Genomic DNA, 55,470 nt, shown 5'->3' with positions numbered 1-55,470 from the left:
TCGGCCTGGAAGGCGGCCAGCGCCTTCTGCTGCCGGTTCTCGGTGTCGGCGGCGGTGCGGCCGTGGGCGCTGCGGCCCAGGTCGTGCACCCACTTGGACAGCTGGGTGGCCAGGAACGCGCCGAACGGGACGCCCTTGGTCTCGTCGTACTGGCCGACCGCCTTGAGGACCCACTCGGCGACCTGCTGGTAGAGGTCGTCGGGGTCGGGCACGTGCATGCGCAGGGTGCTGGCGTTGCGCTGCAGCCGCTTGAGGCTCAGCGGCTGGTAGTGCCGGCACAGGTCCTCGAGGAAGGCCGGCGGCAGGTCGCGGGGCGCGCGGCGGCGGACGGCCGCCTCGGCGCGCAGGCCCACGGTGCCGATGTCGCGGCCGGCGCACCAGGCGCGGATCCAGTCGGCGAGCACCTGGCCCTGCCCGCACGGGCCGTCGACCCGGTACAGGCCCTCGCCCTCGTCGTGGCTGACCGTGACGCCGTCGGGCAGGTCGGCGCGGAACTCGGCGAGCGGCAGGTCGCGGTCCACGCGGAAGTGCACGCGGTCGCGGGCGGTGATCGGGACGGCCGCGAAACCCTCGGCCTCGGGGACGCCGCCGAAGACGAGCGGCGCGCGGCCGGGGGCGTCGGCGCCGGAGTCGGCGGGCCGGTCGGCGGTGGTCGGGTCGGTCGCGAGGGTGCTCACCGGGAACTCCAAGTCGATCGCGGGGAAGGCGTCGGCCGGGGAAGGGGGGCCGCGTTACGCGGGGACGCGCTCGGCGTGCGCCGGCAGGGCCGGGGCGAGGCCGGGGTCGCCGGCGTGCAGCAGGGCCTCGGCCGCGGCGCGCTCGGCGGGAGCGGGCTCGGCGGCGTAGACCGGCATGTGGTCGTAGAGGACCGTGAAGACGTCGCTGACGAAGGCGTAGGCGGCCTGCGCCTGCGGGGAGAAGCGCGCGATCGCCTCGCGCGGGCCCAGCTCGACGCCGACGGTCACGCGGACGACGCGCTCGTCCTTGGCGAGGCCGGTGATCGCGAAGGCGACGGCCGGGTGCGCGGCGGCCAGGGCCGACAGCTCGGCCAGGCAGCGCCGGGTGGACCCGCGCCGCGGCCGCAGCTGGACGTGGACCACCACGGTCTCGTCGGCCTGCTGGGTCTCTGCCATCACGCTCTGCTGCATCTCCATCGCCCCCTGTGTCGTGCTCGGGGGCAACTCTGTCGCATGAGCGGACGGTGACGGGCACACAACTCGCCGTGTGCTGCGCAATGTGCGGGGCGACCTTCGTCAGGTCTTGCCCTCGCGGACGGGGAGGACGGTACGGCGGGTCCGCGCACCGGCGAGAGTTGCCGAGACGCGGACCCGCCGTCCGTGCGAGTCGTTCAGCGCCCGCGCGCCTCCGGCGGGGCGGGCTGCGCGACGGGCTCCGCGGCCGGGGCCTCCGGGGCGCCGGCGCCGGTCGCCGGGCCGCTCGCGGGGGCCGGCGCGAAGGCGGCGAGGGCGCCCAGCGTGTCGGCGGTGACCTGGGCGGCGAGCAGGTTGGCCTCGGCGATCTGCCGGTAGACCTCCTCGCGGTGGATGGTCACCTCGCGGGGGGCCTTGAAGCCGAGGCGGACGGTGCCGCCCCGGACCTCGACGACGTGGACCTCGATGTCGTCGCCGATGCGGATGGTCTCGCCGACGCTGCGGGTGAGAGTGAGCACGGGTACCCCTCCATGGGTGTGTGTTGGCCTCCGTGGCATACCCGCCGGGGGCGGGGATCGGAACGGCGGTGCCGCTCCCTCTTCCTATCGGCGCAGGGGACGCCGGATCGGATGACGGCTGTCGGGCAGCAGCACCTGGGCCGCCCGCCAGTTCGCCGGGTTGAGCACGACCGGTGCGCGGAGGTTCGCCGTCGCGTGCGCGACGCCCTCCGCCGGGACGGTCACCAGCGCCAGCAGCGTGGCGTCGGCGGCGTCGTCGAGGTCGAGGTCGGCCAGCACCTGCCGGGGCAGGGCGGGCGCGTAGTCCGGGAAGTACCGGGCCGGGGGGATGGCCAGGAACCGCGGACCGTCGGCGTCCATCGACTGCAGCCAGAACAGCAGGCCGTCCCCGTCGGCCGTGACGAGCACGTAGTCGCGGAAGCCGGGCAGGGGGGCCACCATGCCGAGCAGCGGCATCGTGACGACCGGGGCGAGCGTCATGCGAGGAAGTCCACGAGCGTCGGCTGGATGATCTTCGCGGTCGCCGAGAGCGCCGCCTGGTAGCTCGTCTGGACCATGTTGAGCTCCATGATCGTCTTCGGCAGGTCGATGTCCTCGACGCCGGCGAGCTGGCCCTTGAGCTGCAGCTGGCGGTCGGTGTTGACCTGCGCGGCGGTCTCGATCCGGGTGGCGCGGGCGCCGACGCCGGAGATCGCGTTGAGCAGGCGGTCCATCGCGCCGTCGAGCGAGGCGATGTGCCCCGGCAGCGCGTCGGTGTCCCCGACGACGTCGTCGGCGATCGAGGCGACCAGCGCGAACAGGTCGCCGCCGGCCGGGTCGCCGAAGGCCTCGGGCCCGGTGACGTCGACGCGCACCTCCTCGTTGGCGGAGATGCGGCGCATCTGCGGCACGACCGGGACGGTGCCCGTCCCGCCGATGCCGGCGTAGGTGCCGTCGGCGTTGTAGGCCAGCGCGCCGGTGGTGACGCCGCCGAACACCGGCTGGCCGTCGATGGTCGTGTTGGCGACCCCGATGAGGCTCTCGCGGATCGACCGCATCTCGGTGGCGATCGCGGTGCGGCTGCTCTCGCTCATCGCGCCCTCGTTGGCGGCGCGCAGGGTGAGCGTCTGCACCCGGCGGACCTGCTCGATGACGGTGCCGAGCGCGGAGTCGGTGGTCTCCAGCCGGCCCTGCGCGTCGGAGACGTTGCGCGCGTACTGGACGGTCGCGGCCTGGTCCTGCCGGATCTGCATCGCCCGGTTGACCCCGGTCGGTGAGTCCGACGGCTTGCTGACCAGCTTGCCGGAGGTGAGCTGCTGGTTGAGCCGGCCGACCTCGGCGAGGTTGCGGTTGAGGCCCTGGAGCGCCGTCTGGGCGACGGCGCGCTGCGTGATGCGCACTCAGGTCACCGCCCCACGAGGCCGGTGCGGTTGATGAGCGTGTCCAGCGCCTGGTCGATGGCGCTCACCATGCGCGCGGCGGCGCTGTAGGCGTGCTGGAACGAGAGCATGTTGGTCATCTCCTCGTCGAGGTTGACCCCGGACACCGACTCGCGGGCGGCGTCGACCTGGGCCGACACCACCTGCTGGACCTCGAGGTCGCGGGTGGCCACGGAGGACTGCACCCCGAGGGCGACCACGAGCTCGCGGTAGCCGGCGTCGAGGCCACCGGGCTGCAGGCTCAGCCGGAACATGGCGTCGGCGTTCCTCCCGTCGGCGGCGACGGCGCCGCCGACGGTGGCCGGGTCGGTGCCCGAGGCGGCGAAGCGCGCCGGGTCGGTCAGCCGCAGGGTGAGGTTCGCGGCGGTGACGGCGGTGCCGCCCGCGCCGTCGTCGAACAGCACACCGCCGGCGGCGCCGGTGCTGTCGAAGCCGGCCGCGTGGGCGGTGTTGAACGTCGTGGCCAGGGACCGGGCGAACTCGTCGAGCCGGCCCCGGTAGGCGGGGAGGGTGGAGGTCAGCGCGGTGATCTGGCCGGCCGCGGTGCCGCCGGGGCGCAGCGTCGTGCCGCCCGGGTCGGTCTCCAGCCGCGGCGCGTCGGTGCCGACGCCGTCGGGACCGGTCGACCCGGCCAGCCGGACGCGGACCGCCTCGCCGCCGGCCACCAGCGCGGTGCCGCCGACGGTCACGTCGACGACGCCGTCGGCCCGCGGCACGGCGACCGCGCCGACGGCCTCCGACAGCTTCACGACCAGGGCGTCGCGGCGGTCGGAGAGCTCGTTGGTCGGCAGCCCGGACAGGGTCGCCTGCCGGATCGCGACGTTGAGCTCGGCGATCGAGGCGGCCGAGGTGTTGACCTCGGTGACCAGCGCGGAGACGCCGTCGCGGGTCTGGTCCCACTGCTGGTCGAGCGAGGCGCGGGTGGTGCGCACGCCGTCGGCGAGCGTGTCGAGGCGCTCGAGCACCTGGCTGCGCGAGGCGAGGGTGGTCGGGCGGCCGGACAGCTCCGACAGGCTCGACCAGACGTCGGCCAGCATGCTCTGGATGCCGCTGTCGCCGGGCTCGCGGAAGGCGTCCTCGACGCCGGACAGCGCGGCGCTCTCGGCGGCCAGCTGCGCGGTCTTCGACGTCTCGAGGTGGCCGCGGGCCTCCAGCAGCGCGTCGCGGACGCGGCGCACCTGGTCGGCGTTGACGCCGCCGTCGACGGCGGTGCTCACCGAGTGCACGGCGGGGACGGCGGTGCCGCCCATCGCGACCTGGTCCACCCGCTGGCGGGAGTAGCCGGCGGTGTTGACGTTGGCGATGTTCTGACCGGTGACGTCGAGGCCGCGCTGGGCGGCCCACAGCGCCGTCGACGCGGTGTTGAGGCCAGAGAAGGTGCTCACAGTGCTCCGTCCAGGGTGACCGCGCGGGTGGCCCCGTGCTCCGAGCGCCCCGTGGCGCCGTAGGTGCCGGCGGAGGGCTGCTGGCGGACCGACAGCAGCGCGTCGCCGATCGCGGACAGGCCGCCCTCGATCAGCTCGCGGTTGGCGTCGGAGAGGCTGCGCAGGTCGGTGACGAGGACCAGCAGGGCCTCGTGGTGCTTGGCCAGCAGGTCGTTCCACGGCGCCGGGGCGGCGTCGGCGAGCTGGCGCAGCGACGGGTTGACCCCGGTGCCCAGCCGCACGGCCAGCGCCTCGGTGGCAGCGGCCCGCTCCACCTCGAGGGTGCGCAGCTGGTCGAGCACGACCTCGATCTCGTGGGCGATGCGCGCCAGCCAGCGCGTCTTGCCCGACAGGATCAGGTACTGCTTCTCCTCCGCCTTGAACAGCAGCAGGTCGAGCAGCTCCTGCTCGCGCCACAGCAGCGTCGACAGGTGCTGGAAGTCCACGTCCGCCACCGCCTTCCCTCGTGTCCCGGCGGGGGTCCCCGCCGTCCGCGCTCTCGCGGTCAGACCGTCGGCAGCGGGCGACAGCCCCTCAAGCCGAGTTCCCAGGATTGGCAGGAGTTGTGCGTCCTCCGGGGGGCGGTCCCTGCCGAGGAGGGGACCGTGCCAGCTGCCCGCTCCCCGCTGTCCCCCGCCGCCGCGCGGCCCGAGGCCGTGCGCCCCGAGATCGTGCGCCCGGAGTCCGTGCGCCCGGAGTCAGTGCGCCCGGAGTCAGAGGTCGAGGCGATCGTCACCGAGCACCTCCCGCTGTGCTCCTTCGCCGTCAACGCGGTGGCCTCGCGCATCTCCCTCCCCGGCCACGTCAGCCGCGAGGACCTCCTCTCCTGCGCCAAGGTGGCGCTGGTCGAGGTGGCCCGCCGGTTCGACCCGTCGGCCGGCGCCACCTTCGCCACCTACGCGCTGCCCCGGCTGCAGGGCGCCGTCCTCGACGAGCTGCGCTCGGGCGACTGGGCCAGCCGCTCGGTGCGCGCCGCGGCCCGCCGCAGCGACGCCGCCGCCGACGCGCTGACCATCCGCCTGGGCCGCCCGCCCACGCGCGAGGAGCTCGCCGAGAGCCTGGGCGTGCGCCGCGAGGACCTCGAGGCGCTGCAGGTCGACGTGCACCGCGCCGTCATGGTCAGCATCGACGCCGAGACCGGCACCGAGGGCGGCACCCTCGACCTGCCCGACCCCGGCGAGTCCCCCGAGCGCGCGGTGCTGCGCGGCGAGCGCGCCCGCTACCTGCAGGACGCGATCCGCGCCCTCCCCGACCGCCTCGACGAGGTCGTGGAGCGGAACTTCTTCGGCGGGGAGTCGCTCACCGACATCGCCGCCGACCTCGGCGTCACCCTGTCGCGCGTCTCGCAGATGCGCGCCCGTGCGCTGACCCTCCTGCACGCGGCGATGAGCGAGGTGTGGGAGGGCCGCGCGGTGCCCGCCGACGGCGGTGTCCGCGCCCGCAACCAGCAGCGGCTCTACGTCGACCGCGTCGCCGGCCGCCTCCCGGCCGAGCGCACCGCCCCGCCCATCCCCCGCCCCCGCACGGGCTGGCAGGCGGCGTACGGCGCGGCCCGCCCCGCCTGACGCGCACCACCACCCGAGCACCACCCGAGCACCACGACCCGAGCACCACGACCCGAGCACCACGACCCGAGCAGCAGCCCCGGCACACGCGAGAGGCCCGGTCCCCCGAGGGGGACCGGGCCTCCGTCGTGCCGGGGCCTCAGCCCGCGCGCACCGACCACACGGCCGCGGCGCGGCCGACGTGCCAGGACCGCCCCGGCGGCGCGACCGCCAGCCACGGCGCGGGCACGAGCGAGGCGGGGTCGTCCGTGGGCACCAGCTCCACGTCGACGTCGGAGCCCTCGGCCAGCGCCGCCTCGACGAGCGGCACGACGGCGGCCACGTCGGCCGGGTCGACGGCGAGCACGAGCCGCTGCGCGACGCCCGCGGCCGCGACGTCGCGCAGTGCGCCCACGGTCGCGGCCACCTCGCCGGCGTCGGGCCGCGGTGCGGCGACCGCGAACGGGTGCACGCGGGCCAGCACGTCGAGGCCCTGCGCGAGGGTCCCCAGCAGCCGGGGCCCGTGCGCGCGCTCGGCGAGCGGCCGGTCGAGGTCGCCGGCCGCCCCGGAGCGGAGCTCGGCCAGCCGGGCCGTGGCGAGGAACGCCGCCTCGAGGGCGAGCGCGCCGTCGGGGGACCCGGGCAGTGCCGCGTGCACCTGCGCGGCGGTGCGCAGCACCTCGGCGTGGGCGTTGTACTCCCTGGCCGGGTCGGCGAGGTAACCCAGGCGGCGGCCCCAGTCGATGAGCAGCGGCCAGTCCCGGGTGCCGGCGGCGACCAGTGCGGGACTGGCGGACCGCTGGCCCCCGTGCACCCGGAAGCTGCTCAGCGGCCGCTCGGTGTAGAACGCCCTGCGCCCGGCGAGGAGCCCGAGCCACAGCGCGACGTCGCCGTTGGCGGCCAGCTGCACCCCGTCGACGCGCCACAGCGCGGCGGGGTCGACGTCGGACCGGCGGAACAGGCAGGTGGTCAGCTCCCCGACCACGTTGCGGGTGTACTCCAGGACGGCGTCGCCGAGGGAGGTGCCGTCGACGAGGCCGGTGCGGGTGAGCAGCGGCGTGGCGTCGGCCGGCAGCCGGTTCCCGTCCTCGTCGATGCGGGTCCGGTGGGAGAAGGCGAGCGACACGTCCGGCGCGGCCTGCATCCCGGCCACGAGCGTCTCGACGCAGTCCGGGGCGAGGACGTCGTCGTGCAGCAGGTACTTCACGTACTCGCCGCGCGCCGCCTCGAGCAGCCGGACGGGGTTCTCGAACGCGCCGACGTTGCGCCCGTGACGGATCACGCGCACCCGCGGGTCCGCCTCGGCGACACCGGCGAGCAGCTCGGCGGTGCCGTCGGTGGACGCGTCGTCGCCGACGAGCACCTCGAGCCGCCGGTGGGTCTGCCCGAGCGCCGACGCCAGGGCCTCGGCGAGGAAGCGCTCCCCGTTGTAGGTGGGGACCAGGACGCTGACCAGCGGCTCGCTCACGGCCGGAACGCCCGGATCGCCTCGATCACGCGGTCCTGCTGGTCGTCGCGCAGGTGCGGGCCCATCGGCAGGCTGAGCACCTCGGCCGCCAGGCGGTCGGCGACCGGCAGGTGCGCGGCGGCCAGCGGCGTCCCGGCGAAGGCCGGCTGGCGGTGCGGCGGCACCGGGTAGTGCACGAGCACCTCGACTCCCGCGGCGGCCAGGTGGGCGCGCAGCGCGTCGCGGTGCGGCGTCCGCACGACGTGGAGGTGCCAGACCGGCTCGGCCCACGCGGCCACCACGGGGAGGGCCAGGCCGGTCCCGGCCAGGCCCTCGGCGTAGCGCCGGGCGACGCGCGCCCGGCGCGCGTTGTGCTCCTCGAGGTGGGCGAGCTTGACCGACAGGAACGCGGCCTGCAGCTCGTCGAGCCGGCTGTTGACGCCGATCTCGTCGTGCACGTACTTGACCGTCGAGCCGTAGTTGCGCAGCGAGCGCACCCGCGCGGCCACGCCCGGGTCGTCGGTCGTCACCGCGCCGCCGTCGCCGAGCGCCCCGAGGTTCTTGCCGGGGTAGAAGCTCCACGCCGTCGCGTGCGCCAGGCCGCCCACGGGCCGGCCGCGGTAGCGGGCGCCGTGCGCCTGGGCGGCGTCGTCGAGGACGGCGATGCCGTGCTCGGCGGCCAGCGCCAGGAGGGGGTCGAGGTCCACGGGGTGCCCGTACAGGTGCACCGGCAGCAGCGCCCGGGTCCGCGGCCCGACGGCCTCGGCGACGCGCGCGGGGTCCCAGGCACCGGTCGCCTCCTCGACGTCGACCGGCACCGGCACGGCGCCGACCTGCACCACGGCCAGCCACGTGGCGACGAAGGTGTGCGAGGGGACGACGACCTCGTCGCCGGGCCCGACGCCGAGGGCGCGCAGGCCGAGCGTGAGCGCGTCCAGCCCGCTGCCCACGCCGACCGCCTCGGCGGCCCCGGTGGCGGCCGCCCACCGCTGCTCGAAGGCGCTCAGCTCGGGGCCGAGCAGCACCCGCTCGGAGTCGAGGACCCGCAGGGCCGCCTCGGCCAGGGCGGGCCGCAGCTCGGCGTGCACGGCCGCCAGGTCGAGGAACGGGACGCGCACCAGGCTCGCGGTCACGTCAGCACCGCGGCGGCGCGCGCGGCGACGAACTCGTCGTGGTCGCGGTAGTAGTCGCCCTCGTCGTACCGCTGCGAGGCGAGCACCAGGCAGACGCTGCCGCTGGAGAAGTCCTCCAGCTCCCGCCAGACCATCCGCGGCACGTAGAGGCCGTAGTACGAGCGGTTGAGGAAGAACCGCTCGGTGGTCACTCCGTCGGAGACGACGACGTCGAAGCTCCCGGCCGCCGCGACGATCAGCTGCTCGAGCTCCCGGTGGGCGTGTCCGCCGCGGAACTCCCCGCCCGGCACGTCGTAGAGGTAGTAGACACGGGCGATGTCGAAGGGCACGTGCTCGCCGCCCTCGATGAAGGTGAGGTTGCCGCGCGCGTCGGTGACGCGGGGCAGTTCCACGATGCGGCAGCCCAGCGCGGACCCGCCGGTGGGCCACCCGTGGTCCGACGCGCGCCGTCCCCAGGGGGCGGTCCGCCGCTCGAGGGGTGCGTGGAGGCTGAGCTCGCCGATCGACATGGGACGAGGGAACCGGAAGCGCGGCCCCGGGTGGCGGGGGCACGGGGAGGCGGAGTTGACGATGCTGGACCAGCTCTTTGGTGGAGGCTTGCTGTTCGGTCACACCCGTTTCCACGACCTCAACGGCGTGCCCCAGGAGTCCCGCCGGCGCCACGAGCACCACGTCGACGGCCGGCTCGTCGGCGTGCTGGACGGCGTCGTCACCGACGGGGTGTTCCTGTCCGGGCACAGCGCGCCGTTCGGCGGGCCCGACCTCGTCCGCCCCGACCCGACGGTCGGCGAGGTGGTCGGCCTCGTGCGGTCGGCGCTGGACGCGCTGCGCGCCGACGGGGTGCACACCGCCCGCATCCGGTGCCGGCCGCCGGAGTACTCCCCCGCCGAGCCGCTGGTCGAGTACGCGCTGCTACAGGCCGGGGCCACCGTCGAGCACTGCGACCTCAACCAGTACGTGGACCTGCGGCACCTGCCGGCCGGCACCGACCCGCTCACCCTCCTCGGGAAGAAGCGGGCCCGCGACGTCCGCGCCGACCTGCGGCTGCCGTTCACGCTCGCCGAGGCCACCACCGACGACGACGTCGCGACGCTGCACGGCGTCCTCGCCGCCAACCGCGCCGCGCACGGGCGCCCCGCGGGCCTGCCCGCCGACTACCTGGCGCGCGCCCGGGAGGCCTTCCCCGACGCGGTGCGGCTGCTCCTGCTCCGGTACGAGGACCGCCCCGTCGCCGCCGCCGTCGTCTACCGCGTCCTGGCCGACGTCGACCTGCTGGTGGCCTGGGGCGACGCCCTCGACCACGGGCTGCAGCGCTCCCCCATGAACCTGCTCGCCCACTCCCTGGTGACCCGCGCGCTGCACTCGGGCGCGCGGCTGCTCGACATGGGCCCCTCGAGCGAGAAGGACGGCACCCCCAACCTCGGCCTCGCCCAGTTCAAGCGCAGCGTCGGCGCGTCACCGGGCACGCGCAAGGTCCTCGTGGTGACACTGCGCTGATGGCCCACGACTACTCGAGCCGGTACGACCCGGACACCGACTTCGACCGCCACTACACGGTGGCCACCGGGACGCGCATCCGCCGGTGGTTCCGGCCCGGCGACGCCGTCCTCGAGCTGGGCTGCGCCACGGGCCTCATGACGTCGCTGTTCGCCGAGCGCGACGTCACCGTGGACGCCGTCGAGCGGACCCCGGCCTACCACGCGGCGGCGCAGGCCCGGGGGCTGCCGCGGGTCACGGTCCACCTGACCGACATGGACGACTTCTCGAGCCCCCGCCGCTACGAGCACGTCGTCGCGGCGCACGTGGTCAACGAGCTGCCGGACCCGCTGGGCCTGCTGCGCCGGATCCGCGAGGAGTTCCTGGCGCCCGGCGGCCTGGTGCACGTCTCGCTGACCAACCCCTACTCGCTGCACCGGCTGGTCGCGATGGAGATGGGGCTGCTCGAGGCGCCCGAGGCCCTCAGCGACCGGGGGCGGGCGCTCGCGACCGTGGAGATCTTCGACGGCGACCGGCTCGAGGCGCTGGCCCGCGAGGCCGGGCTGACCTGCGTGCACCGCGAGCCGGTGCTGCTCAAGCCCCTCACCAACGCCCAGCTCGCCGAGCTGCCCGACGCGGTGATCGCCGGCCTCGACCGGGTCGCGCGGCGGTTCCCCGAGCACGGCGCGCTCAACTACGCCATCTTCGTCGCCGGTGACTGAGCCGCAGCTCGTCGTCGGCGGCACGGTCGCCGCGCTGGCCACCGCCGACGCCCTCGCCGCGGCCGGGCGGCCGGTCCGCCTGCTGCTCCCCCGCCGCGGGGTCGGCGGCGGCTTCCTCCCGCTCGAGCGCGACGGGCGCCGGCTGGAGCTCGGCATGCGCGTGCTGGAACTGCACTACGAGGGCACCGGCACCCCGCCTCCGCTCGCGGAGTACCGCGCCGACGACGAGGGCCACCGCCCCTTCGTCGCGCTCGTCGACGGCTGGGTGCGCGACCTCGTGGGCGCCGACGCCGTCGTCCCGGTCGATCCCCCCGCGTCCTGGCTGGGCGGCCGCCTCGGACCGGAGGTGCTGCTCAGCTCCGACCTCTCCCGCGCCGCCGGCCTGGTCGCCCCGGACGACGCCCGGCGGATCGCCGGGCAGGCCGCCGACGCCGCCCGGGAGCACGGGGACGCCGGCTGGCTGGCCGCCGGGGAGAGCGGGCGGCTGGCGGAGGCCGGCTTCGACGAGGCCTCGCTGCACCAGCACGGCGCCCGCTTCCACGAGCTGTTCCTCGCGCCCTTCACCGGCAAGATCCGGCCCGGCGGCGGGGCCGACGTCCTCGCCTCGCTGCGCCGGAAGCTGTGGGTCCCGCTGTTCTGGCCGCGCACGGTGGCCGAGGCCTTCTCCGGGCAGCCGGTCGGCTTCGTGCCGGAGCGACCGCTCACCGTCGTGCGGCCCGGCGGCATGGGCCCGGTGCTGCGCGCCCTGCTCGACCGGCTGCGCGCGCGGCAGGTGACCGTCGAGACGTACGACCGGCTGACCGCGGTGGCGCCCGGGGGACCGGCGGTGCGGCTCGGGTTCGCCGACGGCCGCGAGGAGACGGCGGCCCGCCCGGTGCTCGGCCTGTCCGCGGCGGAGCTGTTCGCCGCCGCCGGCGTGGAGTACGCCCCCGACCGCCTGCACTCCGTGCTGGCCTGGGTGGGCGTGCGGGAGGACGACCTGGCGGAGCTGCCCGGCTTCGTGCACGTGCTCGACCCCGGCGTTCCCGCCTACCGGGTCACCCCCGGCGAGCGCGGCGACGACGGCGTCCGCGTGGTCTGCGTCGAGCTGGCGCACGACGTGCCGCAGGAGCAGGCGGCGGCCACCGCCGTCGCGGTGCTGGAGACCACCGGCCTGCTGCGCGAGGGCGCCGGCGGCACCGACCTCGGCGTCTTCTCCGGCCCCACGTTCACCGACCCCACCGCCGCCAACGTCGCCCGGCACGCCGCGGCCCTCGCCGCCTGGCAGGACCTCGGGGTCGACGCCGCGGTGGTCGGCGGGGCGGGGTCCTTCGGCGCGGACTCCTTCAACGAGCAGGTGCTGCAGGGCCTCAGCACCGCCGAGCGGCTGGCCTGAGACGGCACCGGCCGGGATCCCCGCGGGGGTCCCGGCCGGTGGCGCCGGTCCTAGGCGCCGATGCGGTCGGCGCGCGAGCGGTTGTCCCGCGCCCGGCGCCACGCCGCCGCCCAGAGCTCGGCGGTGTGCTCGGTCAGGTGGCCGGCGAGCACGCGCTCGCGGTTGGCCGCGGCCATCTCGCGGCGGTGGTCGGCGTCCTCGAGGGCGCGACCGACCATCTGCGCCCAGTCACGCGGCCGCTTGGCGCGCATGCCGATCCCGAGCCGCTCGTACTCCGCGCTCGGCGAGCGGACGGCGAAGACGCCGCGCGCCGAGTACTCGAGCACCTTGAGCCAGCTCTTGCTGGTGTTGAAGCGGTCGATCCGCAGCGGGGCCACCCCGACGTCGAACCGCTCGCCCAGCGCGGCGAGGTAGCCGTCGACGTCCTGGATGAAGGGCATCTCCACGGGCGCCTCGGTCAGCCGCAGCCACTCCTGGGCCTGGTCGGCCTGGCCGAAGATGGCGAAGCGGCTGCGCCCGCGGGTGCGCTCGAGCGCCTGCTCGAGGCCGGACTCCATCACCTGCAGGTCGTACGGGTGGGTCACCGCCGAGCCGGTCCAGCCGACGGTCAGGACCTCGGGGTCGCGCTCGTAGGCCGGCGGGAGCTCGACGATCCGCCGCGGGAGCGCGTTGGGCACGACCGCCGCGCGGCCGTGCCGGCCGTACTCCTCGAGCAGCGCCGGGGTCGACACGGTGACGAAGTCGGCCTCCCGGGCGCACTGCCGGGCGATGTCGGCGGCGCCGCTGCGCACGAGCGCGGCGTGCCCGCGGTGGCCGAAGGGCACAGCCGACAGCAGGTCGTCCATCTCGACGACGACGGCGACGCCCTGCGCCTGCAGCAGCCGGAGGCACTGGAGCATCGCCTCGGTCTTGGGCAGCTGCATGACGACGACGTCGGCGCCCTGGGCGTCGACGTCGACGACCGTCTGCACCTCGTCCCCGGGCAGCCGCGTCATCCGGGTGGTGAGGCCGCGGTTCACCTCGATCGTCAGGTCGCGGTCGGCCTCGCCCGCCGCGCGCGCCGGCTCGGTGATCCGGTGGTACTCGGATCCGCGGAACAGGGTGTGGCTCAGCAGCACCTTCATCGGGGGGCGTCCTCACTGCGCTCGGGAGACCCGGGCCCGCGCCGTCACGGCCGGCGGCCGGAGGGCGCGCGGGGGCACCGGGGAGGGACCGGGGGCGCACCGGCAGCCCCGGGCTCCCCCTCCTGTGCCCGACACGATGCAGGGCCGCGCCGGACGGCCGGCCGGGGACACGCCGCGGCGGGCACCGGCCGGCGGGCGCCCGGTCCCGGGCGTCACGCCGGTCGCAGCAGCCTCAGCGGGCCGGCCGACCCGGCCGGGTGGGATCCGTCCGGATTTTCGTCCGGTTCGGGTCAAGGACGGGCCCGGACCGGCCGATCCCCCATGTGCACCACCCGCCAGCACGGATGCCAGCGGGACCAGCCGGACCCCGTCCAAGGAGGATCACCATGGGTCTCAGCGTCAACAACAACATCGCTGCCTTCAACGCGTACCGGAACCTCTCGGTCACCGACACGCAGATGGGCAAGTCCCTCGAGAAGCTCTCCTCGGGCTACCGGATCAACCGCGCCGCCGACGACGCGGCCGGCCTGGCCATCTCCGAGGGCCTGCGCTCGCAGATCGGTGGCCTCAAGGTCGCCGTCCGCAACGCGCAGGACGGCATCTCGGTCGTGCAGACGGCGGAAGGCGCCCTCACCGAGGTCACCTCGATGCTGCAGCGGATGAACGACCTGTCCGTGCAGTACGCCAACGGCACGCAGAACGACGACTCGAAGGCCGCGATCTCCCAGGAGTTCGAGGCCCTCAAGACCGAGATCGGCCGCATCCAGGACAACAGCAAGTTCAACGGGGTCGCCCTCTTCAACGGCGCCTCGGGGACCTCGTTCCAGGTCGGCTACGCCAGCACCGACACCATCTCGGTCGACCTCAGCTCGAGCACCGACGTCAGCGGCCTGTCCGCCAGCGGCGGCAGCGACGCCGTGCAGGCCAAGATCACCGAGGTCTCCACCGACCGCGCGAACCTGGGTGCCCTGCAGAACCGCTTCGAGCACACCATCAACAACCTGAACGTCACCGTCGAGAACCTGACCGCCGCTGAGTCGCGGATCCGCGACACGGACATGGCCCAGGAGATGACCAACTTCTCCCGGACCCAGATCCTCAGCCAGGCCGGGACCGCGATGCTGGCCCAGGCGAACCAGGCGTCGCAGAACATCCTGCAGCTGCTGCGCTGATCCACCAGCACCACCAGCTCCACCCGGTGAGGGGGGTGGCCTCGGGCCACCCCCCTCACCGGCACATCCAGCCCTGATCCCACCCGTCCCGGAGGCACCGTCGTGGTCAGCCTGAACACCGGTCTCGTCTCGGGACTCGACGTCGGTGGGCTCGTCGACTCGCTCATCGCGGTCGAGGCCAACACCCAGACGCTGCTCAAGCGGAAGCTCACCGCGACCCAGGACGACGCCAAGGCCTACCGCGCCGTCAACACCAAGTTCGACGCGCTGCGCACCGCCGCCGAGGCGCTCGGCAAGGCCGCCACCTTCAGCGCGGCCACCGCGACCAGCAGCTCGACCTCCGTCGTCGCCACCGCCTCCGCCGGCGCGACGGCCGGCAGCACCACCTTCACCGTCGACCGGCTCGCCGCCCGCCACACCGTGGCCACCACCGGCGCCTGGAACCCGACGACCGACGTGACGCTCACCGTCGAGGACGCCGACCAGGACACCGCCGCCGTCTCGGTGACCATCCCGGCCGGCACCACGCTCGCCGACGCGGTGAAGAAGATCAACGCCACCGCGGGCACCGGCGTGACCGCGAGCATCGTCAACAGCGAGGCCGGCCAGCGCCTGCAGCTCACCTCCACCGCCTCCGGCCAGGACGGCCGGTTCACCGTCTCGGGCCTGTCCACCGGCGTGGTCAACGAGGGCGCCGACGCGAAGGTGACCATCGGCGGCACCGGCAGCCTCGACTTCTCGGCCACGTCGGCCACCAACACCTTCGCCGACCTGGTGCCGGGCGTGACGCTCACCGTCAGCAAGGTGTCCACGGAGGCCGTCACGGTCGACGTCGCCAGCGACCCGAAGGCCGTGACGGCCGCGGTGCAGAAGCTGGTCACCGCCGCCAACGACGTGCTGAGCAGCATCAAGACCCACACCAGCACGGCCACCGGCAGCACCGCCGCCCTCAAGGGCGACAGCACGCTGCGCGGCCTGGCCACCAAGGTCCTCGAGTCCGTCGGCCGGGCCATCGGCGCCGGCACCTCGGCATCCGAGGTCGGCATCGAGCTCGACCGCTACGGCGCCCTGACCTTCGACGCCGTGGCCTTCGAGAAGTCCCTCGCCGCCGACCCGGCCCGCACGCAGGCGATCGTCCACGGCACCGGGACCGGCGCGACCGCCGTCCCGGGCGTCGCCCAGCGGCTGCTCGCCGTCGTCAAGGAGGCCGGCGACAGCGTCACCGGCTCCCTGGTCGTCAAGGCCAAGAGCAGCGACGAGGCGGCCGCCCAGCTGCAGGACCGCATCGACGACTGGGACCTGCGCCTCGAGCTGCGCCGGACCACGCTGCAGAAGCAGTTCACCGCCATGGAGACGGCGCTGAGCTCGCTGCAGAACCAGGCGGGCTGGCTGTCCTCGCAGCTCAAGAGCCTGTCCGGCTCGTCCTCCTGACTCCTCCCCCGCATCCCCGCCCCGACTCCCGCATCCCAGGAGACGCCATGAGTGCCGCCGCCCTGCGCGCCCGATACGTGGGCGACTCGGTCGCCACCGCCTCCCCGCAGCAGCTGCTCGTCATGCTCTACGACCGGCTCGCGCTGGACCTGGAGCGGGCCTCCCAGGCCCTCGCCGCCGGCAACCGCCACGCCGCCGGCGAGCAGCTCCGGCACGCCCAGGACATCGTCTTCGAGCTGCGCAGCAGCCTGAAGGTCGAGGCCTGGGAGGGCGGCCCGCGCCTGGCGTCGCTGTACGCCTGGCTGCTCACCGAGCTGACGACGGCCAACGTCAAGGGCGACCGCAACCGCGTCGAGTCCTGCCTGAAGGTCGTCGAGCCGCTGCGCGACGCCTGGCGCCAGGCGGCCGCGAGCCTGGCGGGCACCGCATGACCGCCGCGCACTCCTCGGACGAGGCCCGGCGCGCCGAGTGGGCCGAGGTCCTCGAGGAGATGGAGGGCGAGGTCCTCGACGCCGAGCGCTCCATCCGCGGCAACCGCGCCGAGGAGATCGCCGCCTGGGGCCGGCGCATGGAGGACTGGACGCCGCCCACCATGCTCGGGCCGCTGCCCCTGGACCTGCGCGAGCGCGCGGCCCGGCTGCTGCAGCACCAGCTCGCCGTCGCCGAGGAGCTCGTCGAGCGGATCACCCAGTCCCAGCGCCAGCGCGACGTCGCCGCGCGGATGGCCTACCGGCCCCGCCCGGTAGCCGCCTTCGTGGACCGCGCCCTGTAGCGACACCCTCCAGCACACGACCCGGCCGGGTCCGCCTCACGGCGGGCCCGGCCGTCGTCGTCCCGGGGGCAGGAGTGCCTCCCGCGGGCGGGAGGCGACCCCGGAGGCGACACGGGGCCCGTCCGGCCCGTCCGCTCCCCGCGTCACACCCGTCACCCGCGCCACGGACGGTGGTCAAGGTGCACGGGTCCGCTGCCGATGTCGCCCCTGCACGGACAGCACTGCTCTCGCCACGGATCGGCGGCCCCGCCCTCGCGCTCGCGCGCGCGGGCTCCCCCGACGTACCCGGAGGCACCTCGTGTCCTGCCGCCCTGCCCGCCGGCGGTCCGCCCGATGATCAGCGACGTCACCATGACCACGCTGCACTCGGCGCTGACCGGCCTGGCGCAGCGCCAGCGCGTGACCGCGGACAACATCGCGAACGTGCAGACCCCCGGCTTCCTCGCCGGCCGCACGGACTTCGAGTCCTCGCTGCGCAACGAGCTGCGCCAGGGCCGGACGCCGACCGTCTCCGGCGGCTCCATCGCCCGCTCGCTCGAGCCCACCCGCGAGGACGGCAACAACGTGAACCTCGACAGCGAGACCGTCATCGCCACCGAGACCGGCCTGCGCTACCAGTTCGCGCTGACCGCCCTCGAGGGCAAGTACAACGGCCTGCGCACGGCCCTCCGGACGGCCTGACGTGTTCGACGGCCTCGACATCTCCGGGTCCGGCCTGTCGGTCCACCGCCGCTGGCTGGACGCCGTCTCGGACAACATCGCGAACATCAACACGGTCAGCTCGACCGACGGCGAGGCCTTCCGCGAGCGCATGGTCGTCGCCCAGGCCGTCGACTACGGCTCCGGCGAGGGCGGCGTGCGCGTCGCGCGCGCCGAGTTCGGCAGCGCCGAGGGCCGGCTCGTGTACGAGCCCGACCACCCGCTGGCCGACGACGAGGGCTACGTCCGCTACCCGGACATCGACCTCGGCGAGCAGATGACCCAGATGATCATGGCCCAGCGCGGCTACCAGGCGAACATCGCGGCCCTCGAGCGGGCGACGAACGCCTACCAGGCCGCGCTCCAGCTCGGGAAGGGCTGACCAGCATGACCTCCCCCGTCGGCGGCGTCTCGCTGCCCACGTTCCCCGCGTTCGGCGCGCTCGGCGGCATCGACGCCGCGCAGGCCACCCAGGCGGCGCAGGCCCCGCAGGCCGCGACCCAGGCCTCGGCCGACGGTTTCGCCGCCGCCCTCACCGGCGCGCTCGACGAGCTCGGCAGCCTGCAGTCCAGCAAGGACGCCCTCGCCGTCCAGGCGGCCACCGGCGACCTGCGTGACGTGCACGACTACATGATCGCCGCCCAGGAGTCCTCGGTGGCCACCGAGATGGTCGTGACGATCAAGAACAAGGCCGTCGAGGCCTTCACCGAGATCATGAGGATGCCGGTCTGATGCCCGCCGCACTGGCTGGGCCGCTGGCGAAGGTGCGCAGCACCCTCGCCACGATCAGCCTGGGCCAGAAGGTCGTCATCGGCCTGCTGGTGGCCGGGCTGGCGCTCGGCGGCTTCTTCTTCTACCGCTGGATCACGACGCCGACCATGGCGCCGCTGTTCTCCAACCTGGCCTCGACCGACGCCTCGGCGATCGTCGACGAGCTCAACGCCTCCGGTGTCGCCTACGAGCTCGCCGACGGCGGCGGGACGATCATGGTCGCCAACGACGCGGTCTACGACCTGCGCCTGCAGATGAGCGGCCAGGGCCTGCCCGCCGGCTCCGACACCGGGTACGCGCTGCTCGACGAGCAGGGCATCACCACCAGCGAGTTCCAGCAGCAGGTGCAGTACCAGCGCGCCATCGAGGGCGAGCTCGCGAACACCCTCGAGGCGCTCGACGGCGTCTCGCAGGCGGTCGTGCACGTCGCGCTGCCCGAGGACGAGGTCTTCGCCTCCGACGAGGGCGAGCCCACCGCCTCGGTGCTCCTGGACCTGACGCCGGGCACCGAGCTCTCCGGCGAGCAGATCCAGTCGATCACCAACCTGGTCTCCTCGAGCATCGAGGGGATGGAGCCCGAGCAGGTCACCGTCAGCGACTCGACCGGCCAGCTCCTGTCGGCCGCCGGCCAGACCGCCTCGGCGGCCTCGGGCGACGCCCGCTCGCAGATGGAGACCGACTACGAGACCCGGCTGGCCGCCAACGCCCAGTCGATCCTCGACACCGTCCTCGGCCCCGGCAACGCGCGCGTCTCCGTGCGCGCCGACCTGGACATGTCGCAGCGCGACAGCACCGCGACCAGCTACCAGTACACCGAGGGCACCCCGCCGATCAGCGAGCAGACCTCCACCGAGCAGTACACCGGCGACGGTTCCGCGGTCGGGGGCGTCCTGGGCCCGGAGAACACCGCCGACGCCGCGAACGGCACCGGCGGCGGCAACTCCACCTACTCGACCGAGAGCACGACGGCGAACAACGCCGTCGGCCAGACCGTCGAGAACACCGTGACCGCGCCCGGCGAGGTCAACCGGCTCACCGTCGCGGTCGTCATGAACGACACCGTGGCCGGCGGCCTCAACACCGCGCAGGTGCAGAACCTCGTCAGCAACGCCGTCGGCCTCGACCAGGCCCGCGGGGACGCGATCAGCGTCGCCTCGCTGCAGTTCGACACCAGCGCCGCCGACGCCGCGGCCGCGGAGATGACGGCGGCCCGCGAGGCCGAGCAGCAGGCGCAGATGTGGTCGCTCATCAAGACCGGCGGCATCGCGCTCGGCATCGCCCTGCTGGTGCTCGTCGTCTGGCTGCGGTCCCGCCGCGGCCGCGACGACGAGGAGGACGAGGACGACGAGCCGCTCGACCTCGACGACGGCCTGCTGGCCGAGCTGGAGCGGCTGCGCGTGGCCAGCTCCCGCGACGACACCGCCGTCCTGGACAACCGGGCCCTGGAGCTGGAGGCCGCCGAGCGCCAGCGCGTGCGAGGGGAGATCTCGACCATGGTCAGCGAACGACCCGACGAGGTGGCGCAGATGCTGCGCGGTTGGCTCAGTGATGTGAAGTGACCGAGCTCGCGAGGTCACTCATGGGTACCGCGACCTGCGGAGCAGGTCCGACGAGCGCCAGCGAGGAGGGGCTGTGACGCTCGCCAGTGTCGAGCCGCTGGTGGGCGCGGGCGGGACCAACCTGCCCGCCCTGCCGGCCAGGCCCCCGCGCCCGGAGCTGCCGGGCCTGCGCAAGGCCGCCGTCTTCCTCGCCCAGATGAGCAAGGAGGAGGCCGGGCTGCTGCTGTCGAAGCTGCGCCCGCGCGAGGTCGAGGCGCTCACCCGCGAGATCATGAAGCTCGGCTCGGTGGAGCCCGAGGACGTCGACGGCGTCCTCGGCGAGTTCCACCAGCTGATGAACGCCCAGCGCTTCGTCGGCCGCGGCGGCGTCGACTTCGCCCGCGAGATCCTCGCGGCGGGCCTCGGCGAGGACAAGGCCGAGGGCATCCTCGCCCGCCTCAACGTCGTCTACACCGAGGTCCCGTTCGCCTCGCTGCGCAACGCCGACGTCCGCCAGCTGGTCACCTTCCTCAAGGACGAGCACCCGCAGGTCATCGCGCTGGTGCTCGCCCACCTCTCGGCCGCGCAGTCGGCCGAGGTGCTCTCGGGCTTCTCGCCCGAGCAGCAGGCCGAGGTGGCCCACCGCATCGCCACGATGGACCGCACCTCCCCGGAGATGGTGCGCCTGGTCGAGGAGGAGCTGGGCCGGCGCATGGGCTCGCTGCTCGCCCACCAGGACATGTCCACCGTCGGCGGCGTGGAGACCCTCGTCGAGATCATCAACCGCTCGCCGCGGCCCACCGAGCGCTCGATCCTCGAGTGGCTCGACAGCTCCGACCCGGAGCTGGCCGAGCAGGTGCGCGCGCAGATGTTCGTCTTCGAGGACATCACCACCATCGACGACCGCTCGATGCAGCTGGTGCTGCGCGAGGTCGAGGCCAACGACCTGGCCACCGCGCTCAAGGGCGTGCGCCCCGACGTGCGGGACAAGGTCGTGCGGAACCTCTCCGAGCGCGCCGCGGAGAACCTCGCCGAGGAGATCGAGCTGCTCGGCCCGGTCCGTGCCCGCACGGTCGAGGAGTCGCAGGGCAAGATCGTCGCGGTCATCCGCACGCTCGAGGAGCAGGGCGTCCTGACCATCTCGCGCGGTGGGGACGATGAGTTCGTCGCCTGACGGCCGCCGGGAGTCGGTGCTGCTGCGCGGGGCCTCGGCCAGCGCGGCGGCCCCCTACCGGTCGGTCGCGGGGACGACGGTCCCCCCGCGTCCCCGCCCCGCGCCCCCGCAGCCGGCCGGCCCCTCCCCCGTCGTCGCCACGGCCCCCGAGGTCGTGGTCGAGCGGCGGCAGGCGCCGCGCCGCGCCGCCGACGTCCCGGTGCCCAACGGCCGCGGCGTGCTGCGGCTCGGCGACGTCTACGCCGAGGAGCTCGCCCGGCTGCGCGCCTTCGCGCACGACGAGGGCTACAGCGCCGGGCACGCCGCCGGCGTCGCCGCGGCCGCCGACGTGATCGCGCAGGCCGAGGCCGAGGCCGCCGCGCGGCTGGCCGACGTCCAGGCCCGCTGGGAGCGCCGGATGGCCTCGGCGACGGCGGCGCTCGGTGCCGCCGTCGCCGCCCTCGACGCCGCGGCGGTGCCCACCGCCGACGACGTCCGCGACACGGTCGTCGACGGCGTGCTGACCCTCGTCGAGGAGCTGCTCGGCCGCGAGCTCTCGGCGACCACCACCGCCGGCGTCGACGCCCTGCGCCGCGCCCTCACCCTCGTGCCCGCCGACGCCCCCGCGGTGGTCCGGCTGCACCCCGACGACCTCGCCGACGTCCCGCCGCACGCGCTGGCCGCCCTGCCGCCGTCGGTCACCGTCCTCGGCGACGACGCCGTCGAGCGCGCCGGCGCGGTCGCCGAGTGCGGGCCGCGCCGGGTCGACGCCCAGCTGTCCACGGCGCTGGCCCGGGTGCGGGCGGTCCTCGCCGGCGGCGGTCCCGCGTGAGCGCCGCCGCCCTCTTCGAGCGGGCCCGCCTGGCCGCCCGCCCCCAGCTGACCGGCTCCGTCGTCGGCGCCATGGGGCTCACGCTCACCGTCGAGGGCGTCGTCGGGGCCGTCGGAGACCTGGTAGAGGTCGGCTCCGGCCTGCTCGCCGAGGTCGTCGCCGTCTCCCGCGACCGGCTGACCTGCATGCCGCTCGGCGAGATCTCCGGCGTGCACGCCGGCGCCCCGGTGCGCAACACCGGCCGGCCGTTGCAGGTGCCCGTCGGCCAGGCCCTGCTCGGCCGGGTGCTCGACGGCCTCGGCCGCCCGGTCGACGGGCACGGCCCGCTCGGCGCCGGCAGCGGCGGGGGCATCGACTGGGTCGACCTCGCCAGCGAGACGCCGCACGCGCTGTCGCGCCGGCGGGTCGAGGAGCCGCTGCCGGTCGGCGTCCGCGCGCTGGACACCCTCGTGCCGGTCGGCAAGGGCCAGCGCCTGGGCATCTTCGCCGGCTCCGGCGTCGGGAAGTCCACGCTGCTCGCGCAGATCACCCGCGGCACCGAGGCCGACGTCCGGGTCATCGGGCTGATCGGCGAGCGCGGCCGCGAGGTGAAGGAGTTCCTCGAGGAGAACCTCGGCGAGGAGGGCATGGCGCGCACCGTCGTCGTCGTGGCCACCTCCGACGAGCCGCCGCTGGTGCGCCTCAAGGCCGCCTTCGTGGCCACCCGCATCGCCGAGGGCTTCCGCGACCAGGGCCGCGACGTCCTGCTGCTCATGGACTCGATCACCCGCACCGCCATGGCCCAGCGCGAGGTCGGCCTGTCGGCGGGCGAGCCCCCGGCCACCCGCGGCTACCCGCCGAGCGTGTTCGCGATGATGCCGCGGCTGCTGGAGAAGGCCGGCCCCGGCGCGACCGGGTCGATCACCGGCCTCTACACCGTGCTCGTCGAGGGCGACGACCACAACGAGCCCATCGCCGACACCGCCCGCTCGATCCTCGACGGGCACGTCGTGCTCACCCGCAGGCTCGCCACCGCCGGCCACTTCCCCGCCGTCGACGTGCTCGAGTCGATCTCCCGCGTCGCCGGGGCGGTCACCGCACCGGCGCGGATGGCCGACGCCCGCGAGATGCGCCGCCTCATGGGCGCGCTGCGCGACGTCAAGGAGCTCGTGGAGATCGGCGCCTACCAGGCCGGCAGCGACCCGCTGGTCGACCGCGCCCGGCTGCTCTCCCCCGCCATCGACGCCTTCCTGCGCCAGGCGCTGGAGGACAGCACCTCCCCCGACGACGCCTGGGCGATGCTGCACCGGCTCGTGACCGCGGCCTGACGTGGGCAAGCGCGCGACCTTCCGCCTCGAGCCGGTCCTGCGGGTGCGCGCCGCCGCCGAGGAGGCGGCCTCCCGCGCGGCCGCCGAGGCCGGCGCCGCGGCCCGCGAGGCCGCCCGACGCGCCGAGGAGCAGGCGGCCGCGCTCGCCGGCCGGGTGCCGCCCGCCTCGGCGCCCGCCCAGGTCTTCCTCGCCGCGATGGTCGCATCGGCCGCCGCGGCTGCCGATGTAGCAGCTGCACGGTCGACGGCGCAGGCCTCGGCCGAGCAGGCGGAGCTGCTGCGGCAGCGCTGGACCGCCGCCGCCCAGGAGACCCGGGCGCTGGAGAAGCTGCGTGAGCGGCACCTCCTGGCGCTGCGGGCCGCCGAGGCCGCCGCCGAGGAGCGCGCGGTCGACGACCTGGTGACGCGCCGCCACTCGGTGCGCGCCACCGACGACGGGGAGGAGGAGCCGTGGAGGGCCTGACCGCGGTGCACAGCCGCATCGCCGAGATCCAGAACCGGATCCTCACCCTGGCCTCGGCGTCCTCGACGTCGACGTCGGCCGCCCTGTCCTCGCAGTGGGCCTCGGCCGCGTCGGCCGCCGGGCTCACCGGCACCTCCGCCGCCGCGGCGACCGGGACGACGGCGGCCGCCGGCAGCGGCCTGGAGTCGCAGGCCGTCGCCGCCGCGCAGCGCTACCTCGGCGTCCCCTACGCGTGGGGCGGCACCGACCCGTCGGTGGGCCTGGACTGCTCGGGCCTCGTGCAGCGGGTCTACGCCGACCTCGGCATCGACCTGCCGCGCACCAGCTCCCAGCAGGCGACCGCGGGCACCGCGGTCGCGAGTCTCGCCGAGGCACGGCCCGGCGACCTCGTCTTCTTCGACAACTCCTCGTCGCGGCCGGGCATCGACCACGTCGGCATCTACGTCGGCAACGGGAAGATGATCGCCGCGCCGCAGGCCGGCCAGGTCGTGCAGGTGCAGGACGTCGGCTCGCCGTCGGTCATCCGCCGGGTGCTGCCCGCGTCCGCCGCCGCCCCCGCCGCCCCCTCCTCGGGGGCCGGCCTCGGTGGCGTCCCGTACGCCGACCTGTTCACCGCCGCCGGCGCCCGCCACGGCGTCGACCCGGCGCTGCTGGCCGGGGTGGCGAAGGTGGAGTCCGGCTTCGACTCCTCCGCCGTCTCCCCCGCCGGCGCGACCGGCCTCATGCAGTTCATGCCGGCCACCGCCGCGGGCCTCGGCGTCACCGCGACGGACCCGGCGTCCTCGATCGACGGCGCGGCCCGCTACCTGCGCCAGCTCACCGACCGCTTCGGCTCCACCGACCTCGCGCTGGCCGCCTACAACGCCGGCCCCGGGACGGTGAGCCGGTACGGCGGCATCCCGCCCTACGCGGAGACCCAGTCCTACGTCCGCAAGGTCACCAGCGCCGCGGAGGCCTACTCATGACCGCTCCCGCCCTGAGCGCCGCCCTGCCCGCGGCGGCGCCCTCGCCCTCCGTCCCCTCCGCCGACCCGTCGTCGGGCGCGGACTTCGCCTCCGCGCTCGACAGCGCGGTCGGCGGCCGCGGCCCGGTGGCCCGCGGGCCGGTCGACCGGGGTGAGGACCGCGGCCCGGTGCGCCGCGGGCCCGTCGACCGGAACCGGCCCGACCGCGAGCCCGCCGACGGCACGCCCGCGGAGGAGGCTCCGGGCGACGCCGCCGACGCGGCCCCCACCGGCGACCCGGCGACGCCCGCCCCGGTGGCGGGCCTGCCCGCCGGCTGGGCGCTGGCGCTCGCGCTGGGCACCCCGGTGCCGGCGACCGCCCCCGGCGCGACCCCCGCCGGCACCCCGGCCGCCGCGCTGCCCGGCGCCGTCCCCGGTGCCGCCGTCCCCGGTGCCGCGCACGCCGGCGCCGGCCTGCCCGGTGCCGCGCACGCCGGCGCCGTCCCGGCCGAGGTCCCCGCCGGCGCGGTCCCGGACCTGCCGCCCGCTCCGGCGCCCGCCGCTGCCGCCGTCCCGGCCGCCGCGGCGCCCGCCCCGGTCGCCGCCCCCCTGCCGGCCGCCCTCGCCGCCGCGCTGCCCGCCGGCCTCGTCGTCGTCGCGGCCGACGCCGCCCCCGCCGACGCCGCGGCGCCGTCCACCCCGCTGTCCCCGGCTCCCGGCGCGACGGCCCTCCCGGTCGCGCCGGCCGGCCAGGACGCCGGCACCGGACCGGGTGCCGGCGACCCGCAGGCCCGCCCGGGCGAGACGGCCCCCGCCGCGCTGGCCACCGCCCCGGCGGCCGCACCCGCGCCGGCGCTGGCCGTCGTCGCCCCGGTCGCGGTCGCCCGCGCCGAGGCGCCCGCCCCGCCGGTCGCCGCCCAGCTCGCCCCGACCGTCGCCACGCTGGCCGCCCGGCCCGACGGCGCGCACACGATGACGCTGGTGCTCACCCCCGAGACGCTCGGGCCGGTCGAGGTCCGGGTGACCGTGCACAACGGCACGGTCGACCTCAGCCTGCGCGGGGCCTCCGACGCCGGCCGCGCCGCGCTGCTCGACGCCCTGCCCGACCTGCGCCGCGACCTCGAGGCCTCCGGGCTCACCTGCTCGAAGGTGCAGGTCGACCGCGAGCAGGCGGGCTCGGGCCAGTCGCAGGCCCAGGCCGGCTGGCAGCAGGCCCAGCAGCAGGCGCAGGAGCGCGGGGCCCGGCAGGGCCGCGAGGCCGGCGAGGACACCGGCCGCCCCTGGCTGCGCACCGACCCCGACGGGAGCCGACCGGCTGCCGCCACCGACTCCCCCACGTCGAGCTCCCTCGACGTCCGGGCCTGAGAGGAGCCGACGATGACCGATCCCGTGGGCGGCGTGGGCTCGACCCCCGCCACGTTCACCGCGGCGACGTCCGTGGACCGCAAGGACCAGATGGGCAAGGACACGTTCCTCCAGCTGCTGGTCGCGCAGATGCGCTACCAGGACCCGAGCAACCCGACGAGCACGACCGAGTTCATGTCGCAGACGGCGACGTTCACCCAGGTCGAGAAGCTCTCGGAGATCGCGAGCCAGAACGCCTCGCTGCTGTCGCTGCAGCGTTCGCTGTCGGCCGGCGCGCTGGTCGGCCACGCGGTCAGCTGGACCGCCGAGGACGGCACCACGCAGACCGGGACGGTCTCCTCGGTCCGCTTCGGCGGCGACGAGCCCACCGCCGTCGTCGGGGACCAGGAGGTCCCCTTCGGCCGCCTCACCGAGATCTCCGTGCCGGCCTGACCGGCCCCCACCCCGCTCTCCCCCCTCCCGAGAGGACCTCCCCGTGCTGCGCTCGATGTTCTCGGCCATCTCCGGCCTCCGCGCCCACCAGACCAAGCTCGACGTGACCGGCAACAACATCGCCAACGTCAACACGGTCGGCTTCAAGAGCTCCCAGACCGTCTTCGAGGACACCCTGTCCCAGGTCATCCGCAACGGCTCGGCCCCGACCGGCCAGACCGGCGGCACGAACCCGGCGCAGGTGGGCCTCGGCGTCAAGGTCGCCGGCATCACCACCAACTTCGGCCAGGGCTCGACCCAGAACACCGGCCGCTCGACCGACTTCATGATCAGCGGCGACGGCTTCTTCGTCACCCAGGCCGGCAACGAGACGCTGTTCACCCGCGCCGGGTCCTTCGACTACGACGGCGCCGGCAACCTCGTCACCCCCGACGGCGCGCTGCTGCAGGGCTGGATGGCGCAGAACGGCGCGGTCAACGCCAACGGCGCGATCGGCCCGCTGACCATCCCGTTCGGCCAGGTCATGAACCCCGAGCCGACCACCACCGGCAAGATCGGCGGCAACCTGTCCACGGCGTCGGTGGCCTACTCGGCCGGCCCGCCCGTCGTCGAGGCGACGCAGGTGCAGAGCCAGATCACCGCCTACGACTCGCTGGGCACCGCCCACCCGATCGCGCTGGTGTTCACCAAGCTCAACGCCACCGACTGGTCGGTCCAGGCCAGCGAGAACGGCACGAACATCGGCGCCGCCCAGACCCTGTCCTTCAGCCCGGCCACCGGCCTGCCCACCAGCGGCACGACGCTGCAGCTCACCTTCCCGGCCACCGACCTGAACTGGCCCGCGGCCGGCATCAGCATGGACCTCGGCGGGATGACCCAGTTCGGCGGCAAGACGGCGCTGACCCCCAGCGGCGTCGACGGCAACGCCATGGGCACGCTGCAGTCGATCTCGCTCAGCGGCGACGGCACGATCATGGGCGTCTACTCCAACAGCCTGCGCGAGCCGATCGGCAAGATCGCCATGGCCACCTTCGCCAACCCCAGCGGCCTGTCGAAGGCCGGCAACACCAGCTACCGGGTGGGCGACAACTCCGGCCAGGCCGTCATCGGCGAGGCCGGCACCGGCGGCCGCGGCTCGCTGACCGCCGGCGCGCTGGAGATGAGCAACGTGGACCTCGCCGAGGAGTTCACCGGCCTGATCGTCGCCCAGCGCGGCTTCCAGGCGAACAGCCGCGTCATCACCAGCTCCGACGAGATCCTCCAGGACCTGGTCAACCTCAAGCGCTGATGAAGGACCTCCCCGCCCCCCACGCCTCGGAACCTCGGCGCGGGGCCCTGCGGAGAGGCCGTTCCAGCACGTCACGGCGGCCCGGCACCCGTTCCCCGGGGTGCCGGGCCGCTCCCGTCCTGACCCGCCTCGCCGCCCGCGCGCGGACGGCGGTCCCGAGGGCCTTTGTCGCGCTGTTGGCCCCTCCCGGCGCCGGACGGCGGCGGGACGCCTGTGACGTGCGGGGACGCGGTGCCGGGTCACCCTCCGGGGTGATGCGGCAGGCCGGGTTCGGCTCAAGCAGTCCCCGCGCGGGACCGATGGTCCCTGCAGCCGGCAGTCCGCACCGCCGCGGCTGCTCTCCCCTCCCCCGAACGAGCAGAAGGACCGACCCGTGATCCGTGTGACGCGCCTGAACGGGGAGCACTTCGCGCTCAACCCCGACCTCATCGAGCGGGTCGAGGGGCACCCCGACACCGTCGTGTTCCTCGTGGACGGCACCAAGTACATCGTCCGCGAGGGCGTGGACGAGGTGCTCGACGAGATCCGCGAGTACCGGGCCAGCATCCTCGCCACCGCCTACGCGATGGACCGCGGCACCTACCGCACGACCTCCGGGCCCTCCCCGGTCTCCCCCGCGCACCCGGCCGACGACGCCCCGCGTGCCTCCGTCGTCCCCTTCCCGGCCCGCGAGGAGCGCTGACCCATGGACCCGTCCACCCTGATCGGCTTCGTCATCTCGATGGTCGCGCTGCTGGTCTTCATGGTCATGGAGGGCGCCGACCCGACCTCCCTGATCTTCCTCCCGGCGATCATCCTGGTCATCGTCGCGACCTTCGGCGCGGCCATGTCCGGCCAGACCATGTCCGACCTCGGGAAGATGGGCGGCTGGTTCAAGCTCGCCCTCATGCCGGCCAAGGTCCCGGCGGCCGCCGAGCAGATCCAGACCCTGGTCAGCCTCGCCGAGAAGGCCCGCAAGGAGGGCCTGCTCGCGCTGGAGGCCCAGGTCAAGGCCATCGAGGACCCGTTCCTCAAGCGCGGCCTGCAGATGGGCATCGACGGCACCGACCCCGAGGAGCTGCGCGCCGTCCTGGAGAGCGAGATCGCCGCCAAGAAGGCGGAGGACAAGGTCGCCGCCAAGTTCATGACCACCATGGGCGGCTACGCCCCGACCATCGGCATCGTCGGCTGCATCGTCGGCCTGATGAACGTCATGGGGAGCCTGAGCGACCCCGAGGCCCTCGGCCCGATGATCGCCGCCGCGTTCGTCGCGACCCTGTGGGGCGTCATGGCCGCCAACTTCTGGTTCCTGCCGATGGGCGCGAAGATCCTGCGCGTCAGCGAGCTGCAGGCCGCCCAGATGGAGCTGCTCGTCGAGGGCATCGCCGAGATCCAGGCCGGCACCAGCCCGCGCGCCGTCCGGCTCAAGCTCAGCGCCCTGATCCCGCCGAGCGAGGCCGCCAAGGAGGCGGCGTGACCTCCGGCGGGGCGGACTCGTGAGCGCCGGCGGCCACGGCCACGGCGGCAAGCGCCGCAAGAAGCACCCCGAGCACGAGGAGCACGAGAACCACGAGCGGTGGCTCGTGTCCTACGCGGACATGATGACCCTGCTCCTGGTGCTCTTCGTCGTCCTCTTCGCGATGAGCCAGGTGGACAAGGACAAGTTCGCCGCGCTGGCCAGCGGCCTGTCCGAGGCGTTCGGCGCCCCGGTCAGCGCGCTCAGCAGCGCCGGCACCAACTCCGACGCGCAGGTCCTCGACGCCCTCGACGCCGCCGTCGACGTGCAGATCCCGCCGGCCCCGGCCGCGGAGTCCGACGTCGACACGGCCGCCGCGGAGGCCGCCGCGCAGGAGGCCGCCCGCGTCGCCGCGGAGGCCCGGGCCGAGTACGACGAGCTCGCCGCGGCCCGCGACGCCATCGACGCGGCGCTGGCCGCCGCCGGGCGGGCCGGCACCGCGCAGTACGAGATCGACGAGCGCGGGCTGGTCGTGCACATCGTCTCCGACCCGGTGCTGTTCGGCCCCGAGGAGGCGACGCTGCAGCCCGCCGGTCGCGAGATCCTCGACGCGATCGCCCCGACCCTGGCGGCACTGCCCAACTCCCTCGCCGTCGAGGGCCACGCCAACTCGCTCCCGGTGACCCCGGGCGGGCCGTGGCCGTCGAACTGGGAGCTGTCGGCCTACCGCGCCACGACCGTCGTCCGGTACCTGGCCGCCGAGGGCGTGCCGCAGGGCCGGCTGTCGGGCACCGGCTACTCCGACACCCGGCCGATGGTCCCGGCGTCGGACGCGAACGCCCTGTCCCTGAACCGCCGCGTCGACATCGTCGTGCTGTCCGACGCCTCCGCCGAGGCCGCCGAGCTCCTCCCCGGCCTCGACGACGCCCCGGCACCGACCGCCCCCGCACCGATCGCCCCCGCACCGATCGCCCCGGCCGCCCCGGCCGCTCCGGCCGCACAGGAAGGCACGCACGAGTGAGCACCAAGACCAAGGACAAGGCCGCCAAGGACAAGGCCCCCGAGGACGGCGAGGAGGCGAAGGGCGGCGGCAAGAAGAAGCTGCTCGTCATCGTCGCGGTCCTGCTGGTCGGCCTCGGCGCCGCCGCCTACTTCTTCCTCTTCGCCGGCAGCGGCGAGGCCGAGGCGGCGGAGCCCGTGCACGGCGGCTACACCGCCCTGGAGCCCATCGCGGTCAACCTGGCCGGCGGCGGCTACCTCAAGATCGGCATCACGCTGGAGTACACCGCGGACGCGGCCGCCGGCGGGCACGGCGGCGGCGGCGTCGACGGGTCCAAGGCCCTCGACCTCATCATCTCCACCTACTCGCAGGCCCAGCCGGCCGACGTCGTGGGCGCCCGCGAGGCGCTCAAGGAGTCGCTGGAGCACCAGATCATCGAGGCCTACACCGAGGAGGGCGTCCCGATGGTCATGCACGTCTACCTGACCGAGTACGTCACCCAGTGACGCGCTGACCCCACCCGTCCCGTCCCAGCAACACCCCGGCGCACCACGCGCCACACCCTCCCCGGCTGACCGGCGGCGCCCCGCGCCGCCGGTCAGTTCGCGTTCCGGGCCCGCCGATGAGGGGACCGTGACCCGCCCCGAGAACGCGACCGTGCCCGCCGGGCACGGGCCGCAGTCGCCGGCCGTGGGCGGCCGCAGCCGGCGCGGTGCACCCCGCACCTACGACTTCCGCCGCCCGACCAAGCTCTCCCGCGAGCACGTGCGCGTGCTGCAGATCGCGCAGGAGGCGTTCGCCCGCCAGGCGACGACGGTGCTCACGACCATGCTCCGCACCGGTGCGCGCATGGAGCTCGTGGGCATCGAGCAGCACTCCTACGACGACTACGTCGCCACGCTGCCCGACCCGTCGTTCCTGACGACGTTCACCATCGAGCCGCTCGCCGGCAAGGGCCTGCTGGCCTACCCGCTCGACATCGCGATGGCCACCGTCGACCACATGCTCGGCGGGTCGGGCGCGGCGCACCAGCCCGAGCGGCCGATGACGGCGATGGAGACGACGATCATCCACTCGCTGCTCAGCCGGCTGCTGCAGGAGTTCGCGGGGTCCTTCACCCACGTCAGCGAGCTGCAGCCGGTCATCGACGGCATCGAGTACAACCCGGCCCTGGCCCAGGCCGCCGCCGGCTCCGACACCGTGATGGTGGCCCGCTACACCCTGTCGATCGGCGCCCGCGACGGCGCGGCCTCGCTGGTGCTGCCGTTCAGCTCCTTCCAGCAGGTCCTCGACGACGCGGCCTCGCCGCAGCTGTCGGAGTCCGCGCAGCGCACCCGCCAGCGCGCCGCCGAGCTGCTCTCCGCCCGCATCGAGCTCGTGCCGGTCGACGTCAGCGTCCGGTTCTCCCCGCTCGAGGTGTCCTCGGAGGACCTGCTCTCCCTCGCCGTCGGCGACGTCCTGCTGCTGCGCCACCCGCGCGACGCGCCGCTGGAGGTCACCACCAACGACGCCGTCTTCGCCCACGCCATCGCCAGCAACCACCGCCGCCGGCTGGCCGCCGCCATCGTGCCCGCCCCGGCCGGAGGGAAGGACCCCGCATGACCGCCACGCTCGACTCCCAGGCCCAGCAGGCGTCGGAGACCATCACCGCCGTCGTCGTGGCGGCCGCCACCGCCGCGGCCGCCCTCGTCCCGGCCGGCACCGAGCTGGTGCCCGCCCCGGCGGTCACCGACCCCGACGCCGTCCCGGTGCCCCCGGCCGCCACTGCGGCCGTCAGCGCCCGGCTCTCCGGCGAGATCACCGGCGACGTCGTCCTGGTGCTGTCGGCCGAGGTGGTCGAGGCGCTGGACAACTCCCCCGTCGGCCCGATGGACGTCGCCACCGCGCTGCGCCCGGCGCTCGAGGCGGCCGCGGCCACCCTCGGCCGGGTGCGCGTGGACTCCGAGCGCACCGAGGACCCGGTCACCGCCCTGGACGGCCTGCGCGACAAGGGCATGTTCGTGGCGGTCCCGCTGGTCGCCGGCACCGAGCACGTCGCGACGCTGGCCCTGCAGGTCACGCTCCCGACCGCGCCCCGCCCGCGCCGCGGCAGCCTCGACCTGCTGCGCCACGTGGCCATGGAGGTCACGGTGGAGATCGGCCGCACCCGCATGACCGTCGGGGAGCTGCTCTCGCTGCACCCCGGCGAGGTGATCGAGCTCGACCGCGCGGCCAGCGCCCCGGCCGACCTGCTGGTCAACGGCACGCTGATCGCCCGGGGCGAGGTCGTCGTCGTCGACGAGGACTTCGGCCTGCGGATCAGCGAGATCGTCACCGACGCCGCCGCGGAGCTCGGGCAGGCCCACCCGTGACGTGGATGGTCATCCGGCTGGTGCTGTCGCTGGCGTTCGTCGGCGGCGTGCTCTGGTTCGCCGCGCGCCTGGCCAAGAAGCGCGGACTGGGCTCCTCCGGCGGCCTGGTCGAGGTCGTCGCCCACCAGCGGATGGGCCGGGCCAGCACGGTGAACGTGCTGCGCATCGGCGACCGCGTGCTGGTGGTCGGCGCGACCGAGCAGCAGGTGACGCTGCTGGCCGAGCTCGACGGCGAGGCCGTCGAGGCGACGCTGGCCGAGCGGGCCGCCGCGGCGCCCGCCGAGGGCCGGCCGGCGGTCGCGCTGCCGGCCGCCGGCGGGGCGCTGTCGGGCTCGGTGCTCGACCGCGGCGCCTGGTCGGGCCTGGTCTCGCAGCTCCGCGAGCGGACGGTCCGCCGCTGATGGACCGCACCGCACCCGCGCGGGGCCCGGCACGCCGGGTCGCCGTCGTGCTGGCCGCCCTGCTCGGCTGCGCCGTCGCCGGCGTGCTGCTGGCCGGTCCCGCCGCCGCGGCGCCGACCGCGCCCACGGCTCCCACCGCCCCCGTCGTCCCCGCCGTCGACGGCGGCGTGGACATCTCCGTCGGCAACGGCAGCCCCAGCACCTCGATCACGCTGATCCTGGCGATCACCGTGCTGTCGGTGGCGCCGTCGGTTCTGCTGCTGTGCACCTCGTTCACCAAGATCGTGATCGTCCTGTCGCTGACCCGCAACGCGCTGGGCCTGCAGCAGTCGCCGCCGAACTCGGTGCTCACCGGCATCGCCCTGTTCCTCACGCTGTTCGTGATGGGCCCGGTGTTCTCCGACGTCAACGAGGTCGCGATCCAGCCCTACATGGACGGGGCGATGACCGTCTCCCAGGCCTACGACGCCGGCGTCGTGCCGCTGCGGGAGTTCCTGCTCGCCAACACCCGCGACGACGAGCTCGAGCTCATGGTCGGCCTGTCCGGCGAGGAGCAGCCCGAGGACGCCGCGTCGGTCAGCATGACCACGCTCGTGCCGGCGTTCGTCCTCTCCGAGCTCAAGAGCGCCTTCATCATCGGGATCGTCGTGTTCATCCCGTTCCTGGTGCTCGACATGCTGGTCAGCGCCTCGCTGATGGCGATGGGCATGATGATGGTGCCGCCGTCGATCGTGTCGCTGCCGTTCAAGCTGCTGCTGTTCGTCGTCGTCGACGGGTGGGCGCTGATCACCACGGCGCTGGTCGGGAGCTATTCATGACCGACGCGGACGTCACCGAGATCGCGGTGCAGACGATGACCGTGGGCGCCAAGGTCGCCGCGCCGGTCCTGCTCACCGCACTGCTGGTCGGGTTCCTCATCTCGCTGTTCCAGGCCGCGACCCAGATCCAGGAACCGACCCTGTCGTTCGTGCCGAAGATGATCGCGGTCTCCATCGCGCTGCTGGTCACCGGCAACTGGGTGCTCGCCGAGATGGTCAGCTTCACCGAGCACCTCTTCGACTCGCTGCCCCACCTCCTCGGCAGGACCTGAGCGCCATGGACCTCGAGGTCCCGGCGGTCACCCTCGCGGCCCTGCTGCTGGCCACCGCCCGGGCGGCCGGCTTCGTCCTGGTGGCCCCACCGTTCAACACCCGCGCCGTCCCGGGCCCCGTGAAGGGCGCCCTGGCCCTCGCGCTGTCGGTCGCGCTGATCGACCGCGTGGCCCCCGGGCTGCCCGAGCCGACCACCGGGTTCCTCGTCGTCACCGCCGTCAGCGAGGTCGCCATCGGCGCGGCCCTCGGCTTCGTCGTCCAGCTGTTCTTCACCGCGGTCCAGTTCGCCGGCGAGCTGCTCGACGTCACCGGCGGCTTCTCGCTGCAGCCGGCCTACGACCCGCTGGCGATGACGATGAACTCCACCATCGGCCGGCTGCACTACCTGCTCGCGACGACGCTGCTGTTCACCAGCGGCGGCCACCTCATGCTGGTGCGCGGCTTCGCCACCTCCTACGAGGGCCTGCCGGTGAGCGGCGGCTTCCCGTCGGACTCCATCGGCGAGGTCGTGCTGACGGCGTTCTCCGCGATGTTCCTGGCCGCGCTGCAGATCGCCGGGCCGATGGTCGCGGTGCTGCTGCTGGCCGACGTCGCGCTGGCCCTGCTGTCGCGGGCGGCGCCGGCGCTCAACATCTTCGCCTTCGGCTTCCCGGTGAAGATCCTGCTGACCCTGTCGCTGCTGGGTCTCACCTTCCCGCTGCTCCCGACGGCGCTCGACGCGCTCATCGAGCAGGCCACCCGGGCCATCGTCGGTCTGCGGAGCGGCTGATGGCCAAGGACGGCCCGGGAGGTGAGAAGACAGAGAAGCCGACTCCCAAGAAGCTCAAGGAAGCCCGCAAGGAAGGGCAGATCCCCCGCACCCAGGAACTGGGCACCTGGGCGGGGGTGGCGGTCGCCAGCGCGCTGCTGCCGATGCTCGTGGGCGACGCGTTCGACGCCGTCGGCCGGCTGTTCGTGCAGGTCGGCGTCGTCGTCGACGACCCCGAGGCCGCGAAGGTGTCCCCCCTGCTCGGCCAGGCGCTGTCGGCCTTCCTGACGACGGTGCTGCCGGTCGCGATCGCGCTGATGCTGGTCGGCGTGCTGTCGTCGGCCGCGCAGGGCGGGGTGACGGTGTCGGCCAAGGGCATGAAGCCGACGCTGAAGAAGCTCAACCCCTTCCCCGGCATCAAGCGGATGTTCGGCACGCAGGGCCTGTGGGAGGCGGCCAAGGCCGTCATCAAGACCGTCGCGCTGGCCACCGTCGTGGTGGTCACCAGCGACCGGGCACAGGCACTGGTGTCGGCGTCGGGGGCGCTGCCGCTGTCGGCGGTGGCCGCCACCGTGGCCGACTGCGCGGTGCTGATGTTCCGCGTCGTCGCCGTCACCGGGTTCGTCATCGCCGTCGCCGACTACGTCGTCGTCCGGGTGAAGACCATGAACAAGCTCAAGATGAGCAAGTACGAGATCCAGCAGGAGCACAAGAACTCCGAGGGCGACCCGCACGTCAAGGCGCAGCGGAAGTCGGTGGCGCTGGCCATGTCGCGCAACCGGATGATGGCCGAGGTCGCCGAGGCCGACGTCCTGCTGGTCAACCCCACCCACGTGGCCGTGGCGCTGAAGTACGACCCGGAGAAGGGCGCCCCGCGGGTCGTGGCCAAGGGCGCCGACGAGATCGCCGCGACGCTGCGCGAGCGGGCCGCCGAGGCGCGGGTGCCGATGGTGCAGGACATCCCGCTGGCCCGGGCGCTGCACGCCTCCTGCGACCTCGGCCAGGAGGTGCCGCCGCAGCTGTTCACCGCGGTCGCGCGGGTGCTGGCCTTCGTCATGCAGCTGGGCTCGCGCGGCGTGCGCGGCGGGTTCCACCGGCCGGGCTTCGAGGCGCCCGACGTCGAGGGACTCCCGAAGGCCGGCCGCCGGAGGGCACCGATCGCGAGCTGACCCCCGCCTCCCCCCAGGCACCGGATCCGTTCCCCGCGTCCCGCGACCCCGGACGTGCGGGAGGGATCCGGTGCCTCGGCGTGCCCGCGGGTGGGACGGCTGTGACTGGTGCGCCGTCCGCGGTCGGCCGCGCTCCCCCGGCTGCCGATGGGGAGTCCGTGCGAGGGATGACCAAGGCCGCGGTGCCGATCGGCGTCGTGGCGATCGTCCTCATGCTGGTCGTGCCGCTGCCCGCGGCGGTGCTCGACCTGCTGCTGGGCTTCAACATCACCGCGGCGCTGCTGATCCTGCTCGTCTCGATGCAGATCAAGCGCCCGCTCGACTTCGCCGTCTTCCCGTCGCTGATCCTCATCGCGACGCTGTTCCGCCTGGCGCTCAACGTCTCCTCGACGCGGCTGGTGCTCAGCGACGGCTACGCCGGCAAGGTCATCGAGGCCTTCGGGCACTTCGTGATCGGCGGCTCGCTCGTCGTCGGCCTGGTGATCTTCGTGATCCTCACGATCATCCAGTTCGTCGTCATCACCAACGGTGCCGGCCGCGTCGCCGAGGTCGGCGCGCGGTTCACCCTCGACGCGATGCCCGGCAAGCAGATGGCCATCGACGCCGACCTCAACGCCGGGCTCATCAACGAGGCGCAGGCCCGCAAGCGGCGCACCGAGGTGACCAGCGAGGCCGACTTCTACGGCTCGATGGACGGTGCCTCGAAGTTCGTCAAGGGCGACGCGATCGCGGCCATCATCATCACGCTGATCAACCTGATCGGCGGCTTCGCGATCGGGATCATGCAGAACGGCATGCCCGTGGGCGAGGCCGTCTCCACCTACTCGCTGCTGACCGTCGGCGACGGCCTGGTCTCCCAGATCCCCGCCCTGCTGCTGTCCACCGCGACCGGCATCATCGTCACCCGCTCGGCCTCCGACGGGGACATGGGCAGCGACCTGCTCGGCCAGCTCGGCCGGTTCAAGCAGCCGGTGCGCATCGCCGGCGGCGCGGCACTGGCCCTGTGCCTCATCCCGGGCCTGCCCAAGCTCCCGTTCCTGCTCATCGGCGGCCTGTTCCTCCTCATGGCCGCCCGCATGCAGGAGGCCCCGGTCGAGGACGAGCTCGCCACGGTCACCCCGGCCGACGACGAGCCGAAGCCCGACTCCCCCGAGGCGATCGCGGAGCGCATGCGGGTCGACCCGCTCGAGCTCGAGGTGGCCTTCGACCTCGTCGACCTGGTCGACACCGCCCGCGGCGGCGACCTGCTCGACCGCGTCAAGGCGCTGCGCCGGAAGGTCGCGATGGAGACCGGCCTGGTCATCCCGCTCGTGCGCACCCGCGACAACCTCGACCTGCCGGCCTCGCAGTACGTCATCTGGCTCAACGGCGTCCCCGCGGCCAAGGGCACCTCGCCCGCCGGCACCGTGCTGGCGATCGGCGACGCGCTCGACGGCCTGCCCGGCCGCCCCACCCGCGAGCCGGTGTTCGGCCTGCCCGCCAAGTGGGTGCCCGCCGAGCTGCAGCGGCAGGCGGAGATGGCCGGCGCCACCGTCGTCGACCGCTCCTCGGTCATCACCACCCACCTGGCCGAGGTCGTGCGCCAGCACTCCGCCGATCTCCTCGGCCGCGAGGACGTCCGGGTGCTCGTGGAGATGGTCCGCCGCACCCACCCCGTCGTCGTCGAGGAGCTCACCCCGGCGCTGCTCACCCTCGGCGAGGTGCAGCGGGTGCTGCACGCGCTGCTCACCGAGAACGTCTCCATCCGCGACCTGGTGCGCATCTTCGAGGCGCTGTCGCTGCGGGCGAAGACGTCGACCGACCTCGACGGCCTCGTCGAGGCCGTGCGCTCCGCGCTCGGCCCGGCGATCAGCCACCCCTACGTCACCCCCGACGAGCGGCTGCACGTGCTCACCCTCGAGCCCGCGTTCGAGCAGCGGCTGCTCGAGGCGGTCCGGCACAGCGACGGCGGCCAGGTGCTGGCCCTCGACGCCGGCTCCGTCGACGCGCTGGTCACCGGGTGCACCGGGCTCCTGGAGCAGGCCGAGAGCCTCGGCCTCGCGCCGGTCCTCGTGTGCTCGCCCCAGGTCCGCGCCGCCCTGTCCCGCCTGGTCCGCCAGGTCCTGCCCCGGCTGCCGGTGATCTCCTACACGGAGGTCTCCCGGACGGCCCAGATCGAGTCCCTGGGAGTGGTGAGCGGTGCCGTTGCCATCCGTTGAGGCGGCGACCCCCGAGGCCGCGGTCGCCGCGGCGCGCGAGCGCTACGGCAACGCCGTCCGGATCGTCGGCGTCCGCCGCATCCGGTCGGGCGGGGTCCTGGGCTTCTTCGCCACCGAGCGCTTCGTCGCCGAGGTGGAGGACGTCGAGCCGCCGCGCCGCACCCCCGCGTCGCGGTCGGAGTCGGCCCGCCGGATCGAGGCCGCGCTGAGCCGCGACCCCGGCCCGCTCGCCGACACCGGCGCCTTCCTGCGCGCCACCGAGATGCACCGGTCCCGCCCCGCGGCGGCCCGGCCCGCGGCGGTCCGGCCCACCGCGCGCCCGGCCACGCTGCCCGACCCGGTCGACGAGGTCGCCGGCCTGCTCGGCGCGGCGACCGGCGGTCCCGACGTCGACCTGTACTCCCGGTCCTCGGTCGGCGCCGCCCGGCGTCCCGCGGCCCGGCCGGCTGCCCGACCCGCTCCCCGCACCGCCGCCGCTCCTGCCGCTGCGCGCCCCTCCTCGGGCACCGCCGCGTTCCAGGCGGCACCCGCCGCCGCCCCGGCCGCCGCCCGGCGCCCGGCCCGCACCGCGGTGCGCCCGCCGGCGACGCCGGCCGAGCCCGCGGGCCCGTCGCTGTTCACCGCCGCGCTCGCCCAGGTGGTCGCCGGCGACCGCGAGGTGCGGGAGGCCGTCGACGACGCCGTGGCCGCCACCGCCGCCGCGTCCGCCGCCGAGGCGCTGCGCGCGCTGCACGCCACCGCTGCCGCGCTCGCCGCCGAGCCCGACCCGGTGGTCGAGCCGGAGCCGGCCCCCGCCCCGGCCTCGGTGCTGCGCACGCCGGCGTCCGCCCCCGCCCCGGCGCCGGCGATGCCGCTGGCCGCCGCCCTCGCCGCCGCGATGGCCGCCCCGCGTGCCGCCGCCCCCGCACCTGCCGCTGCTCCCGCGCCGGTCGCTGCTCCCGCTCGGGCTGTCGCGCCGGTCGCCCCGGTGGACGCTCCCGCGCCGGCGCCGGTCGTCGAGGAGCCGGTCGCGGTCGCCTTCGAGGAGCCCGTGGCCGAGGCGCCCGCCCCGGTCGTCGAGGAGCCCGCGGTCCCGGCCGTCGAGGTCGTCGCCGAGGTCGAGGTCGTCGCCGAGGTCGTGGCCGACCCGGCCGCCGAGGACGTCGCGGTCGAGGACGTCGCCGTCGAGCGGTCCGTCGCCGACCTGGACATGTGGGCCGACCCCGCGCCCGCCCTAACCGCCGTCGCGACCCCGGTCGTCCCGGTCGCCGCCGCCCCGGTCGCGGAGCCCGCCGTCGCGGAGGTCGCCGTCGCGGAGGTCGAGGAGCCGACCGTCGCGGACGCGTCCGACGAGTCGCTCGTCGCCGAGCTGCTCGGTGACCGCCCGGCCGACGAGCTCCCGGTCGCGGAGGTCCCGCTCGAGGAGCCCGCCGTCGAGCATGCCGCCGTCGAGGAGCTCCCCGTCGAGCAGCCCGTGGCCGAGGTGGCCGCCCTCGAGGTCGCCCCGGCCGACGACTACGCCACCGACGTCCTCCCCGCCGTCGTCGCCCTGCCCATCGAGGTCCCGGCGCCGCAGCCCGTGGCGACCTGGTCCGACGCGGACCTCACCGGCCCGGTCACCGGCCGCGAGGAGGCCATCGCCGAGGTGCTGCGCGCCGCGCTGGCGCACGACACCCCCGACGACGCGCTCACCGACATCCTGCGCGGCGTGCTCGCGAGCGCCTCCACCCAGGGCGGCGTGCACCGCGGCCGGCCCCCGGTGCCGGCCACCGCCCAGCGGATGGACCGCGAGCCGGCGTGGGTCGAGGCCTCGGCCGAGAGCGACGAGTGGGAGGTCGAGGCGGTCGAGCAGCCCGCGATCGAGGCCGCCACCGAGGTGCTCGCGCTGGCCGCGACCGCCAGCGACCCGGCGCCCCTGCCGCTGGACTCCACCGCCGTCCTGCCCCCGCTGTCCCTGCTGCCGCCGCCCACCCCGGGCACGGAGCTCGCCGTGCCGCGCCTGCTCGGCCGCCCGCCGGTCCCGCCGGCGCGCCGCGGTCTGCCGCCGGTGCCCGGCCAGGCGGTCGCCCGCGTCGCGGCACCGGGCCGTCCCGCCGGGCTGGCCACGGTCACGCGGCTGCCCGTCGACACGCGCGCCGGCCGGGTGCTCGTCCCGTCGGTGCGCGAGCGCGGCCTCGCCGGCCGCGAGCTGGTCGACCCGCGGATGGTCGAGGCCGCCGGGATCGTCGCCCGGCTGCGCGGCCTCGGCGTCCCCGAGGACCTGCTCGCCGGCACCTTCGCCGCCGACGTCGCCGCGGGCGGCACCTACGCGGCGCTGACCCGGGCGCTGCGGGGCCTGCCGGCCGCGCCGTCGGCCCCCGCGGGCGCCGGCGAGGTGCTGCTGGTGGTCGGCCCCGGCGTGGAGACGCTCGCCGCGGCCCGGTCGCTGTCGGTCTCGATGCGCCTGGACCCCGACCGGCTGCAGTGGGCCACCCGCGGCGACCTCGCCGCGCTGGCGCCCGAGGGCAGCCGGATCACCTCCGTGGACACCGCGCTCGAGCGCAAGCAGGACGCCGCCCGGGCCGGGACGCCCACCGTCGTCGCGGTGGACGCCCCGATGCGGGCCGCCGGGCGCACCTGGCTCGAGCAGGTCATGGCGATCTTCTCGCCGGCCGCCGTCTGGGCCGTCGTCGACGCGACCCGCAAGCCGGAGGACGTCGGCCCGTGGCTCGACGGTCTCCCCCGCGTCGACGCGCTCGTCGTCCAGGACACCGACCTGACCGCCGACCCCGCCGCCGTGCTGGGCCGCACCACCGCGCCGGTCGCGCTGCTCGACGGCGTCCGCGCCACCGCGCACCGCTGGGCGTCGCTGCTGTGCGAGCGGCTGGAGAGCGCTGAGGCATGAGCCCGCTGCGCTGGGACGTGCTCGCGGTGGGGCTCGTGCTGGCCCTGCCGGTGCTCGCGATGGGGATGCGCGGCGACTTCTCGGCCGACGAGGTCGCCGTCCGGCTGCCCTGGTGCCTGCTGGCCGGGTGGGGTGCGGTGGCGCTGCTGCGCTGGGCGGCGACGCCGCCCAGCCCGGCCCCCGCCCGCCGCCGCGCGGGCGCCCCGGGCTCCGCCGACCCCGAGGACGCCCCCACCCCCTGACCACCCGGCTCCCCGTGATTGCCGGTGTTCCTCGCGCGTTGCCGGTGCTGCAGGACCGGCGATGCGCGAGGAACGCCGGCGATGCTGCGTCCACAACGCGCCGGGACGTCCACCGTCGTCGGACGGACCACGTGCCGAGGACGATCCGGCGGGACGGTCGGCACATGACGCCCGACCACCCTCCGCCACCCGTCCTGCGCCGCAGCCTCGTCGCCCACGGGTGGAGCGACGACGAGCTCGCGCGGGCCCGCCGGTCCGGCACCCTGTCCCGCGTCCGCCGCGGCGCCTACGTCGACGGCCCGGTCCCGCCCGATGCCGTCGTCCGCCACCGCCAGCTGGTCCAGGCCACCGTCGCAGGGCTGCGGCGCGCGGCCGTCGTGAGCCACGAGTCCGCCGCCGTTCTGCACGGGATGACCACCTGGGGCCTGCGGCTCGGGCGGGTGCACGTGACCCGCCGACCACCCGCCTCGAGCGACGCCAGCCGCACGCTCCGCTGCCACGTCGCCTCGCTGTCCGACGAGGAGACGGTCCTCGTGGACGGCCTCGCGGTCACCGACGTCACCCGGACGGCGCTGGACCTCGCCCGGTCGGTACCGCTGGAGGTCGCGGTGGTGGTCCTCGACACGGCGCTGGCTCGGCGGCTCGTGCAGCGCGAGGACCTCGACGCCGGCCTCGCCCGGCTGGCCGGCACCCGCGGGAGCAGACGGGCGGCCCGCGCGGTGGCCCTGGCCGACGGACGGAGCGAGAGCGTCGGCGAGAGCCGGAGCCGGGTGCTGCTGCACCGGCTGGGCCTGGCGCCCAGCGGCCTGCAGCACCCCGTGCACACCGCCGACGGCGTCCTGGTCGGCCGGGCCGACTTCGTGTGGGAGACCGAGAAGCTGCTCGGGGAGTTCGACGGGCGGGTGAAGTACGGCCGGCTGCTGCGGCCCGGGCAGGACCCGGGCGACGCCGTCTTCGAGGAGAAGCGGCGCGAGGACGCCATGCGCGCGGAGGGCTGGGGCATGGTCCGCTGGACCTGGGACGAGATCGACGGCGCGATGGCCACCCGGGTCGGCCGGGCGCTGCGCCTGCGCCGGGGCATCTGACCGCACTGCCGGGGTTCCTCGTGCACTGCCGGTCCTGCAGCACCGGCAGTGCACGAGGAACGCCCGCAATGCGGCGGCGGGCAGCCCCAGCGTCAGAGCGGGAGGTCCTCCAGCATCTCGGTGACCAGGGCGGCGATCGCCGAGCGCTCCGAGCGGGTCAGCGTCACGTGCGCGAACAGCGGGTGCCCCTTGAGCTGCTCGACCACCGCGGCGATGCCGTCGTGCCGGCCGACCCGCAGGTTGTCCCGCTGCGCCACGTCGTGGGTGAGCACCACCCGCGAGCCCGAGCCCAGCCGCGACAGCACGGTCAGCAGCACGCCGCGCTCCAGCGACTGCGCCTCGTCGACGATCACGAACGAGTCGTGCAGCGACCGCCCGCGGATGTGCGTCAGCGGCAGCACCTCGATGAGGTCGCGGGCGGCGATCTCCTCCAGGACCTCCTTGGACACCAGCGCGCCGAGCGTGTCGTAGACGGCCTGCGCCCAGGGCGACATCTTCTCGCCCTCGCCGCCCGGCAGGTACCCGAGCTCCTGGCCGCCGACGGCGTAGAGCGGCCGGAAGATCACGACCTTCTTGTGCGCCCGCCGCTCCATCACCGACTCCAGGCCCGCGCACAGCGCCAGCGCCGACTTGCCGGTGCCCGCGCGCCCACCGAGGGAGACGATCCCGACGTCGGGGTCGAGCAGCAGGTCCAGCGCCACCCGCTGCTCCGCCGAGCGCCCGTGCAGCCCGAACGCCTCGCGGTCGCCGCGCACCAGCCGCACCTGCTTGTCCGGCGTCACCCGGCCCAGCGCCGACCCACGCGAGCTCAGCAGCACCAGCCCGGTGTGCGCCGGCAGGTCCGCCGCGGCGGGCACGAACGCCTCGCCGGTGTCGTACAGCGCGGTCAGCTCGGCGTCGTCCAGGGACAGCTCGGCCATCCCGGTCCAGCCGGCGTCGACGGCGTCCAGCGCGCGGTACTCGTCGGTGTCCAGGCCGACGGCGGCCGCCTTCACGCGCAGCGGCACGTCCTTGGTGATCAGGCAGACGTCGCGGCCCTCGGCACGCAGGTTCAGCGCGACGACCATGATCCGGCTGTCGTTGCTGTCGTTCCGGAAGCCCGCCGGGAGCACCGAGGCGTCGCTGTGGTTGAGCTCCACGTGCAGCGTGCCGCCGGCCTCGCCCACCGGGACCGGCGCGTCGAGCCGGCCGTGGGTGACCCGCAGGTCGTCGAGCATCCGCAGCGCCTGCCGGGCGAACCAGCCCAGCTCGGGGTGGTGCCGCTTGTCCTCGAGCTCCCCGATGACGACCAGCGGCAGCACCACGTCGGCGTCGCCGAAGCGCAGCAGCGCGCGCGGGTCGGACAGCAGGACCGAGGTGTCGAGGACGTACGTGCGGCGCAGAGTCACGAGTCGTCTCCCCTGGGGCGCACGGCGCGCCCCGGCTCCGAGGTGGCCGGGACCCGGCACAGGGGCCGGGTCGCGGCCCCCCTGGTCGACGAGATCGTCAGCACCAACCGGGCCTCCCGCGGACGGCGGGGCGGGCCCGTCGTCCACTGCGGACGCTAAGGCCACTCACCGACAGGAGCGCGGTGTCCCACCCTCCGGAAACGCACTGTTCACCCGGAGGGGTACCTCCCGTCCCAGCCGTCCCAGGGGTCCGGCCGTCCCGTGGACGACGGCGGGCGGCGGCGGACGGCGGCTCACCAGGTACCGCGGTCCCGGGCGTCCGGCGGGCGGGGCAGCGGCCGCGACGCCGGCAGCTCCCAGGTCGGCGGCGGGCCGCCCTCGTACGGCACGTCCCAGCGGTCGTCCTCGGGCTGCGGCCGCCGGGGAAGGCGACGGCGGGGGCGCAGCGCCACCAGCGCCCACAGCGCCGGCACGAGCAGCACCGGCCACTGCACCGACAGGTCGCCGATCCACAGCAGGCCGGCGAGCAGCAGCCCGAACAGCCAGCCGGCGGTCCACAGCCCCAGTGCGCGGGCCTCCCGGGGATCGCGGCGCGGCACGGCTCAGGCGGCCGACAGCTCGGCGGCGACGACGGCGGGGGTCAGCGGCTCGTCGAGCAGGCGCACGAAGCGGTCGGCGACGTCCTGCTCCTCCGGCCGGGCGGCCAGCCAGCGGTGCAGCAGGTCGTAGCCCTCGACGTAGGTGGTGATGTAGGCGCGCCACAGCGGGTGGGTGAGGAACCGCAGCTGCTGGCGGGCCCGGTCGGGGCTGACCAGCGACCACCGCTGGATGTAGGCGGCGACCTCGTCGGCGTCGGCACCGCGGTCGTGCAGCAGGACGGCGGCGTCCTGGCGCACCCGGTTCAGCGGCGCGCTGGCGGCGGCGATCCGCTCGGCCAGGTGCCCGTCGAAGCGCAGCCCGAGGTCGCCGAGTACCTCCGCCGACCAGGTCCCCCACCCGTCGCCGACGGCGGCGTCGACGCCGAGGTCGGCCAGCCCCTCGGCCATCAGGCACTCCGGGGTGTTGACCAGGAACACCGTGTGCTCGAGGTGCCCGGCGCGCTCGACCAGCCCGCGCTCCTTGCGGCAGTGCTCGGTGTGGTGGCCGGGGTAGGACTCGTGCGCCACCAGGTGCACCAGCTGGCTGAGCCGGTGCGGCAGGTCGGCGTTGATCGCGACCCGCGAGCGGTAGTCGCCCTCGTAGTAGTTGAAGCCCGACCACGGCTTGTCGGTGACCACCTCGTAGCGCACCGTCTCGGCCTCGGGCAGCCCGTAGCGGCCGCGCACCCGGTCGCGCAGCGCGCTGGACAGGGCGTGCACCGCCGCGTCGAGCCGCTGCGGCGGGCACTCCTCGCGACGACGGTGCGCGGCGTACCGCTCGGCCAGCGTGCCGTCGCCCGGCAGCAGGGTCTCGAGCTCGGCGTGCGCCGCGGCGTAGGCGGCCGGGTCGCCGAGGGTCAGGTCGACCTGGAAGTAGCTGCGCACCTCGTCGAGGAAGCCGACCGGCTCGCCGCTCATCTTCCGGGCGGTGCACTCGAGCCCGGTGAGCTGGCCGCGCAGGAACGCGGCGCGGTCCTCCGGCAGCCCGGCGGCGTCCAGCTCGCGCAGCAGCCCCCGGGCCTGGTCGCGCAGCCCCTGCGGCGTGGGCGCCGGCTCGCTCTCCACCTCGGCGCGGATCCGCTTCTCGCCGGTGTAGGCGTCGACGAAGCCGGCCTCCAGCCGGTCGAACCGCAGCCCCAGGCGCACGTACTCGAGAGGGACGTCGACCGTGCCGGGTGCCATGCGCCCGAGTCTGTCACCCACCGAAGCGGCGGTGCCGCGCCGCGTAGGCCCGCAGCGCGCGCAGGAGGTCGACCCGGCGGAAGTCGGGCCAGTAGACGTCGGTGAAGTAGAACTCCGAGTGCGCCGTCTGCCAGAGCAGGAACCCCGACAGGCGCTGCTCGCCGCTGGTGCGGATGACCAGGTCCGGGTCGGGCTGCCCGCGGGTGTAGAGGTGCTCGGCGATGTGCTCGACGTCGAGCACCTCGACCAGCTCGTCCAGCGACGTCCCCCGGCTCGCGTGCTCGGCCAGCAGTGAGCGGACGGCGTCGGCGATCTCCCGCCGTCCGCCGTACCCGACGGCGAGGTTCACGTGCGCGCCCGGGCGGCCGCGCGTCGTCTCCTCGGCCTCCTTGAGGACGGCGACGGTCTCCGCCGGGAGCAGGCCCAGCGCGCCGACCGGGCGCAGCTGCCAGCGGCGGTCGGGCGCGGACAGGTCCTGGGCGACGCCCTCGATGATCCGCAGCAGCGGCGTCAGCTCCGGCTCCGGCCGCGACAGGTTGTCGGTGGAGAGCAGGAACAGCGTGACCACCTCGACGCCGGCCTCGTCGCACCAGCCGAGGAACGAGGCGATCCGGTCGGCGCCGCGGCGGTGCCCGGCGTTCGGGTCGAGGAGCCCGGTGGCCTTCGCCCAGCGGCGGTTGCCGTCGATGATCGCGCCCACGTGACGGGGGACGTCGGCACCCACCAGCTGCCGGGCCAGGCGACGCTCGTACATCTGCGTCAGGACGTCGCGGACCCACTGACGCGCCCCCACGGCGCACACAGTAGGCCCCCGGGACGCCGCCGTTCCGCAGGCCCGTCCGGCCTGCGGCGTTGCCGGGGACGTCACAGCCGCATCCCGGTGCGGCCGGACCTACGCCTCCGTAACCTCGGAGTCGTGACCGCTCCCGAGGACCGCCAGCCAGTCCGGGTGCGGGCCGACGACGGGGCCGAGATCGAGGCGCCCCGCGGCCCCGCCGTCGCCGCCGTCCTCGAGGAGGGGCAGCGGGTCGAGGACACCTGGACCGCCGCCGACTTCGACGACGACGACTGGGACCACCCCGACACCCGGCCGCGGATGCGCGGCTGGCTGCACCTGTTCGCGTTCTTCGGCGCGATCGTCGCCGGCGCCGTGCTCATCCCGCTGGCGTCCGTCCTCGGCGCCCGCTCCGGGTTCTCCGTCGCCGTCTACTGCCTGACGATCTGCGGGCTGTTCGGCATCAGCGCGCTCTACCACCGCCGCCGCTGGTCACCGCGCGGCTGGAAGATCATGAAGCGGCTCGACCACTCGATGATCTTCCTGTTCATCGCGGGCACCTACACGCCGTTCGCCCTGCTCGCCGTCGACCAGCCGCTGGGCTGGTGGGTGCTGGCCGGCGTCTGGGCCGGCGCGCTGGCCGGCGTCTGCCTCAAGCTCACCTGGCCGACGGCGCCGCGCTGGGTCGGCGTGCCGCTCTACATCGGCCTGGGCTGGGTCGCCGTCTTCATCCTCACCGACATCCTGCACATCGCCGGGGTGACGTCGCTGGTGCTGCTGGCGGTCGGCGGCGTCCTCTACACCGTCGGCGGCATCGCCTACGCGATCAAGAAGCCGAACCCCTGGCCGGGCACCTTCGGCTACCACGAGGTCTTCCACGCGATGACCATCGTGGCGGCGATCTGCCACTACATCGCCGTGTACTTCGCGATGTACAACAGTCCTTTCGTCTGAGCTGTGACATGGCGGTCCTCCGGACCGCACCGCGGCCAGGTGCCGTTCCCCTGGTGCGCGGAGCCGTCCCCGACCGGCGTCGGGGGACCCTGCGGGCCCCCGCTCCGCCGGTCCGCGGCTGTGCCGCGGTCTCCCCGGCACGTTCCGTCCCGTCCAGCTCCGGGGGTCCTCCGGACCCCGCTCAGCTGAACGGAGGGCGGTCGTCCCAGCGGGTCGAGGCGCGGCCGGCGGTGCGCCAGGCCCGGGCGACGACGTCGCGGTCGGACTCGCTCACCAGGTTGCCCATCACCCGCAGCGCCACCGTCATCAGGAACCGCGAGCGCATCCCGACCGGGCCCGCCGTGGGCAGGAAGCGGGGCACCGTCAGCAGACCGGCCAGCCGCCGCGCGATCGAGAACGCCTCCCCGTAGTGGCGGCGCAGCGTCGCCGGCCACGCGCGGGACCAGTCGTCCTCGCCGAACAGGTCGACGACGGCCCGCCCGGTCTCCAGCCCGTAGTCGATGCCCTCGCCGTTGAGCGGGTTGACGCACCCGGCGGCGTCGCCGACCAGCGCCCAGTTCCGCCCGGCGACCCCGGAGACGGCACCGCCCATCGGCAGCAGCGCCGACGCGACGTCGCGCACCGGCCCGTCGAGCTGCCACTCCTCGCGCCGCGACTCCGCGTAGAACTCCAGCAGCGCCTTGAGCTGCACACCGGCCGGGCGCCGCGCCGTCGCCAGGGTGCCGACGCCGAGGTTCACCTCGCCGGCCGCCGCCCCCAACGGGAAGACCCAGCCGTAACCGGACAGCAGCTCGCCCTCCTCGCCGCGCAGCTCGAGATGCGAGGAGATCCACTCGTCGTCGCTGCGGCCCGAGCGGACGTAGCTGCGCGCGGCGACGCCGTAGGCGGTGTCGCGGTGCCACTCGCGGCCCAGCACCCGGCCCAGCGGCGAGCGCACGCCGTCGGCGACGACGAGCCGGCGGCAGGCGACGCTCACCCGGCTGTCGTCGGCGAGCTCGAACACCACCGCGGCGACCCGGTCGCCGTCGCGCTCGACGTCGACCGCCCGCGCGCCGTCGAACGCCGTCGCACCCGAGCCGACCGCCACCTCCCGGATGCGCGCGTCGAGCTCGGTGCGCGGCACGGCGCTGCCGTGGTCGGGGAACTGCCCGCCGGGCCAGGGCAGCTCCCAGGTGCGGCCGAACCCGGCGGCGCGCAGGCCCCGGTTGCGGGCGTGCCCGCGCACCCAGTCGCCGAGGCCGAGGTGGTCCAGCTCGGCGACCGCGCGAGGGGTCAGCCCGTCGCCGCAGGTCTTGTCGCGCGGGAAGACGGCGGCGTCGGCCAGCACGACGTCGTGCCCGGCGCGGGCCGCCCAGGCCGCCGCGGCCGACCCCGCGGGGCCGGCGCCCACCACGAGGACGTCGGTCGCGGACGGGACGGCGGCAGCTGCTGGCACGCCCCCAGTGTCCCTGGTCGGCGCAGGCGCTCAGCCGAACAGAGGGAACCGGTCCGCCGCCGTCCCCAGCTCCGCCCGGTCGGCGTCGGTCAGCGGCTCGCGGCCGGTGCCGCGGCGGGCCGCCGTCGCGTCGTCCCAGCCGGCGGGCAGCGGGCCGCCGTGGAGCCCCTCGAGCACGCGGCGGACCTCGGCCAGGGCCGCGGGTCCCGGACCCGGGCGGTCCAGGTCCGCCACCAGGTCGAGGTGGTGGACGGCGGCCTCGACCGCGAGCGTCGAGCACAGGTCACCGGCGGTCAGCACCCAGCCCTGGGTGCCCACCCGTTCGCCGGCGTCGACCCGGCCTGCGGCCACGCCCACGGCAGCCGCCGTCCCGGCGTACAGCGGCGCCAGGTTCGCCAGGCCCCCGGTCGTGCTCGCCCGCACGCGGGTGCGCCAGGCGGTGCCGTCGTCCTCGTCCGGCGTCGGCTGCCAGGACCGCCAGTACGCGACGGCGTCGGACGTGACCGGGCCGCCCGCCGGGGTGGCCAGGGCGACCAGGCCCCGGCGGGCGTCGTCGAGCAGGTGCTGGGTGAGGTCGAGGACCGTCCACCCGGCGCAGCCGCTGGGCCGGTCCCCCTCCCCGGCCGTCAGGCCGGTGACCAGGCCGGAGAGGTCGGCGTAGGTGGTCCGCAGCAGGTCCGCGCTCACCCCGGCAGCCTGGCAGGGATCACGGCTGGGGGCCGCGCGCCCGCACCTCCTCGACCGAGGCCATGGCGTCCCGCAGCTCGGTGAGCCAGGCGTCGGCGTTGCGGCCGACCAGCCGCACCGCCCACACGAGCGCCTCGGAGCGGGACCGGGCGACGCCGGCGTCGACGAGCGTGTCGAGCACCAGGCGCTCGGGCTGGCGCAGCCGGGTCATCACCGGCACCGAGGCGTTGGTGAACACCTCGCGGACGTCGCCGCACGAGGCGCCCCAGGCCACCGAGCGGCCGTAGCGCTCCTGGGCGGCGTCGGCGACGGCCATGCGCTGCTCGCGGGTGTCCTCGCGGAAGCGGGCGATGCGCCCGGCGCGGGCGGCGGCCGGGTCGCCCTCGCCGGCGTCGGGCTCGGCCAGCGGGCCGACGACGGTGATCTCGTCCCGGTCGACGGCGATCTCGACCGGCCCGGTGAACCAGCCGTCGGGGAGCCGGCCGGCGAACCAGCCGGCCACCTCGGCGCGGTCGACCGGGGGTGCGGTGTCCGCTCCCCGCCCGCGGCCGCCGGGGCCGCGACCGCGGAACCCGGGGGCGCCCATGCGGGCGAAGGGAGAGTCGGCGAAGCGGTGGTGTCCGTACACGACGGCCTCCAGATGAGTCGTGATTACACGCTTACACAGTAGGCGCGACGCCGGGGCTGCACCACGGCCGGCGCTACGCCCGGAGCGGACGCCGTGCCGCCGCTCACCGACCGTCACCGGCCGGCGACGGACACGTCATGTGCTCATCCGTGTCGCCCGGAGAGGGCCGTTTCCTGTCAACAGTGCACATGCACGGGCCCTGCGGATCGACATCCGCGGGCAAGGCGAGCCATTCCACCGGCGGGCGTGTCTGCGGATCCTTCCCGTCGTCCGCACCACCCATCCCCCTGACCCCGGGAGACCCACCATGAGCACCACCCGTACCCGCGCCGCACTGGTCCTCGCCGCCGCCGCGGCGTTCACCGGCGTCGCCCTGCCGTCGGCGTCGGCGGCGGGCTGCAGCACCGCCTGGGGCTCGCTGCCCGAGTCCGCCGTCGAGGACGGCGGGGGCACGCTCGACGACGTCCGCGCCGGCCGGCACGCCTGCTACGACCGGCTGGTCCTCGACCTCGACGGCGTCGACGCGTCCGAGGTGTCCTACGACGTGCGCTACGTGCGGGAGGTGCGCAAGGACGGCTCCGGCGAGCTGGTGCCGCTGCGCGGCGGGGCCGACCTGCAGGTGCTCGTGCACACCCCGGCCTACACGGGCGGCGGCGCGGCCACCTACGACCCGGCGAACGACGCCGAGGCCGTGGGCGTGGGCGGGTACTCCACCTTCCGCCAGGTCGCGTGGGCGAACTCGTTCGAGGGCGAGAGCACCCTGGGCCTGGGCGTCCGCGCCCGGCTGCCGTTCCGGGTGATGGTCCTCGACGGCCCCGGCGACGGGTCCCGCCTCGTCGTCGACGTGGCGCACACCTGGTGAGACACGCGAAGGGCGGGCCGGCACCGCCGACCCGCCCCTCGCACTCCCCCGGCCCGCCGGCGTCAGCCCGCCGGCGGGTCCGTCCGTCCGTCGTCGCGCTTCGGGCCCTCGATCGCGCGCGGCGCGCGGCGCAGCGTGTCGAGCAGGTCCTGGCCCGGCTGCCGCGGCTCGACCAGGTCGGCCGGGGTGTCGGGGACGACGACCTGCGGCGCGTCCGGCTCGTCGAAGCTGGCCGGCAGCCGCTTGAGGTGCTTGCTCATCGACTTGACCAGCAGGAACGCCGCGAGCAGCAGGATCAGTGTGAGCAGGGCGCCCAGCGGGCCGGACTTGCCGACGTCCTCGGGCTGCTGGACGGCCAGCACCAGGTCGAGCGCGGTCACGGGACCGGCACCTCGCTGCGGATGCCGGCGAACAGGTCGTCCTCGGGCAGCGGGGAGTCGACCAGCGACCGGGCCAGCTCGTAGTCCTCGGTGGGCCAGATCCGCTGCTGCACGTCCATCGGGCAGGCGAACCAGCGGCCGTTGGGGTCGATCTGCGTCGCGTGCGCGATGAGGGCGGCGTCGCGGACCGGGAAGTACTCGGCGCAGGGCACCCGGGTGGTGACCCGGTGCGACATGTCGCGCTCGGGGTCCCAGGTGGCCAGCCACTCGGCGTAGGGCGAGTCGGCGCCGGCCTCGAGCATGGCCTCGTGCAGCGCCCGCACGCGGGTCAGCGTGAAGCCCATGTGGTAGTAGAGCTTGCTCGGCTGCCAGGGCTCGCCCAGGCCGGGGTAGCGGTCGGGGTCGCCGGCCGCCTCGAAGGCCACCACCGAGACGTCGTGCGTCTTGATGTGGTCGGGGTGCGGGTAGCCGCCGCGCTCGTCGTAGGTGATCACCACGTGCGGGCGGAACCGCCGGATCAGCTCGACCAGCGGGGCGGCGGCCTCGTCGGTCGGCACCAGCGCGAAGCACCCCTCGGGCAGCGGCGGCAGCGGGTCGCCCTCGGGCAGGCCCGAGTCGACGAAGCCCAGGAACTCCTGCTGGACGCCGAGGATCTCCCGGGCGCGCGCCATCTCCTCGACGCGCAGCTGCGGGAGGCGCTCCCAGATCTCCGGCCGGTCGAGCGCCGGGTTGAGCACGGATCCGCGCTCTCCGCCGGTCAGCGTCGCCACCATCACCTGGACGCCCTCGGCGACGTACTTGGCCATGGTCGCCGCGCCCTTGCTCGACTCGTCGTCGGGGTGGGCGTGCACGGCGAGCAGGCGCAACGGGTCCGCTTCGGTCACCCGGCCAGTGTCCCCCGAGGAGGGCGGCTGCCGCCGTGACGCCCCCCATCCGGACGGGTGGATGTGCTGCCCGTCACGCTCGATTCCGGTACGGTCCCGTCTCCCGGCGGGTCCGCGGGTCCGTGCAGGGGCCCTCCGGCCGGTGTTAGCTTGGCCGGATCGACGTCGACCGCCCCCGTCCGGGAGGCGGCCCCCGAGAGCTGCAGGAGTACCCCGCGTGACCACCCCCACTGAGAACGAGCAGGGCATCTGGCTGACCCAGGAGGCCCACGACCGGCTGAAGGCCGAGCTCGACCAGTTGGTGGCCGGTCGGCCGGCCATGGCCGCCGAGATCAACGCCCGCCGCGAGGAGGGCGACCTCAAGGAGAACGGCGGCTACCACGCCGCCAAGGAGGAGCAGGGCAAGCAGGAGGGCCGGATCCGCCAGCTCACGGACCTGCTCCGCAAGGCCCGCGTCGGCGAGCCCCCGACGACGGCGACCACGGCCGAGCTCGGCACCGTCATCACCATCCGGTTCCAGGGCGACGACGACACCGAGAAGTTCCTGCTCGGCTCGCGCGAGATCGCCGGCACCACCGACCTCGCCGTCTACTCCCCGGAGTCGGCGATGGGCTCGGCGATCCTCGGCTCGAAGCCGGGCACCACGGTCACCTACCAGGCGCCCAACGGCCGCGACATCACCGTCGAGGTCGTCGCCGTCGAGCCGTTCGTCCCCTGACCGGGGTCCGCGCTGTGGCCCGCTCCCGGCGGGCGGAGAACACCGGCTTCGTCTGCGTGCACTGCGCCGCCGACGTCCCCGCCAACACCGACGGGCACTACCGCAACCACTGCCCGTCGTGCCTGTGGTCGCTGCACGTCGACGACCTCCCCGGCGACCGGGCCAGCGAGTGCCGGCAGCCGATGGAGCCGATCGGGCTGGTCGAGAAGTCGGGCAAGGGCTGGCAGGTGGTGCACCGCTGCACGGCGTGCGGCCACCGCCAGCCCAACCGGCTCGTCCGCGACGGCGACGCCCCCGACGACCTCGACCTGGTGCTCTCCCTCCCCTGGCTCTGACCCGTCATTGACGGCGTTCCTCGCGCGTTGCCGGTCCTGCAGGACCCGCGGTGCGCGAGGAACGCCGTCACTCCGCTCCGCTCAATCCGAGGCGAGGGTCCGCAGGCCCAGGTCGGCGAGGTCGAGGACGTGCACCCCGTCGTCGTCCGCCTGGACGAGTGCGCGCCCGTCCCGGACCAGGGCCGTCCCGGAGACCGGCCGCCAGGGGCGCCGGTCCACCACCGCACCGTCGTCCGTGACCCGCACGAGGACCGAGCGGTGGCTGTCGAGGTCCGAGCGCACGACCACCCACGTCCCCGACGCGGCGTCGCGGCCGACCCCACGGATCCCCTCCCCCGGCCACGTCACGGACGCGCGCGGCACGCCGTCCCGGTCGAGGACGCGCAGCACGGACCCTCCCTCCTCGGCCTCGACGACGGCGACCGTCTCCGGGGCCACCGCGGCGGTGAGCACCGCGAACCCCGCCAGCGGCACTCGCCGCCACACCGGCGTCAGGTCGGCATCCGCCATCTGCAGCCACCCGGTCCCCGCCAGTAGCGTCGACCGCCTGTCCAGCGCGACGACCGTGGTGACGCCGCGCAGCGACGCCAGCTCCTGGCCCGTCCCCGCGTCGAGGACCAGCGTCGGCTGGCTCGCGTACCCGACGGCGACCCGGCCGCCGCTCAGCGCGGTCAGTTGCTGCACGTTGCGGCGGGTGCGGTTCTGCCAGATCCGGAAGCCGTCCAGGGCGTAACCGCAGACGCCGTGCCGCGTCCACGCGCCCGCCACGACGACCGGCTCCGGCTCTGAGACGAGGGCCAGCCGGGTGCCGCCCGCGTCCAGGACGGTGTCGAGGCCGGTGACGTGCCCGCCCCGGGACAGTGACCAGACGTCGACCGTCCGCTCCCACGACCCCGTCGCCACGAGGTCGTCGTCCCAGGGCGCCGCGGCGACGCGCCAGACCCGGCGGTGCGCCGGCCGGGTCACGCCGGGGCGAGGCCGCGGCGGCGCAGGAGCGGGCCCGGGTCGGCGTCGCGGCCGCGGACCGCGCGGAAGGCCTCCAGCGGGTCCACCGACCCGCCCACCGCCAGCAGCCGCTCGCGGAAGACGTCGCCGTTCTCCCGCCGCAGCCCGCCGTGCTCGCGGAACCACTCCACCGTGTCGGCGTCGAGGACCTCCGACCAGATGTAGGAGTAGTAGCCCGCCGCGTAGCCGCCGGCGAAGACGTGCTGGAAGTACGTCGTCCGGTAGCGCGGCGGCACGAGGTCGGAGGCGACGCCGGCCTCCTCGAGCGCGCGCCGCTCGAACTCGGCCGGGTCGCCGACCTCGGTCTCCGGGGTGATCCGGTGCCAGGCCTGGTCGAGCAGCGTGGCCGCCAGGTACTCCAGCGTCGCGAAGCCCTCGCCCCACAGCCGGGCGGCCTCGATCGCCTCGACGACGTCGCCCGGCAGCGGCTCGCCCGTCTCGACGTGCCGGGCGTAGTGCCCGAGCACCTCCGGCCAGGTCGCCCACATCTCGTTGACCTGGCTCGGGAACTCCACGAAGTCGCGCGGCACCGCGGTGCCGGCGAAGCGCGGGTAGGTGACCGCGGAGCTCAGCCCGTGCAGCGCGTGGCCGAACTCATGGAAGAGCGTGTCGACCTCGTCGAGGGTGAGCAGCGTGGGCCGGCCCTCCGGCGCGGGCGCCACGTTGAGGTTGTTCACTACCACCGGCCGCGTGCCGAGCAGCCGCGACTGGGTGACGAACGAGCTCATCCACGCCCCGCCGCGCTTGCCCTCGCGGGCCAGGAAGTCGCCGAGGTAGAGCCCGACCTCCGCGCCGTCGGGGCCGGTGACCTCCCAGACCCGGACGTCGGGGTGGTAGCCGGCGAGGTCGGGGCGCGCGGTGAACCGGAAGCCGTACAGCAGCTCGGCGGCGCGGAAGACGCCGTCGACGAGCACCCGGTCGAGCTCGAACCACGGCCGCAGGGCCGCCCGGTCGACCGAGTAGCGCTCGGCCCGGACCCGCTCGCTGTAGAACGCCCAGTCCCACGCGGCGAGGTCGGTCACGCCGTCGCGGGCGGCCACCTCCGCGAGCACCTCGGCCTCGGCGCGGGCGTTGGCCGTCGACGGGCCGACCATCGACGAGAGCATCGCGTCGACGGCGGCGGTGCTGCCCGCGGTCTGGTCGGCGAGGACCAGATCGGCGTGGGTGGCGAAGCCGAGCAGGCGCGCCCGCTCGGCCCGGACCCGGGCGATGCGCGCGGCCACCGGCCCGTTGTCGTGCTCCCCCGCCGACGCGCGGCCCGCCGACGCCTCGAACACCCGCCGACGCAGCTCCCGGTCGCGCAGCTTCGCGAGCACCGGCTGGCCGGTGGGCAGCAGCAGCGGCAGCAGGTACCCCTCGAGGCCGCGGTCGGCGGCGGCGCGGGCGGCCGAGGCGACCTCCTCGTCGGACAGGCCGTCGAGCTCGGCGGCCTCGGCGACGCGGACCGCGGCGGCCTCGGTGGCCAGCTGCAGGTTCTGCCCGAACTGCGTGGACAGCTCCGACAGCTCGCGGTTGAGC

The 55,470-nt window shown here is 75.2% G+C and carries 61 protein-coding genes (2 of these 61 cut by a window edge); 39 read left to right on the top strand and 22 right to left on the bottom strand.

The window, feature by feature from the left end:
* From BUE37_RS03550 to BUE37_RS03520, 7 genes are all read right to left on the bottom strand, one after another.
* A protein-coding gene (locus tag BUE37_RS03550) for a sigma-70 family RNA polymerase sigma factor (protein WP_073418667.1) crosses the window boundary here: on the bottom strand, window positions 1-677 show its 5' portion. 442 nt of this gene lie to the left of the window's left edge; only the first 677 of its 1,119 coding nucleotides appear in the window; its start codon is at window positions 675-677; the stop codon falls past the left edge of the window.
* A 54-nt stretch (window positions 678-731) separates the two neighbouring features.
* Window positions 732-1,133 (bottom strand): hypothetical protein, encoded by a 402-nt coding sequence (locus tag BUE37_RS03545; RefSeq protein ID WP_245794268.1) that lies wholly within the window; start codon window positions 1,131-1,133, stop codon window positions 732-734.
* A gap of 215 nt (window positions 1,134-1,348) precedes the next feature.
* Window positions 1,349-1,669, bottom strand: coding sequence for a carbon storage regulator CsrA (gene csrA, locus BUE37_RS24955; RefSeq protein ID WP_073418666.1), 321 nt, complete (start codon window positions 1,667-1,669; stop codon window positions 1,349-1,351).
* A gap of 84 nt (window positions 1,670-1,753) precedes the next feature.
* The gene (fliW, locus tag BUE37_RS03535) at window positions 1,754-2,149 is read right to left on the bottom strand and encodes a flagellar assembly protein FliW (protein ID WP_073418665.1); all 396 of its coding nucleotides are present in this window, start codon (window positions 2,147-2,149) and stop codon (window positions 1,754-1,756) included.
* A complete protein-coding gene (gene flgL / locus BUE37_RS03530; protein WP_073418664.1) occupies window positions 2,146-3,048 on the bottom strand; it encodes a flagellar hook-associated protein FlgL in 903 nt (300 codons plus the stop codon). The genes fliW and flgL overlap by 4 nt, the downstream gene beginning before the upstream one ends.
* Window positions 3,049-3,053: 5 nt before the next feature.
* Window positions 3,054-4,472 (bottom strand): flagellar hook-associated protein FlgK, encoded by a 1,419-nt coding sequence (gene flgK / locus BUE37_RS03525; protein ID WP_073418663.1) that lies wholly within the window; start codon window positions 4,470-4,472, stop codon window positions 3,054-3,056.
* The gene (locus BUE37_RS03520; protein ID WP_073419536.1) at window positions 4,469-4,957 is read right to left on the bottom strand and encodes a flagellar protein FlgN; all 489 of its coding nucleotides are present in this window, start codon (window positions 4,955-4,957) and stop codon (window positions 4,469-4,471) included. Before BUE37_RS03520 ends, flgK begins: the two co-directional genes overlap by 4 nt.
* A gap of 159 nt (window positions 4,958-5,116) precedes the next feature.
* On the opposite strand from BUE37_RS03520, the gene BUE37_RS03515 reads away from it, so the two are divergent.
* Window positions 5,117-6,076, top strand: coding sequence for a sigma-70 family RNA polymerase sigma factor (locus tag BUE37_RS03515; protein ID WP_083628248.1), 960 nt, complete (start codon window positions 5,117-5,119; stop codon window positions 6,074-6,076).
* Window positions 6,077-6,215: 139 nt separating this feature from the next.
* On the opposite strand, the gene BUE37_RS03510 is transcribed toward BUE37_RS03515, so the two are convergent.
* Genes BUE37_RS03510 through BUE37_RS03500 form a run of 3 tightly spaced genes read right to left on the bottom strand, consistent with a single transcriptional unit; the run spans window position 6,216 to window position 9,027 of the window.
* Entirely contained in the window at window positions 6,216-7,523 is a 1,308-nt protein-coding gene (locus tag BUE37_RS03510) for a glycosyltransferase family 2 protein (protein WP_073418662.1), read from the bottom strand.
* The gene (locus BUE37_RS03505) at window positions 7,520-8,635 is read right to left on the bottom strand and encodes a DegT/DnrJ/EryC1/StrS family aminotransferase (protein WP_217651110.1); all 1,116 of its coding nucleotides are present in this window, start codon (window positions 8,633-8,635) and stop codon (window positions 7,520-7,522) included. The genes BUE37_RS03510 and BUE37_RS03505 overlap by 4 nt, the downstream gene beginning before the upstream one ends.
* Complete coding sequence (locus BUE37_RS03500) at window positions 8,632-9,027, bottom strand: sugar 3,4-ketoisomerase (protein ID WP_217651109.1); 396 nt, start codon at window positions 9,025-9,027, stop codon at window positions 8,632-8,634. The genes BUE37_RS03505 and BUE37_RS03500 overlap by 4 nt, the downstream gene beginning before the upstream one ends.
* A gap of 205 nt (window positions 9,028-9,232) precedes the next feature.
* Here BUE37_RS03500 and BUE37_RS03495 point away from each other — a divergent pair, with 205 nt between their 5' ends.
* The 3 genes from BUE37_RS03495 to BUE37_RS03485 are packed head-to-tail and all read left to right on the top strand — an operon-like array spanning window position 9,233 to window position 12,208.
* Window positions 9,233-10,132 carry a GNAT family N-acetyltransferase gene (locus BUE37_RS03495; protein WP_073418661.1) on the top strand — a complete coding sequence of 300 codons (900 nt, stop codon included), beginning with the start codon at window positions 9,233-9,235 and terminating at the stop codon, window positions 10,130-10,132.
* Window positions 10,132-10,833: a class I SAM-dependent methyltransferase gene (locus BUE37_RS03490; protein WP_073418660.1), complete on the top strand. Its 702-nt coding sequence runs from the start codon at window positions 10,132-10,134 to the stop codon at window positions 10,831-10,833. Before BUE37_RS03495 ends, BUE37_RS03490 begins: the two co-directional genes overlap by 1 nt.
* The gene (locus tag BUE37_RS03485; protein ID WP_073418659.1) at window positions 10,826-12,208 is read left to right on the top strand and encodes a hypothetical protein; all 1,383 of its coding nucleotides are present in this window, start codon (window positions 10,826-10,828) and stop codon (window positions 12,206-12,208) included. The genes BUE37_RS03490 and BUE37_RS03485 overlap by 8 nt, the downstream gene beginning before the upstream one ends.
* Before the next feature lie 50 nt (window positions 12,209-12,258).
* Here BUE37_RS03485 and BUE37_RS03480 read toward each other — a convergent pair whose 3' ends face one another.
* The gene (locus tag BUE37_RS03480) at window positions 12,259-13,332 is read right to left on the bottom strand and encodes a glycosyltransferase family protein (protein WP_073418658.1); all 1,074 of its coding nucleotides are present in this window, start codon (window positions 13,330-13,332) and stop codon (window positions 12,259-12,261) included.
* 386 nt (window positions 13,333-13,718) lie between these two features.
* Between BUE37_RS03480 and BUE37_RS03475 the strand changes: the two genes are divergently transcribed.
* The 31 genes from BUE37_RS03475 (at window position 13,719) to BUE37_RS03325 (ending at window position 42,081) form a co-directional block, all read left to right on the top strand.
* Window positions 13,719-14,504 (top strand): flagellin N-terminal helical domain-containing protein, encoded by a 786-nt coding sequence (locus BUE37_RS03475; protein WP_073418657.1) that lies wholly within the window; start codon window positions 13,719-13,721, stop codon window positions 14,502-14,504.
* 102 nt (window positions 14,505-14,606) lie between these two features.
* The gene (gene fliD / locus BUE37_RS03470) at window positions 14,607-15,935 is read left to right on the top strand and encodes a flagellar filament capping protein FliD (RefSeq protein WP_073418656.1); all 1,329 of its coding nucleotides are present in this window, start codon (window positions 14,607-14,609) and stop codon (window positions 15,933-15,935) included.
* A 47-nt stretch (window positions 15,936-15,982) separates the two neighbouring features.
* The gene (gene fliS / locus BUE37_RS03465) at window positions 15,983-16,366 is read left to right on the top strand and encodes a flagellar export chaperone FliS (RefSeq protein WP_073418655.1); all 384 of its coding nucleotides are present in this window, start codon (window positions 15,983-15,985) and stop codon (window positions 16,364-16,366) included.
* Window positions 16,363-16,707 carry a hypothetical protein gene (locus tag BUE37_RS03460; protein WP_073418654.1) on the top strand — a complete coding sequence of 115 codons (345 nt, stop codon included), beginning with the start codon at window positions 16,363-16,365 and terminating at the stop codon, window positions 16,705-16,707. The genes fliS and BUE37_RS03460 overlap by 4 nt, the downstream gene beginning before the upstream one ends.
* Before the next feature lie 333 nt (window positions 16,708-17,040).
* A complete protein-coding gene (gene flgB, locus BUE37_RS03455) occupies window positions 17,041-17,388 on the top strand; it encodes a flagellar basal body rod protein FlgB (RefSeq protein ID WP_073418653.1) in 348 nt (115 codons plus the stop codon).
* A 1-nt stretch (window position 17,389) separates the two neighbouring features.
* Window positions 17,390-17,788 carry a flagellar basal body rod protein FlgC gene (gene flgC, locus BUE37_RS03450; protein WP_073418652.1) on the top strand — a complete coding sequence of 133 codons (399 nt, stop codon included), beginning with the start codon at window positions 17,390-17,392 and terminating at the stop codon, window positions 17,786-17,788.
* 5 nt (window positions 17,789-17,793) lie between these two features.
* Entirely contained in the window at window positions 17,794-18,138 is a 345-nt protein-coding gene (gene fliE, locus BUE37_RS03445; RefSeq protein WP_083628244.1) for a flagellar hook-basal body complex protein FliE, read from the top strand.
* Window positions 18,138-19,736: a flagellar basal-body MS-ring/collar protein FliF gene (fliF, locus tag BUE37_RS03440; protein WP_073418651.1), complete on the top strand. Its 1,599-nt coding sequence runs from the start codon at window positions 18,138-18,140 to the stop codon at window positions 19,734-19,736. The genes fliE and fliF overlap by 1 nt, the downstream gene beginning before the upstream one ends.
* A 73-nt stretch (window positions 19,737-19,809) precedes the next feature.
* Entirely contained in the window at window positions 19,810-20,889 is a 1,080-nt protein-coding gene (gene fliG, locus BUE37_RS03435) for a flagellar motor switch protein FliG (protein WP_073418650.1), read from the top strand.
* Window positions 20,873-21,700 (top strand): FliH/SctL family protein, encoded by an 828-nt coding sequence (locus BUE37_RS03430; RefSeq protein WP_083628242.1) that lies wholly within the window; start codon window positions 20,873-20,875, stop codon window positions 21,698-21,700. Before fliG ends, BUE37_RS03430 begins: the two co-directional genes overlap by 17 nt.
* The gene (locus BUE37_RS03425) at window positions 21,697-23,007 is read left to right on the top strand and encodes a FliI/YscN family ATPase (protein WP_073418649.1); all 1,311 of its coding nucleotides are present in this window, start codon (window positions 21,697-21,699) and stop codon (window positions 23,005-23,007) included. Before BUE37_RS03430 ends, BUE37_RS03425 begins: the two co-directional genes overlap by 4 nt.
* Before the next feature lies 1 nt (window position 23,008).
* Complete coding sequence (locus tag BUE37_RS03420) at window positions 23,009-23,470, top strand: flagellar export protein FliJ (protein WP_073418648.1); 462 nt, start codon at window positions 23,009-23,011, stop codon at window positions 23,468-23,470.
* The gene (locus BUE37_RS03415) at window positions 23,458-24,435 is read left to right on the top strand and encodes an NlpC/P60 family protein (protein ID WP_073418647.1); all 978 of its coding nucleotides are present in this window, start codon (window positions 23,458-23,460) and stop codon (window positions 24,433-24,435) included. The genes BUE37_RS03420 and BUE37_RS03415 overlap by 13 nt, the downstream gene beginning before the upstream one ends.
* Window positions 24,432-25,778: a flagellar hook-length control protein FliK gene (locus BUE37_RS24720; RefSeq protein ID WP_073418646.1), complete on the top strand. Its 1,347-nt coding sequence runs from the start codon at window positions 24,432-24,434 to the stop codon at window positions 25,776-25,778. Before BUE37_RS03415 ends, BUE37_RS24720 begins: the two co-directional genes overlap by 4 nt.
* Window positions 25,779-25,790: 12 nt before the next feature.
* Window positions 25,791-26,210 (top strand): flagellar hook capping FlgD N-terminal domain-containing protein, encoded by a 420-nt coding sequence (locus BUE37_RS03405; RefSeq protein WP_073418645.1) that lies wholly within the window; start codon window positions 25,791-25,793, stop codon window positions 26,208-26,210.
* 43 nt (window positions 26,211-26,253) lie between these two features.
* Window positions 26,254-27,498 (top strand): flagellar hook protein FlgE, encoded by a 1,245-nt coding sequence (locus BUE37_RS03400; protein ID WP_073418644.1) that lies wholly within the window; start codon window positions 26,254-26,256, stop codon window positions 27,496-27,498.
* A 373-nt stretch (window positions 27,499-27,871) separates the two neighbouring features.
* Complete coding sequence (locus BUE37_RS03395) at window positions 27,872-28,180, top strand: flagellar FlbD family protein (RefSeq protein WP_073418643.1); 309 nt, start codon at window positions 27,872-27,874, stop codon at window positions 28,178-28,180.
* 3 nt (window positions 28,181-28,183) lie between these two features.
* Window positions 28,184-28,954 carry a motility protein A gene (locus BUE37_RS03390; protein WP_073418642.1) on the top strand — a complete coding sequence of 257 codons (771 nt, stop codon included), beginning with the start codon at window positions 28,184-28,186 and terminating at the stop codon, window positions 28,952-28,954.
* 19 nt (window positions 28,955-28,973) lie between these two features.
* Window positions 28,974-29,954 (top strand): OmpA/MotB family protein, encoded by a 981-nt coding sequence (locus tag BUE37_RS03385; RefSeq protein WP_073418641.1) that lies wholly within the window; start codon window positions 28,974-28,976, stop codon window positions 29,952-29,954.
* Window positions 29,951-30,439, top strand: a complete 489-nt coding sequence (locus BUE37_RS03380) for a flagellar basal body-associated FliL family protein (RefSeq protein ID WP_073418640.1) — start codon at window positions 29,951-29,953, stop codon at window positions 30,437-30,439. The genes BUE37_RS03385 and BUE37_RS03380 overlap by 4 nt, the downstream gene beginning before the upstream one ends.
* A 127-nt stretch (window positions 30,440-30,566) precedes the next feature.
* A complete protein-coding gene (locus BUE37_RS03375) occupies window positions 30,567-31,535 on the top strand; it encodes a flagellar motor switch protein FliM (protein ID WP_245794267.1) in 969 nt (322 codons plus the stop codon).
* Complete coding sequence (fliN, locus tag BUE37_RS03370) at window positions 31,532-32,284, top strand: flagellar motor switch protein FliN (RefSeq protein WP_073418639.1); 753 nt, start codon at window positions 31,532-31,534, stop codon at window positions 32,282-32,284. Before BUE37_RS03375 ends, fliN begins: the two co-directional genes overlap by 4 nt.
* A gap of 5 nt (window positions 32,285-32,289) precedes the next feature.
* Window positions 32,290-32,685, top strand: coding sequence for a FliO/MopB family protein (locus tag BUE37_RS03365; protein ID WP_245794377.1), 396 nt, complete (start codon window positions 32,290-32,292; stop codon window positions 32,683-32,685).
* Complete coding sequence (fliP, locus tag BUE37_RS03360) at window positions 32,685-33,503, top strand: flagellar type III secretion system pore protein FliP (RefSeq protein WP_073418637.1); 819 nt, start codon at window positions 32,685-32,687, stop codon at window positions 33,501-33,503. The genes BUE37_RS03365 and fliP overlap by 1 nt, the downstream gene beginning before the upstream one ends.
* Window positions 33,500-33,775 (top strand): flagellar biosynthesis protein FliQ, encoded by a 276-nt coding sequence (gene fliQ / locus BUE37_RS03355; protein ID WP_073418636.1) that lies wholly within the window; start codon window positions 33,500-33,502, stop codon window positions 33,773-33,775. Before fliP ends, fliQ begins: the two co-directional genes overlap by 4 nt.
* Before the next feature lie 5 nt (window positions 33,776-33,780).
* Entirely contained in the window at window positions 33,781-34,545 is a 765-nt protein-coding gene (gene fliR / locus BUE37_RS03350) for a flagellar biosynthetic protein FliR (protein ID WP_073418635.1), read from the top strand.
* A complete protein-coding gene (locus tag BUE37_RS03345; protein WP_073418634.1) occupies window positions 34,545-35,693 on the top strand; it encodes an EscU/YscU/HrcU family type III secretion system export apparatus switch protein in 1,149 nt (382 codons plus the stop codon). The genes fliR and BUE37_RS03345 overlap by 1 nt, the downstream gene beginning before the upstream one ends.
* A 167-nt stretch (window positions 35,694-35,860) precedes the next feature.
* Window positions 35,861-37,891, top strand: coding sequence for a flagellar biosynthesis protein FlhA (gene flhA / locus BUE37_RS03340; RefSeq protein WP_073418633.1), 2,031 nt, complete (start codon window positions 35,861-35,863; stop codon window positions 37,889-37,891).
* Entirely contained in the window at window positions 37,872-40,754 is a 2,883-nt protein-coding gene (locus BUE37_RS24715) for a hypothetical protein (protein ID WP_073418632.1), read from the top strand. The genes flhA and BUE37_RS24715 overlap by 20 nt, the downstream gene beginning before the upstream one ends.
* On the top strand, window positions 40,751-40,996 hold the full coding sequence (locus BUE37_RS03330) for a hypothetical protein (protein WP_073418631.1): 246 nt from the start codon (window positions 40,751-40,753) through the stop codon (window positions 40,994-40,996). The genes BUE37_RS24715 and BUE37_RS03330 overlap by 4 nt, the downstream gene beginning before the upstream one ends.
* A 164-nt stretch (window positions 40,997-41,160) precedes the next feature.
* Complete coding sequence (locus tag BUE37_RS03325; protein WP_083628240.1) at window positions 41,161-42,081, top strand: type IV toxin-antitoxin system AbiEi family antitoxin domain-containing protein; 921 nt, start codon at window positions 41,161-41,163, stop codon at window positions 42,079-42,081.
* 92 nt (window positions 42,082-42,173) lie between these two features.
* On the opposite strand, the gene phoH2 is transcribed toward BUE37_RS03325, so the two are convergent.
* The 4 genes from phoH2 to BUE37_RS03305 all read right to left on the bottom strand — a co-directional run bounded on the left by phoH2 (window position 42,174) and on the right by BUE37_RS03305 (window position 46,082).
* Complete coding sequence (phoH2, locus tag BUE37_RS03320) at window positions 42,174-43,469, bottom strand: RNA 5'-3' helicase PhoH2 (protein WP_217651107.1); 1,296 nt, start codon at window positions 43,467-43,469, stop codon at window positions 42,174-42,176.
* Between the two features lie 293 nt (window positions 43,470-43,762).
* Window positions 43,763-44,068 carry a hypothetical protein gene (locus tag BUE37_RS23615; protein ID WP_175562782.1) on the bottom strand — a complete coding sequence of 102 codons (306 nt, stop codon included), beginning with the start codon at window positions 44,066-44,068 and terminating at the stop codon, window positions 43,763-43,765.
* A gap of 3 nt (window positions 44,069-44,071) precedes the next feature.
* On the bottom strand, window positions 44,072-45,289 hold the full coding sequence (locus BUE37_RS03310; protein ID WP_073418630.1) for a DUF885 domain-containing protein: 1,218 nt from the start codon (window positions 45,287-45,289) through the stop codon (window positions 44,072-44,074).
* A 13-nt stretch (window positions 45,290-45,302) separates the two neighbouring features.
* Window positions 45,303-46,082, bottom strand: coding sequence for an isoprenyl transferase (locus tag BUE37_RS03305; RefSeq protein WP_073418629.1), 780 nt, complete (start codon window positions 46,080-46,082; stop codon window positions 45,303-45,305).
* Between the two features lie 123 nt (window positions 46,083-46,205).
* Here BUE37_RS03305 and trhA point away from each other — a divergent pair, with 123 nt between their 5' ends.
* Window positions 46,206-47,018 (top strand): PAQR family membrane homeostasis protein TrhA, encoded by an 813-nt coding sequence (gene trhA, locus BUE37_RS03300; protein ID WP_175562781.1) that lies wholly within the window; start codon window positions 46,206-46,208, stop codon window positions 47,016-47,018.
* Window positions 47,019-47,199: 181 nt separating this feature from the next.
* On the opposite strand, the gene BUE37_RS03295 is transcribed toward trhA, so the two are convergent.
* From BUE37_RS03295 to BUE37_RS03285, 3 genes are read right to left on the bottom strand one after another with little or no spacing between them, the layout of a single operon-like run.
* The gene (locus BUE37_RS03295; RefSeq protein ID WP_073418628.1) at window positions 47,200-48,453 is read right to left on the bottom strand and encodes a geranylgeranyl reductase family protein; all 1,254 of its coding nucleotides are present in this window, start codon (window positions 48,451-48,453) and stop codon (window positions 47,200-47,202) included.
* 30 nt (window positions 48,454-48,483) lie between these two features.
* Window positions 48,484-49,140: a maleylpyruvate isomerase N-terminal domain-containing protein gene (locus BUE37_RS03290; RefSeq protein WP_073418627.1), complete on the bottom strand. Its 657-nt coding sequence runs from the start codon at window positions 49,138-49,140 to the stop codon at window positions 48,484-48,486.
* Between the two features lie 19 nt (window positions 49,141-49,159).
* Window positions 49,160-49,768, bottom strand: a complete 609-nt coding sequence (locus tag BUE37_RS03285) for a hypothetical protein (RefSeq protein ID WP_139252806.1) — start codon at window positions 49,766-49,768, stop codon at window positions 49,160-49,162.
* Between the two features lie 307 nt (window positions 49,769-50,075).
* Here BUE37_RS03285 and BUE37_RS03280 point away from each other — a divergent pair, with 307 nt between their 5' ends.
* On the top strand, window positions 50,076-50,630 hold the full coding sequence (locus BUE37_RS03280) for an AMIN-like domain-containing (lipo)protein (protein ID WP_073418626.1): 555 nt from the start codon (window positions 50,076-50,078) through the stop codon (window positions 50,628-50,630).
* 62 nt (window positions 50,631-50,692) lie between these two features.
* On the opposite strand, the gene BUE37_RS03275 is transcribed toward BUE37_RS03280, so the two are convergent.
* The gene (locus BUE37_RS03275; RefSeq protein ID WP_073418625.1) at window positions 50,693-51,010 is read right to left on the bottom strand and encodes a hypothetical protein; all 318 of its coding nucleotides are present in this window, start codon (window positions 51,008-51,010) and stop codon (window positions 50,693-50,695) included.
* On the bottom strand, window positions 51,007-51,894 hold the full coding sequence (gene mca, locus BUE37_RS03270) for a mycothiol conjugate amidase Mca (protein ID WP_073418624.1): 888 nt from the start codon (window positions 51,892-51,894) through the stop codon (window positions 51,007-51,009). Before mca ends, BUE37_RS03275 begins: the two co-directional genes overlap by 4 nt.
* A gap of 217 nt (window positions 51,895-52,111) precedes the next feature.
* Between mca and greA the strand changes: the two genes are divergently transcribed.
* Both greA and BUE37_RS03260 read left to right on the top strand, forming a co-directional pair.
* On the top strand, window positions 52,112-52,612 hold the full coding sequence (greA, locus tag BUE37_RS03265; protein ID WP_073418623.1) for a transcription elongation factor GreA: 501 nt from the start codon (window positions 52,112-52,114) through the stop codon (window positions 52,610-52,612).
* Window positions 52,613-52,626: 14 nt separating this feature from the next.
* Complete coding sequence (locus tag BUE37_RS03260; RefSeq protein WP_073418622.1) at window positions 52,627-52,947, top strand: RNHCP domain-containing protein; 321 nt, start codon at window positions 52,627-52,629, stop codon at window positions 52,945-52,947.
* A gap of 81 nt (window positions 52,948-53,028) precedes the next feature.
* On the opposite strand, the gene BUE37_RS03255 is transcribed toward BUE37_RS03260, so the two are convergent.
* Together BUE37_RS03255 and BUE37_RS03250 are read right to left on the bottom strand one after the other, a co-directional pair.
* Window positions 53,029-53,913, bottom strand: coding sequence for a hypothetical protein (locus BUE37_RS03255; protein ID WP_073418621.1), 885 nt, complete (start codon window positions 53,911-53,913; stop codon window positions 53,029-53,031).
* Window positions 53,910-55,470, bottom strand: partial view of a M3 family metallopeptidase gene (locus BUE37_RS03250; protein ID WP_073418620.1) — the 3' portion only. It continues 503 nt past the right edge of the window; the window shows 1,561 of its 2,064 coding nt (coding positions 504-2,064); the start codon falls outside the window, past its right edge; the stop codon is at window positions 53,910-53,912. Before BUE37_RS03250 ends, BUE37_RS03255 begins: the two co-directional genes overlap by 4 nt.

Source organism: Geodermatophilus nigrescens (assembly GCF_900129495.1).
Lineage (GTDB): Bacteria > Actinomycetota > Actinomycetes > Mycobacteriales > Geodermatophilaceae > Geodermatophilus > Geodermatophilus nigrescens.
This window is presented reverse-complemented; position numbering and strand designations above follow the sequence as displayed.

Bases quoted from the DNA above. Each gene is read 5' to 3' on its own strand.
- BUE37_RS03545 (WP_245794268.1), bottom strand. From the start codon at position 1,133: ATGGCAGAGACCCAGCAGGCCGACGAGACCGTGGTGGTCCACGTCCAG.
- fliW (WP_073418665.1), bottom strand. From the start codon at position 2,149: ATGACGCTCGCCCCGGTCGTCACGATGCCGCTGCTCGGCATGGTGGCC.
- BUE37_RS03490 (WP_073418660.1), top strand. From the start codon at position 10,132: ATGGCCCACGACTACTCGAGCCGGTACGACCCGGACACCGACTTCGAC.
- BUE37_RS03480 (WP_073418658.1), bottom strand. From the start codon at position 13,332: ATGAAGGTGCTGCTGAGCCACACCCTGTTCCGCGGATCCGAGTACCAC.
- BUE37_RS03475 (WP_073418657.1), top strand. From the start codon at position 13,719: ATGGGTCTCAGCGTCAACAACAACATCGCTGCCTTCAACGCGTACCGG.
- fliS (WP_073418655.1), top strand. From the start codon at position 15,983: ATGAGTGCCGCCGCCCTGCGCGCCCGATACGTGGGCGACTCGGTCGCC.
- BUE37_RS03460 (WP_073418654.1), top strand. From the start codon at position 16,363: ATGACCGCCGCGCACTCCTCGGACGAGGCCCGGCGCGCCGAGTGGGCC.
- flgB (WP_073418653.1), top strand. From the start codon at position 17,041: ATGATCAGCGACGTCACCATGACCACGCTGCACTCGGCGCTGACCGGC.
- fliE (WP_083628244.1), top strand. From the start codon at position 17,794: ATGACCTCCCCCGTCGGCGGCGTCTCGCTGCCCACGTTCCCCGCGTTC.
- fliF (WP_073418651.1), top strand. From the start codon at position 18,138: ATGCCCGCCGCACTGGCTGGGCCGCTGGCGAAGGTGCGCAGCACCCTC.
- BUE37_RS03430 (WP_083628242.1), top strand. From the start codon at position 20,873: ATGAGTTCGTCGCCTGACGGCCGCCGGGAGTCGGTGCTGCTGCGCGGG.
- BUE37_RS24720 (WP_073418646.1), top strand. From the start codon at position 24,432: ATGACCGCTCCCGCCCTGAGCGCCGCCCTGCCCGCGGCGGCGCCCTCG.
- BUE37_RS03405 (WP_073418645.1), top strand. From the start codon at position 25,791: ATGACCGATCCCGTGGGCGGCGTGGGCTCGACCCCCGCCACGTTCACC.
- BUE37_RS03390 (WP_073418642.1), top strand. From the start codon at position 28,184: ATGGACCCGTCCACCCTGATCGGCTTCGTCATCTCGATGGTCGCGCTG.
- fliN (WP_073418639.1), top strand. From the start codon at position 31,532: ATGACCGCCACGCTCGACTCCCAGGCCCAGCAGGCGTCGGAGACCATC.
- BUE37_RS03365 (WP_245794377.1), top strand. From the start codon at position 32,290: ATGGTCATCCGGCTGGTGCTGTCGCTGGCGTTCGTCGGCGGCGTGCTC.
- fliP (WP_073418637.1), top strand. From the start codon at position 32,685: ATGGACCGCACCGCACCCGCGCGGGGCCCGGCACGCCGGGTCGCCGTC.
- fliQ (WP_073418636.1), top strand. From the start codon at position 33,500: ATGACCGACGCGGACGTCACCGAGATCGCGGTGCAGACGATGACCGTG.
- fliR (WP_073418635.1), top strand. From the start codon at position 33,781: ATGGACCTCGAGGTCCCGGCGGTCACCCTCGCGGCCCTGCTGCTGGCC.
- BUE37_RS03345 (WP_073418634.1), top strand. From the start codon at position 34,545: ATGGCCAAGGACGGCCCGGGAGGTGAGAAGACAGAGAAGCCGACTCCC.
- flhA (WP_073418633.1), top strand. From the start codon at position 35,861: ATGACCAAGGCCGCGGTGCCGATCGGCGTCGTGGCGATCGTCCTCATG.
- BUE37_RS03330 (WP_073418631.1), top strand. From the start codon at position 40,751: ATGAGCCCGCTGCGCTGGGACGTGCTCGCGGTGGGGCTCGTGCTGGCC.
- BUE37_RS03325 (WP_083628240.1), top strand. From the start codon at position 41,161: ATGACGCCCGACCACCCTCCGCCACCCGTCCTGCGCCGCAGCCTCGTC.
- BUE37_RS03310 (WP_073418630.1), bottom strand. From the start codon at position 45,289: ATGGCACCCGGCACGGTCGACGTCCCTCTCGAGTACGTGCGCCTGGGG.
- BUE37_RS03280 (WP_073418626.1), top strand. From the start codon at position 50,076: ATGAGCACCACCCGTACCCGCGCCGCACTGGTCCTCGCCGCCGCCGCG.